The sequence below is a fragment of the Pseudomonas sp. SIMBA_041 genome, from assembly GCF_046535095.1.
GTDB lineage: Bacteria > Pseudomonadota > Gammaproteobacteria > Pseudomonadales > Pseudomonadaceae > Aquipseudomonas > Aquipseudomonas mucoides.
Genome location: NZ_JAWRXJ010000018.1, coordinates 1 through 45,034, shown reverse-complemented (window position 1 = coordinate 45,034; position 45,034 = coordinate 1). Strand labels below are relative to the sequence as shown.

At 58.4% G+C, this 45,034-nt stretch carries 40 protein-coding genes and 1 pseudogene; 27 read left to right on the top strand and 14 right to left on the bottom strand.

Going from position 1 to position 45,034, the window contains the following annotated elements; all coding sequences use genetic code 11:
• Positions 1–263 precede the first annotated feature (263 nt).
• On the top strand, positions 264–1,334 hold the full coding sequence (locus SB725_RS29495; protein WP_410922964.1) for a Gfo/Idh/MocA family protein: 1,071 nt from the start codon (positions 264–266) through the stop codon (positions 1,332–1,334).
• A gap of 5 nt (positions 1,335–1,339) precedes the next feature.
• On the opposite strand, the gene SB725_RS29490 is transcribed toward SB725_RS29495, so the two are convergent.
• The 4 genes from SB725_RS29490 to SB725_RS29475 all read right to left on the bottom strand — a co-directional run bounded on the left by SB725_RS29490 (position 1,340) and on the right by SB725_RS29475 (position 6,191).
• Positions 1,340–1,906: a M15 family metallopeptidase gene (locus SB725_RS29490; RefSeq protein ID WP_410922962.1), complete on the bottom strand. Its 567-nt coding sequence runs from the start codon at positions 1,904–1,906 to the stop codon at positions 1,340–1,342.
• Positions 1,907–1,972: 66 nt separating this feature from the next.
• Entirely contained in the window at positions 1,973–3,406 is a 1,434-nt protein-coding gene (locus tag SB725_RS29485) for a hypothetical protein (RefSeq protein ID WP_410922961.1), read from the bottom strand.
• Between the two features lie 4 nt (positions 3,407–3,410).
• Positions 3,411–5,312, bottom strand: a complete 1,902-nt coding sequence (locus tag SB725_RS29480) for a hypothetical protein (protein ID WP_410922960.1) — start codon at positions 5,310–5,312, stop codon at positions 3,411–3,413.
• Positions 5,313–5,339: 27 nt separating this feature from the next.
• Positions 5,340–6,191, bottom strand: a complete 852-nt coding sequence (locus SB725_RS29475) for a hypothetical protein (RefSeq protein WP_410922959.1) — start codon at positions 6,189–6,191, stop codon at positions 5,340–5,342.
• A gap of 378 nt (positions 6,192–6,569) precedes the next feature.
• Between SB725_RS29475 and SB725_RS29470 the strand changes: the two genes are divergently transcribed.
• Positions 6,570–7,055, top strand: coding sequence for a DUF3592 domain-containing protein (locus SB725_RS29470; RefSeq protein ID WP_059182752.1), 486 nt, complete (start codon positions 6,570–6,572; stop codon positions 7,053–7,055).
• A 13-nt stretch (positions 7,056–7,068) separates the two neighbouring features.
• Here the strand turns inward: SB725_RS29470 and SB725_RS29465 are convergent, their stop codons facing one another.
• The gene (locus SB725_RS29465) at positions 7,069–8,196 is read right to left on the bottom strand and encodes a diguanylate cyclase (protein ID WP_410922958.1); all 1,128 of its coding nucleotides are present in this window, start codon (positions 8,194–8,196) and stop codon (positions 7,069–7,071) included.
• 251 nt (positions 8,197–8,447) lie between these two features.
• The gene (locus SB725_RS29460; RefSeq protein ID WP_027926051.1) at positions 8,448–9,017 is read right to left on the bottom strand and encodes a YceI family protein; all 570 of its coding nucleotides are present in this window, start codon (positions 9,015–9,017) and stop codon (positions 8,448–8,450) included.
• A gap of 207 nt (positions 9,018–9,224) precedes the next feature.
• On the opposite strand from SB725_RS29460, the gene SB725_RS29455 reads away from it, so the two are divergent.
• A complete protein-coding gene (locus SB725_RS29455) occupies positions 9,225–9,971 on the top strand; it encodes an SDR family oxidoreductase (RefSeq protein WP_194940247.1) in 747 nt (248 codons plus the stop codon).
• 39 nt (positions 9,972–10,010) lie between these two features.
• Here the strand turns inward: SB725_RS29455 and SB725_RS29450 are convergent, their stop codons facing one another.
• The 3 genes from SB725_RS29450 to SB725_RS29440 all read right to left on the bottom strand — a co-directional run bounded on the left by SB725_RS29450 (position 10,011) and on the right by SB725_RS29440 (position 13,220).
• Positions 10,011–10,658 carry a hypothetical protein gene (locus SB725_RS29450; protein ID WP_059182750.1) on the bottom strand — a complete coding sequence of 216 codons (648 nt, stop codon included), beginning with the start codon at positions 10,656–10,658 and terminating at the stop codon, positions 10,011–10,013.
• A 562-nt stretch (positions 10,659–11,220) separates the two neighbouring features.
• Positions 11,221–12,564 (bottom strand): sensor histidine kinase, encoded by a 1,344-nt coding sequence (locus SB725_RS29445; protein ID WP_410922957.1) that lies wholly within the window; start codon positions 12,562–12,564, stop codon positions 11,221–11,223.
• Positions 12,561–13,220: a response regulator transcription factor gene (locus SB725_RS29440; RefSeq protein ID WP_027926047.1), complete on the bottom strand. Its 660-nt coding sequence runs from the start codon at positions 13,218–13,220 to the stop codon at positions 12,561–12,563. The genes SB725_RS29445 and SB725_RS29440 overlap by 4 nt, the downstream gene beginning before the upstream one ends.
• A gap of 132 nt (positions 13,221–13,352) precedes the next feature.
• On the opposite strand from SB725_RS29440, the gene SB725_RS29435 reads away from it, so the two are divergent.
• The 5 genes from SB725_RS29435 to SB725_RS29415 all read left to right on the top strand — a co-directional run bounded on the left by SB725_RS29435 (position 13,353) and on the right by SB725_RS29415 (position 18,136).
• Positions 13,353–13,676 (top strand): PepSY domain-containing protein, encoded by a 324-nt coding sequence (locus SB725_RS29435; protein ID WP_410922956.1) that lies wholly within the window; start codon positions 13,353–13,355, stop codon positions 13,674–13,676.
• 92 nt (positions 13,677–13,768) lie between these two features.
• Positions 13,769–14,239, top strand: coding sequence for a DUF2271 domain-containing protein (locus SB725_RS29430; protein ID WP_410922955.1), 471 nt, complete (start codon positions 13,769–13,771; stop codon positions 14,237–14,239).
• A 25-nt stretch (positions 14,240–14,264) separates the two neighbouring features.
• Positions 14,265–16,445 carry a PepSY domain-containing protein gene (locus SB725_RS29425; protein WP_410922954.1) on the top strand — a complete coding sequence of 727 codons (2,181 nt, stop codon included), beginning with the start codon at positions 14,265–14,267 and terminating at the stop codon, positions 16,443–16,445.
• On the top strand, positions 16,429–17,403 hold the full coding sequence (locus tag SB725_RS29420) for an FAD:protein FMN transferase (RefSeq protein ID WP_410922953.1): 975 nt from the start codon (positions 16,429–16,431) through the stop codon (positions 17,401–17,403). Before SB725_RS29425 ends, SB725_RS29420 begins: the two co-directional genes overlap by 17 nt.
• A 31-nt stretch (positions 17,404–17,434) precedes the next feature.
• Complete coding sequence (locus tag SB725_RS29415; protein WP_027926042.1) at positions 17,435–18,136, top strand: VIT family protein; 702 nt, start codon at positions 17,435–17,437, stop codon at positions 18,134–18,136.
• Positions 18,137–18,207: 71 nt separating this feature from the next.
• On the opposite strand, the gene SB725_RS29410 is transcribed toward SB725_RS29415, so the two are convergent.
• On the bottom strand, positions 18,208–24,153 hold the full coding sequence (locus SB725_RS29410) for a peroxidase family protein (RefSeq protein ID WP_410922952.1): 5,946 nt from the start codon (positions 24,151–24,153) through the stop codon (positions 18,208–18,210).
• Positions 24,154–24,225: 72 nt separating this feature from the next.
• Between SB725_RS29410 and SB725_RS29405 the strand changes: the two genes are divergently transcribed.
• Positions 24,226–25,716 (top strand): sensor histidine kinase, encoded by a 1,491-nt coding sequence (locus SB725_RS29405; protein WP_410922951.1) that lies wholly within the window; start codon positions 24,226–24,228, stop codon positions 25,714–25,716.
• Here SB725_RS29405 and SB725_RS29400 read toward each other — a convergent pair whose 3' ends face one another.
• On the bottom strand, positions 25,717–26,415 hold the full coding sequence (locus SB725_RS29400; RefSeq protein WP_027926039.1) for a response regulator: 699 nt from the start codon (positions 26,413–26,415) through the stop codon (positions 25,717–25,719).
• A 315-nt stretch (positions 26,416–26,730) separates the two neighbouring features.
• Between SB725_RS29400 and SB725_RS29395 the strand changes: the two genes are divergently transcribed.
• From SB725_RS29395 to SB725_RS29385, 3 genes are read left to right on the top strand one after another with little or no spacing between them, the layout of a single operon-like run.
• Positions 26,731–28,467, top strand: a complete 1,737-nt coding sequence (locus tag SB725_RS29395; protein WP_027926038.1) for a type I secretion system permease/ATPase — start codon at positions 26,731–26,733, stop codon at positions 28,465–28,467.
• Positions 28,468–29,814, top strand: a complete 1,347-nt coding sequence (locus tag SB725_RS29390; RefSeq protein ID WP_027926037.1) for an HlyD family type I secretion periplasmic adaptor subunit — start codon at positions 28,468–28,470, stop codon at positions 29,812–29,814.
• Position 29,815: 1 nt separating this feature from the next.
• On the top strand, positions 29,816–31,159 hold the full coding sequence (locus SB725_RS29385; protein WP_410922950.1) for a TolC family outer membrane protein: 1,344 nt from the start codon (positions 29,816–29,818) through the stop codon (positions 31,157–31,159).
• A gap of 24 nt (positions 31,160–31,183) precedes the next feature.
• On the opposite strand, the gene SB725_RS29380 is transcribed toward SB725_RS29385, so the two are convergent.
• A complete protein-coding gene (locus tag SB725_RS29380) occupies positions 31,184–31,672 on the bottom strand; it encodes a phosphoribosyltransferase (protein WP_410922949.1) in 489 nt (162 codons plus the stop codon).
• 204 nt (positions 31,673–31,876) lie between these two features.
• Here SB725_RS29380 and SB725_RS29375 point away from each other — a divergent pair, with 204 nt between their 5' ends.
• Positions 31,877–32,920 (top strand): hypothetical protein, encoded by a 1,044-nt coding sequence (locus SB725_RS29375; protein WP_410922948.1) that lies wholly within the window; start codon positions 31,877–31,879, stop codon positions 32,918–32,920.
• Positions 32,921–32,962: 42 nt separating this feature from the next.
• Here the strand turns inward: SB725_RS29375 and SB725_RS29370 are convergent, their stop codons facing one another.
• Positions 32,963–34,321 (bottom strand): MATE family efflux transporter, encoded by a 1,359-nt coding sequence (locus SB725_RS29370; RefSeq protein ID WP_059182743.1) that lies wholly within the window; start codon positions 34,319–34,321, stop codon positions 32,963–32,965.
• Between the two features lie 304 nt (positions 34,322–34,625).
• Here SB725_RS29370 and SB725_RS29365 point away from each other — a divergent pair, with 304 nt between their 5' ends.
• On the top strand, positions 34,626–34,955 hold the full coding sequence (locus tag SB725_RS29365; RefSeq protein WP_059182742.1) for a hypothetical protein: 330 nt from the start codon (positions 34,626–34,628) through the stop codon (positions 34,953–34,955).
• Positions 34,956–35,119: 164 nt separating this feature from the next.
• Here the strand turns inward: SB725_RS29365 and SB725_RS29360 are convergent, their stop codons facing one another.
• Positions 35,120–35,779, bottom strand: coding sequence for a MarC family protein (locus SB725_RS29360; RefSeq protein ID WP_027924607.1), 660 nt, complete (start codon positions 35,777–35,779; stop codon positions 35,120–35,122).
• A 441-nt stretch (positions 35,780–36,220) separates the two neighbouring features.
• Here SB725_RS29360 and SB725_RS29355 point away from each other — a divergent pair, with 441 nt between their 5' ends.
• The 13 genes and pseudogenes from SB725_RS29355 to SB725_RS29295 all read left to right on the top strand — a co-directional run.
• Positions 36,221–36,493, top strand: a complete 273-nt coding sequence (locus tag SB725_RS29355; protein WP_059182741.1) for a hypothetical protein — start codon at positions 36,221–36,223, stop codon at positions 36,491–36,493.
• A gap of 377 nt (positions 36,494–36,870) precedes the next feature.
• Complete coding sequence (locus tag SB725_RS29350) at positions 36,871–37,218, top strand: metalloregulator ArsR/SmtB family transcription factor (protein WP_027924609.1); 348 nt, start codon at positions 36,871–36,873, stop codon at positions 37,216–37,218.
• Positions 37,219–37,241: 23 nt separating this feature from the next.
• Positions 37,242–38,525 (top strand): arsenic transporter, encoded by a 1,284-nt coding sequence (locus tag SB725_RS29345; protein ID WP_027924610.1) that lies wholly within the window; start codon positions 37,242–37,244, stop codon positions 38,523–38,525.
• A 29-nt stretch (positions 38,526–38,554) separates the two neighbouring features.
• Positions 38,555–39,025: an arsenate reductase ArsC gene (locus tag SB725_RS29340; RefSeq protein ID WP_059182740.1), complete on the top strand. Its 471-nt coding sequence runs from the start codon at positions 38,555–38,557 to the stop codon at positions 39,023–39,025.
• A gap of 11 nt (positions 39,026–39,036) precedes the next feature.
• Entirely contained in the window at positions 39,037–39,732 is a 696-nt protein-coding gene (arsH, locus tag SB725_RS29335) for an arsenical resistance protein ArsH (protein ID WP_027924612.1), read from the top strand.
• Positions 39,733–40,111: 379 nt separating this feature from the next.
• On the top strand, positions 40,112–40,507 hold the full coding sequence (locus SB725_RS29330; RefSeq protein ID WP_059182739.1) for a hypothetical protein: 396 nt from the start codon (positions 40,112–40,114) through the stop codon (positions 40,505–40,507).
• A 153-nt stretch (positions 40,508–40,660) separates the two neighbouring features.
• Positions 40,661–41,416 (top strand): hypothetical protein, encoded by a 756-nt coding sequence (locus SB725_RS29325; protein WP_027924614.1) that lies wholly within the window; start codon positions 40,661–40,663, stop codon positions 41,414–41,416.
• Positions 41,417–41,643: 227 nt separating this feature from the next.
• Positions 41,644–42,048: an antitoxin Xre-like helix-turn-helix domain-containing protein gene (locus SB725_RS29320; RefSeq protein ID WP_027924615.1), complete on the top strand. Its 405-nt coding sequence runs from the start codon at positions 41,644–41,646 to the stop codon at positions 42,046–42,048.
• Positions 42,042–42,734, top strand: a complete 693-nt coding sequence (locus SB725_RS29315; protein WP_059182737.1) for an RES family NAD+ phosphorylase — start codon at positions 42,042–42,044, stop codon at positions 42,732–42,734. The genes SB725_RS29320 and SB725_RS29315 overlap by 7 nt, the downstream gene beginning before the upstream one ends.
• A 135-nt stretch (positions 42,735–42,869) precedes the next feature.
• Positions 42,870–43,310 carry a phage infection protein gene (locus SB725_RS29310; protein WP_410922947.1) on the top strand — a complete coding sequence of 147 codons (441 nt, stop codon included), beginning with the start codon at positions 42,870–42,872 and terminating at the stop codon, positions 43,308–43,310.
• A gap of 139 nt (positions 43,311–43,449) precedes the next feature.
• On the top strand, positions 43,450–44,208 hold the full coding sequence (locus SB725_RS29305; RefSeq protein WP_410922946.1) for an SGNH/GDSL hydrolase family protein: 759 nt from the start codon (positions 43,450–43,452) through the stop codon (positions 44,206–44,208).
• Positions 44,209–44,211: 3 nt separating this feature from the next.
• Positions 44,212–44,640, top strand: a complete 429-nt coding sequence (locus SB725_RS29300) for a nuclear transport factor 2 family protein (protein ID WP_310267343.1) — start codon at positions 44,212–44,214, stop codon at positions 44,638–44,640.
• A gap of 162 nt (positions 44,641–44,802) precedes the next feature.
• Positions 44,803–45,034 (top strand): annotated as a pseudogene (locus tag SB725_RS29295) (phage infection protein); the annotation flags it as partial.

The window sequence follows — 45,034 nt, the reverse complement described above, 5'->3', positions numbered from 1 at the left end:
CGTGCGCAGCGGTGGCCGGTGATGCAGACAGATCGTTCATGGCAAAGCTCCACAGGAATGAGTGGCGCCATGCTAGGTATCCGAGCCCTGCGGAAAAACAGTGCGCAGCTCCGATCACTGCGGATCAATCGTTCCGCAATCGAACAGGCGTGCCGCCATTAGCGCCTTTCCTGTCCGCAGTGTTCGGCCCTTTGGCCGGTTTTTCCGCGGGGCTCCGCTCCCTAGACTTCACCTCGTCAGCCAAACCCTACGAGGACCTTCCCATGACACCTGCACACTCCCCTATTCGCGTCGGCATCATCGGCGTTGGCAACTGGGCTCGCCACGGCCATCTGCGCGTGCTTAATCTGCTGCCGCAATATCACCTGCAAGCGGTGTACAGCGAACACCGCGAACGTGCCGAAGCGGCAGCCGGTGAATATGACATCACGCAAGTGGCGGACTCCGTCGACGCGCTGGTCAACAACCCTGAAGTCGATCTGGTCGTGGTACTCAACACCGCCCCGCAACACGAAAAAACCGTGCGTGCCGCCATCGCCGCCGGCAAAGACGTCTACTGCGAATGGCCGCTGACCATCACCACCGCAGACTCCGAACAACTGCTGCACCTGGCCAAGGATGCCGGCGTGCGCCACATCGTCGGCCTGCAACGCCGCCACGCACCGCACAATCGCTACCTGCAAGACCTGCTGCAGCAAGGCTTCGTCGGCAAGGTGCGCTCCGTGCGCATGCACGTCAGCATGAATTACTTCCAGGCCCTGCGCCCCAACGCCCTGCGCTGGACCGCCCCCGAGGAAAACTTCTCCAGCGTCATCGCCATCTACGCCGGACACTTCCTCGACATGCTCTTCACCGCCACCGGTTGGCCCGTGAGCGTCTCAGGGTTGATGGTCAATCAGTTCCCGAAAGTGACCATCAAGGAAACCGGCGAAGTGCTGGACAGCACCGCCCCCGATCAGCTCGTACTCAGCGGCATGCTTGAAGACGGCGGCGTGATTTCGATCCACATCGAAGGCGGCAAACGCAACGGCTCAGGCGTGCAGATCGACATCACCGGCGACCAGGGCGACCTGAAAATCACCAACCGTTCGGCATTTGGCGAGGTCGGCGATGATTACGTGATCGAAGGTGCCCACGGCGACAATCTGGCACTGGAAGCACTGCCACTGCCTGCCAGCTATCAGCGTCTGCCCGAGTCGACATTGCCTTCGGCGGTGCTGGAACTGGCTGAGCTGTATTACGTGTATGCGCAAGACGTGGTCGACGGCAGCCATGGTGCGGCGACGTTTGAAGAGGCGGTGCGTTTGCATCGGTTGTTGGATGCGGCCAAGTAAAAGACTCAGATCAAACCGGCCTTCTTCCAATTGGCGAGCAGCCCCTTCGAGACCTCAAAATGCATCCCGTCCTCGACTGGAAAAGCAGCGCCCCAGTACCAACCTGCTGAGTTGAAGTAAGTGGAAAGGATCAACAAACCGCGCTGAATCTTGCCATCCCCCTGGGGGTCGAGGTCCGATTCAAGTTGCACATCGAGTGCCGTCCCCCACGAATGGTTCGAGATCGAAGGGCCGATTCTTCCATTGATTTTGGTGTATCTGGAACACAGCATTCCCTGTGTTTTCAAAATCGCATAGAGGTCCGGGACTTCAAGGTTTACCCGCGAAAAAATGCTCACCAGTGAGTCCAGGGCGGGCTTGAGTCCTGTGACTTTTAACGGTCCTACATTGCGGGTTTCAAGCCTCTTCTTGAAATCAGGATTGTCCGGCGCCTTGCATTTTCCCTTGGGGTCATATTGACCACCCACCACGGGATGCCCGAAAAACCCAAGCATGTCGGCATTTCTGGGGGATGTCAGTCCTTTGTTGAACGTATCTTTGGGGGGAAGTGCAATCAGTTCCAGGTAGTCCATATCAGCCTCACATTCACGGCCACTGGCCGGATCACGGTTAAGTAGGCATTTCAGGTCCGGACTTGGTCAAAAGGTAATCTTGACCTCCACCCACAAGCCCGTTGGATGGTAGGCCAGTACCGCCGGATTTTTGGCCGCGGTCGGTATTCTCATGAATGTTGCGGTTTCGGTGGCAATGTCACTGTCGCCGATCAGCACCCGGTTTTTGGTGCTGGTGTTCAGAGCGCTGTAAAGGTCCGGATAAGGCATGTTCCAGTCGTTACCCTCAGCGACTTTAGTGACCAGGGGAATCATCGCGACCAACCTTGGGTCGGTCATTTTCTGCAACCCCAACTGACGCAGTGTCGCGTTGTGGCTGCAATGGTGGCCGACCTTGTACAGCGTGACGCGTGCGAGGATTTCATCGACGGTGAGCGCACGCTCGCCTGCCGGGACAGGCGAGCGCGGATAAGTCTGGTCAGTCCACGACAGCCAATTGCCCACTTGAGCGTCACCGGGAAACAACAGAATTTGCTCATCCGCCAGTTCAAACGCCAGCACCAGGCTGGTGTTGTTGGTGTCGGAGTCCATTTTCAGCGCCAGCGTCTCGGCAGACGAATACCACTCGTCATCGATTTGTCGCCATTGCGCGGCGGGGTCGAAGTACAACTCCAGGGTCAATGTGCGTTCTTTCGGCGGTCGTTTTTCGATCGTCTCCAGCGCACGCTGATGTGGCAGTGCGAAGGGAAGATCCACCTTGTCGACAGCTTTTCCGTTGAGGTGACCGACCTGAATTTCTACGGCGTGTGCGTCTTCCTGACGGGTCAGGTACACCTCCTTGTCCGCCCCTGGCGAGGGTGTGTCCTTGCGCAACCGGTCTTCTCTTTTGGGCGGTCCCAGCACGTAGGCTTTGAGCCCCTCGATCCCTTGCGGCCGGGCAACATCGCCCGGTTCCAAGTAGCGGGTTCGTGCAGGCGTGGCCTTTTCCTTGAGCATATCCAGCGTGCTGGCACCGGTCGGACGAGCGCCGTCTTTCATGCCCATAAACTCACTGAGACCAAATACTGTCTTGATGTGAATGTCCGGTTTTTCCCCTATCGCAAGCCCGGCCATTTTCGGGTTGGAGACCAAGGCAGACAGCGCATTCCTGGTCTTATCAAAACGCTGGCGCAACTCAATGGCCCGAGGGTCGGTCGGGCTCTCGGTCCAGGCGAGCCAAAACTCTCGAATGTCGAACTTATTCTTGAAGGTGTCCTGTTCGTAGAGAAAACCGGACAGGTGATCGTGATGCTCGTGAGTGACAACCAGCAAATCCAGCTTGCCGCCCGTGGTTGCCAGAAGATCTGCGACAATATTTTTCATCAGGACTTTCGCACCCGTAACGCCCTGCAATACCCCGCAGTCAATCAGGATGTGCTTGACCTCTTTGTTCTCCACTTCCTGGCGCAACAAAAAACAGTCACCCAGGATGCCGCGATACATGCGCACCGATACCGTGCCGTGCAGAGTGCTCGTCGTCATGCCGTCAGACTCCACGATGCATCATGGCAAACGGGTTGTCGTTGGCGTGTGCGTCCCGGTATGTCAGCGCCAGACTGTCGGTGCCCACCCCGAGAAAATCACGCTGGAACGCCAGTCGCTCCTCATCATCAATGCGCTTACGAATCACATAACGGACTTTTCGATCACGCAGATCGATGATCAGCGTCGCACCCCCCCGGAAAAGAAAGTCACTGGTCAAGGGTGGTGTCGGCCCCACCATGTCCTGTTGATCCTGGATAGCCTGTTTGTGTTTATCCAGGAATCCTTGCCGCTTTTGCGTGACCTCGATCACCAACTGACGCAGATCCTGACCATCGGGACCTGCTCGACGGCAAGTGCGCACCGAGTGCACCTCGACTGCCGGCTCGATTCCGTTGAATCGTGGAAAGAGGCTGCCGGCGATGTATCCGGGCGTCCGGTCGGTATTGAAAATGACCCCCAGGGCATCTGCCCATCCAGAGTTCGAACCGCAAACCTTCATGATCCAGTGCCAGACAATCCTGCGATTTCGCTCGGACTGGCGAAAGCCCTTGTGCCGCTGATATTGCGGGGTGATATCCAGCGTTGGCGTACCTTTGGGTGCCTTAAGCAGATCCTTGGCCACCAGATCGACTGCCGCCGCTTCCCATAACAGACTGTCGGGTGCCAACGACAAGCAGTTAGCGGGCAGGATGCCGCGACGCCGGAATGCCTGAATCATTGCCAGGCGATATTGCATGGGGTCGTCCGGGATCAGGTCGGTGTCCGCCGTGATGATTGCCCGCAAGAACTCGCCGAAGCGCACATCCACCGGTGGCAAGTAGTCCAGCGCGCGAATGCACATGCGCAAGACATGATCCGCCGACTTGATCGCTTCTCGGGTCAAGCGCTGGACCAACTCCGGTGGCAGGCGATTGCGCGCGCCTTCTCCATTGTCGGCCAGACGTAAGAGATCGGCAGAGCGCTGCTCGTAGATGCTGACAAACGCATCGAACACCGCAGCGACCAGGATTGCACCGCGCTGGTGTGGCTCGCCTACTTTGGACAGCAAGGTCGGGTCGGGCAATTGCTGGCTGTCCTTGTCGTCGATGGCCTCGCGCAATGCGGCATACCGGCCCGTTGCCTCCCCGAATTGCCGCGCCAGGCCACTCAGCCAGGAGCGCTGATTGAGGCTGCCGCCATTGCCGGCCACATACATCGACACAGCCTCCGGCAAGGTGAAATGCATCATCAGCGCCACGATGTCGGCAAAGGCTTCATGAAAGGCCAGGCTGTCCGAGCTTGTCGACTCGCTGTAGCGACGGTGCAAACCATCGAGAATGGCGTGGGTGGTTTCGTGGGCAATGATGTCGTGGGACAACGCCGTGAATACCCAACTGCCTGGCAGGTTGGCGCCGGGATCGCTCATGGACGCCTTGAAGTAACCGAACAGCAAAGCCTTTTTGTCTTTGCTGTAATAGGCATTGGCCTCACGTAACCCATGAGGATAAATGCGCAGCTTGCGAACCTCCTTGTAGGTGTTGGACTGTTCATCCCACTGCGGGCACCAATACACCTTGCGGCCCAGCGCACGCTCGAACAGCTTTACGGTTTTCATCGCAACGGCAAACACCATCTGCTGATGAAAGCGCGGGTCTCCTTCAGAAGGCGTCAAGCCGTCCTGCGCCAGCAGATGACGGTCGTCGAGATCCACCGGGTCGTAAAACTGAGCGCTGCCTGGATCAATATCGATGACCTCGAAGTACTCATTGACCGGGCCGGGCTGCATTTTCGCTTCCCAGCGTTCCTCCCACGGAATCTGGATGGTTGCGTGACTGATACGCGCCGTTTCCAACTGCGTGGAGGCCTGCGGATCGAACGCGTAGACCCGTAGTTTGCGCATGGGCGGTGGTGGGTAGTTGTTCATCTGCATCCCCTGTGCGCGGGTTAACCATCAAAGGTGCAATTCGATATCGACCATCGCACCAGCCAGCAGCGTGCCGCTCCACACCTCACTACAATTCGCCGGGTTGCCCACGTCCACCAGACGGATGCTTAGCGGCACGCCGACGGCGACATCCCAACCACCCGAATGGGGAAAGCGGCCGAAGTCGCGAAAGAACAGATACCTCAGGGGGGTTCTGTTCGAGGGACGATTCAGTTGCCCGACCACGTTAAACACACCGGCCGTCATGATCTCTACCCTCACCGCGCTGACGCCCGGATTCGCCGCAACCTTTAACCAGGTGACGGATATCCAGGCCTGTGTCGGCGCAGGTCGAGGCTTGATGTTTTCCGCCGTGAGCACACTTCTGTAGCCCAACGTGACCAGCAGTTTGTTGACGCCGGCACTGCCGCCGGCAATCACCATCGCGGTCAGCAAATTGGCGAACCACAGGTCCTTGGGTGCAATAGCGGGAAATTTGTATTGCGCTGCCAGCGTCTGCACAACGTTGACGTTGAACCAACAAACCACCAACAATGCCATGAACAACATGCACGGAGTTTTCATCCCGCGACCGTCGAACAGAATCAGAAACGGACGCCAGTTGAAAACAATCGCCATCGCCGATTCCAACAACGTTGCCAGTACGAACAGTTTCAAAAGCGTCGACGCCGACGCGTCAAGATCACCGACGACAGCCACATGATCGGTACTTGCAGGCTGTTCAGAAGGAGGTGGCTCCGCAGCGGGATCCGCAACAGCCTGCGTAACCGAATCTGCTGCCTGAACCGATACCGGAGAAACAGGAAGATAAATCAGCAAGATAGCCAACAACCAGAGCACACGACGAAAGTTGCGCATACATCCTCCTGGGGCCATTCGCGTACCAGCTGTTAACCCGCTGAAACAACCATCCAACAAGTTGTTAAATTACTGATACGCAAACTTGTTTTGTTGATGCAGCAGCGCGCAACCTTTCGTTTGCAGCGTAGTTGACCGCAGCGGCAACGCAACAAACTTTAAATTACACTTAATACCTTTCCGCTACTGCGGTTATTCCGAGGACACGCCCCGAACAACTTCAAGTTTTGTGTCTGTCATTTAAAGATCGCAGCAAGCAACTGTGTGCGTAACGAAAGAAAAGCTGATTGCTTTCCACTGCTGGAATTTCAAACACTTCTAAAGTAATTCTCTTCGTCGCCGATTCTTCATGTGAACTTACCAACGAAGGACCGTGAGATGTATTACCCCCGCGAAGCTGAAAAAGATCACCTGTTCAACCGGGTGATCCTGCTCACCGTTGCCTGCTGTGTGGTGCTGATCCTGGCCGGCATGGCCCGGCACGAGGGCATCCGCTATGCCGCGATCCAGCTGGGCCCTGTCGAAACGACGGGGACAGTGACGCAACTCGATGACATCCTGATGAACCGCGACGGCAAAGTGATCCATTACCGCTACACCGATCTCGACGGCCAAGTGCACGACAACCAATACGTCGACGAACGTTATGCAACAAAAACCGCCTATGAAACCGGCGGCAGCATTCCCCTGCTCTACTCCCGCTGGCTACCGGCGCAAAGCAGCATCGCCCGCGAGCTGAACGGCAACCGTCCGGGGTTTTACATCATGATGGGTGGGGTATTGCTGACGTTGTTGTTCCTGGGGATATCGGCCAGGACACTGGGCCGGATTTATGCGATGAAAGAGGAAGACCGGTTCTATTAACCCTTCCCCGCCTTTACTCTGAAACCGCCACCTGGTTGCGCCCACGCGCCTTGGCCCGATAAAGCGCCTTGTCCGCATTATTCATCAGACTTTGCAGATCAGGGTCCTGCATCTCCATTGCGGCGACGCCAAGGCTGGCCGAAATGCGATAAACCGGGCCGGTCATCAACCCACCGATGGACTGGATCAGGTGCTCGGCAATTTCGAGGGCGACCTCAATGGACGTGTCCGGCAGCAGGATGGCGAATTCCTCGCCACCCAGCCGGCCGTAGACGTCCGTTTCACGAAAACAGGTGCTGATGACCACTCCCATCTGGCGCAATACCTGATCGCCAACCTGATGGCCGTAAGTGTCATTGATGTGCTTGAAGTGATCCATATCGAGCATGACCGCGCACAGCGGCAACCGATGGTATTGGCAGTTGTTGAACAACTGCTGCGCATGCTCAAAAAAAGCCCGGCGGTTCTTCAGCCCCGTGAGTTCATCGGTTTGCGCAGCATGCGTGGCGATGCGGTGCGCCAGTTCCATTTCACGGGTCAGGCGAAAAGCAGTTTCCAGCGCTTCGGACAGTTTGCGGGTGGCTCTGGCAACAAATGAAGCAAACACCACGACGGCCAGGGCCATACCGACTTGCAATGTCGTCGGCTGAAACACCAGCCAGGTGGTACACGGCAACAACACCAGGCCAATCGACACCAGTGTCATGTACCGGTAGGACGAGTAACACGACACGGCACTGACCGACATGCCGACGGCAAACAGCATGACCAGTGCCTGGGCCAACAGGTCGTCTGACGGCATGACGGCTAAAGCGCCAGCGCCCCAGATACCGGCAGACAACACCAGCGTCACCCAATAGATCCGCTCCCAGCGTTGCGGCGTGCGCTCACTGTCCGGGCTGCGAAAATAGACCACAAACATCAGGATGCGCAGTAACGAGGAGGCGCTCAGCAGGCCAATCCAGCCGATCATCACGTTGTGATCCATGCGCTCCCAGCACAGCCTGCACAGCATAAGCGCGGCCAGGTAACTGCCGAACACCGCGGACACGGATTGGTTGAACAGCTGTCGCAATCGGTCACCGCGCACTTGCGCCGCGATGAAAGTCTCCTGATGGTGCCGAAATCCTGGGCCATCCATGTGATCCGCCTAATCATGATGCTGCGACAAAAAAAGCGATTGTGGCACCCTGCCACCTAGACAAACAAATGAATCCCACGCCGAACTTAAGACCCTCCGTACTTTGTAGCAGCTGGCGAAGCCTGCCCCCGGCTGCGCAGCAGTCATGAGATTAGACGATGCGGTGTTTCAGGAAATCCGCGTGTGCTGAATTTACGACTGCTTCGCAGCCGGACGCAGGCTTCGCCAACTGCTACAAAGGCACCGCTGCGTTACTGCTGCGGCGCCACCATCTTGAAGCGGATATTGATGTCGTCGGAAACCACGGTATCGGCATATTCACCTTCGCCGATCTTGAAATCGCTGCGTTTGAGCGTTAACTCGCCGTCGAAGATGCCGATGGTGTCCTCGGCTTTTAGCAGGACCGGAACCGCTACATCACGGGTAACCCCCCTGAGCGTCAGTTTGCCGATGATTGTGTATTTGTTGTCGCCAAGCGCCTTCACATCGGTCGATTCAAAGGTCGCCACAGGATAATCTGCCGAATTGAACCAGGCGGGTTTTTGCAGTTCCGTGTTGGCGTCACTGCTGCCGGCATCGATGCTGTCGAGCTGGATGGTGAGCGATGCCTGGGCTGCCGCAGGGTTGGCCGTGTCGAAATCCAGCTTGGCTTCGAACACGCCAAACGTGCCGTACACCTGCGAGGTGAATTGGTTGTACGTGAAGGAGATCTTGCTCGCGGCTTGATTGACTTGTTTGTATTGCACCGCTTGCGCGCAGGGCAAGCAGCCAACAGTCAGCATGGCGGCCAGCACTGCGAGCCACGAGAATCGAACACTCATGGGATTCTCCGATAGAGGGCTCCCGTTATGAAGCGAACTGCCCACACACGCGGACGGGCGATAGGACGACTAAAGCAAATAACTCGCGTTTCTTCCACTGACAGCAGGACTTTCGACCACCTGTCGGCCACTCCCGGGCAGCGCCCGATATTGCCACCTTGGCGGGTGTTTAATACCCGTTGCACTCACCGCTTCGGGAGACGGGTCATGAAAGTCGTCGTCATCGGAGGTACCGGGTTGATCGGCAGCAAGGTCTGCAAAAACTTGCAGGAACTGGGCCATGAAGCCTTTGCTGCATCACCGAGCACCGGCGTCAATGTGATCAGCGGAGAAGGCCTCAAAGAGGCACTCCAAGGCGCTGACGTGGTGGTCGACGTGGCGAACTCACCCTCATTTGAAGACCACGCCGCATTGCACTTCTTCGAAACCGCCGGGCACAACCTGTTCGCGGCGGAGAAGCTCGACGGGGTCAAACACCATGTAGCCCTGTCTGTCGTCGGCACCGAGCGGATGCTCGACAGCGGTTACTTCCGGGCAAAAATGGCGCAGGAAGCGCTGATCAAGACGTCGGGTATTCCCTACACCATTCTGCGGGCCACCCAATTCTTTGAGTTTATCCACGCCATCGCTCACTCCGGACGTGAGGAAGGCGACACTATTCACCTGACGTCTGCCGCGTTGCAACCGGTGGCCTCGGACGATGTCGCGACAGCGCTGACCGATATTGCGCTGAAAGCGCCGGTCAATCAGACCGTCGAAGTGGCCGGACCTGATAACCGGCCGCTCGTCGAGTTCGCCAGCGATTACCTCAAGCACACCCAAGACCCGCGCCAAACCGTGGCGGACGACTCGGTTCCCTACTTTGGTGCGCCGATCAATGACCAGTCACTGACACCGGGCGCCAAACCGATCATTGGCGCGACGCGGTTTCAGGACTGGCTCAAGGCCCACTAGACCACTGTTTGACCAGGAAAACTTAAACGCTCAACGGGCCTAACATTGGCTCGCCACCGTCCGCGGGGAAATAACGGCGTAGTCCTGTTTTTTCACTCGCTGAGTCAACACCAGCATGCTCAGGAAACCCAGCGCAATCAGCACCGGATACGCCATCAACAGTTCGGACAGGGAGTATTTCCAGGCCAACGGGCGACCGACGCCCAGCATGGCCGCATACATCCAGGACACGGCCGACAGCGAGCCGCAGAACAGCGCGAGCATCCGTGCGCTGAATCCGAGATCGAGCAAGGAGCCTGCCTTTTGCAGCGCGGGCAATACCAGGCGATGCAACAAGATGCCGTTGTAGGTCAGCAGCAGGACAATGATCACTTTGGCTTGAAGTTTGGGGTTCATGAAGTAGTTCATGCCTTTTTCCAGGTAATCAATACCGATGACCGCGGCGCCCGTCACCCACAAGGCTATCAAAGCAACGATCACAGACTTCTGCAGACTTTCCATATGAGCATGATCGTGTTCAGTGAATGTTTTCCGATTCAACAAATCTTTAACCATTGCAATATCACTGGTCAACACCAAACCAATGGCCACACAACAAGCCACTAAATGAACGTAAATAACGCCCAACCGCAAAAACTCCATACACTCTTTATTCTCGAGCAGGCTCATAATTGTATTTATCGCCACGGTACTTTCTCCACCTTGTTCGATAGTACAGATCGGCAACTAACAGGGTATTTAACTCTTCAAACCCCCGTGCGATCTTACTTTTATAAGAGATGCCAAATCGCAGACCTGACACTGCGTAGCCCATTGATTCACTTGGCAAACCAATGACCGACTTGTTTACTGCCTCCTGAATTTCAGATAAAAAAATCCCCATTTGCAGTCACTGCATATGAGGTTCGTTTTCCACTTCTTTTCTACGACTGCTGGAGCAGGTCATGGTGACGTGCTGAAGTATCAGAGGGTGTTACGTCTCGAATGTTCATTTCTCAAGCAAACTACCGACAAACGGTTACTTCAGCGAAACTCATCGAATCTGACCACAAATCGACAACTTCTCCGAAAGCCGCGCACTAACTGGCCCGCTTTAAATTAGATCAGTCTCAGGCTCTTTCATTGGATCCATTAGTTGTTGCGTTACTCACGAAAAGTGCAATAGAGACCCGCTCGCATTTACCCCCATGCACGACTAAAACAGTCATACTTTTTCACGTCTGAAACTCGGGCTCCCGCCAGCCCCGCCTCAACCGTCGATCGCCGACGCGAGCGGGAGCCAGACGCACACTTCGAAACCCTCTTGCCGACCTGTTGCAGGGGAGCTCAATTTCATTCTCGCGTTAACCCCCTGCACAATCGTTTTGGCAATCGCCAGGCCCAATCCTGAACCGCTGATCTCACTGTGACCGCGTACAAAGCGCTCGGTCAGGTGCTGCAACACTGGCGCCGGCACCACCGGCCCGCCATTGACTATCCGCAGTTGGGCCTGGTCGGTGAGGCTGACTTCGATCGGTTGCGCGGTCTCGCCATACTTCAGAGCGTTCTCAATCAGGTTACGCAACAAGATGCCAAAGGCGTCCGGGTCAATGTTTGAGTACACGCTGGCCTGGTGTGGCAGTTGCAACTCGATGCGCTGGCCGCTGCGCTGGTTCCACTCATCGACGCTATGGGCCAACAACGGAATCAGGTCCTGAGGCGTTTCGGACAGCAGCCCACCGCCCTCGGCCTTCGCCAGTTGCATGAGCTTTTCCGACAGCCGCGCCAGCTCGCGCAAGGCGTTTTCGATCTTCGCCGCACGCACTCGCAAAGGGCCTTCAGGCGCCTCCTGGTGCAAGCGCTGGATCTGCGCCAAGGTCGCGGCCAATGGTGTACGCAACTCATGAGCGCTGTTGGCGGTAAAGCTGCGCTCGGCTTCGAGGGCATTGCGCAAGCGCTCCAGCAGGTGATTGACCGCCTCAGCCAACGGATCGATTTCTGCCGGCAGGCGGGCCACCTGGATCGGTGACAGATCACCCACACCACGCGCCTCGACCGCACGTCGATACGCCAACACGCTACGCAGGCTGATCCGCACAAACAGCCAGGTGCCCAACAGGCTGACGGGAATCAGCGCCAACAGTGGCAGCAACAAGGCAAACAAGGCTTCCCGCGCGGCTTCACGGCGATGATTCAACGGCTCGGCGACTTCAATGAACAGCGTCCCGCGCAATGCACTGGCGCCATACAAGCGGTACTTCTCAGAGGTAGAAAAACCTTCGGACGGTTGTTGATTGAAGATCTTCGGGTTGGCGTCGTGGGACTGCATCAGGATCTTGCCACTGGCATCGCGCACCAGGTACGTCAGGTATTCCTTGTGCATTTTCAACGTCGCAACATGCTGTGCCTCTCGGGGTTCCTCCCGGTTGCTGATTTCCAGCACGGCCAACGGCAAGATGCGTTGCGCGGTTTCTTCCAGTGCGCTGTCGAATGCCTCGTCCAACTCATGTTGCACCACCAGCCAGGCGCCGACGGTTGCGCCCAGCCAGAGCAAGGTCATGCCCAGGGTCAACCCCAGGCCGAGACGTTTTTGCAGGCTCACAGAAGGCTTCATACGGCCATCAACCGGTAGCCCATGCCGCGCACGGTTTCGATCAGATCCCGACCCAGCTTTTTACGCAGCCGGCTGATATAGACCTCGATGGTATTGCTTTCGATTTCAGCACCGAAGGCATACAGCCGTTCTTCCAGCTGCGACTTGGACAACAGCGCGCTGGGGCGCTGCACAAACGCTTCGAACAGCGCCCACTCTCGCGCCGTCAGGTCCACGGTAGTGCCGGCACGCTGCACGGTGCGGGCGTTCATGTCGACCTGCAAATCACCGAGCCTGATCTGTGGATTTGGGTTGCCGCTGTAACGTCGGGCCACCGCAGCCACACGGGCCGAGAGCTCAAACAGGTCGAACGGTTTGACCAGGTAATCATCGGCCCCGGCATTGAGGCCGGCGATACGATCGGAGATCTGATCCTGAGCGGTCAGAATGATCACCGGGGTCACGTCCCCTGCCGAGCGTTGCTGACGCAAAAAATCCAGCCCGCGCCCATCCGGCAGCATCAGGTCAAGCAGGATCAGGTCGTAAGGCGTGGTGCGTACGCTGTTGCGCGCATGGTCCAGGCGCTGCACCCAATCAACGGCGTGGCCGTCATCGGCGATCTGCTCGCGCACCGCCTCCCCCAACCCTGGTGCGTCCTCGACCAATAAAACCCGCATCTGGTACCCCCCGTGATGGTTGTCGTGCAACACCTTAGTTGCCTTACCTGACGTCAATCTGAAGATTCAGCTGGTTGTCAGGAATGCACCTTAGGGTATGCCACAGACGCCGACCTCGGCAGGAGACAGATCATGAAAACAGGTTTTATTGCCCATGCCGCGCTGTTGAGCCTGCTGCTCAGCGGTTATGCCCTGGCCGATGACGATTGCAGCGACCCGGTGAGCGACTGGCAACCACGCGAGACTTTGCGTCAGCAGGTCGAGCTGCAATACGGCTGGAGCGTGCAGCGCATCAAGGTCGACGACGGTTGTTACGAGCTCAAGGGCCTGGACCGCAAAGGCAATGGCATCGAAGCCAGCTACTCACCGGCCTCGCTGCGCCTGCACACACTTGAGATTCATTTCCGCGACGACGGCGATGCCAGGGACTACCTCGGCAGCCCGCTCACCGAATGACGCCTCACCTGTCGATGAATTTTTCCTGCGCTTCAGGTTGCTGTCAGCCAGCAGGTCCAGTCTCTCGACCTAACGATCAAAAGGACACCCTCATGAAAAAGATCATCGCAGCCACCTGCCTCGCCAGCGCCATTGCCTTGCCGGGTCTGGCCCAGGCCCGTGAAGTGACCTTGACCACTCAGCTCAAAGACTACAGCGGCAATGATGCCTACCTGGCGATCTACGTGACTGACGCCAATGGCCAATACCAGAAAACCCTGTGGGTGGCCGGCAAGAAGGTCAAGTACTACAAGCACCTGGGCGACTGGGCCCGTGGCAGCGGGATGAACCCGAGCGAGTTTGACGGGGTCAGCGGCGCCAGTGTCGGCAGCGGGCGCACGCTCAAAGTCAGCGTCGAACTGGCAGACACCCTGATTGATGCCGGGTACCAGATTCGCATCGACAGTGCCGTCGAGGACAAACGCGACGCCCGCGCCGATGTCAGCGTTCCCCTGACCTCCAAAGGCTCAGGCAAGCCGGCGACCGGCAGTGCCTACGTCGACTCCTTTACTTACGATCTGTAGCACCCGCCATCTCTGGAGGCTGAACATGCTTCGTCAGTTCCATTCCCTTCCTGGCCTGATCGCCGCCCTGCTGGTCATGTTGTTGGCCATCAGCGGCGCGATCCTGTCTGTCGACCCGGCGCTGGAACGCTTGCACAGCACGTCCACGCCTGCCGGACAACTTAACGTCGGCCAACTGGCCGGGCGCGTTGCCAGCCACTTTCCGGGCGTAGAGCAGATCCAGCGCACAGCGTCCGGGACGGTCATCGTCTACTACAACCACAACGGTCAGGCTGGCGCAGAAAAGGTCGACCCAATGACCGGCCAAGGCCTCGCGCCCTACGAGCCATCCGCGTTCTCGCGCTGGGTGAAAGAACTGCACCGCTCGATGTTCCTTGGCACGCCGGGCCATGGCGTGTCGGGTGTCGGCGCGCTGTTCATGCTGATGTTGTCGGTGTCCGGCGCGCTGTTGCTGGTCCGGCGCCTGGGTGGCTGGCGCAACCTGCTGCGGCCATTGCGGGGCACTTTCAGCCAGCGCTGGCACGCTGAAGTCGGGCGACTGGCCTTGCTGGGGCTGCTGCTGTCGGCATTGAGCGGGCTCTACATGTCCGCCACCACCTTTGGCTTTATCGCCGACGGCAGTCAGAGTGAACCCGCCTTCCCCGCCCACGTCAGTGCCGGTCCGGCCTTGCCGGTGGCAAAGCTGCAAGCCTTGCAGGCCACCGACCTCAATGATCTGCGCGAACTGGTCTACCCCAGCCCCAATAATGCGCAGGACGTATTTTCCCTGCGCACGGCCCAGGGCGACGGCTACGTGGACCAGGCCAGCGGCGCGTTGCTGTCCTATCAGGCCCACGACTCGATGCACAACCTCTACGAATTGATCTATCAATTGCACACCGGTGAAGGCCTCTGGTGGCTGGGCTTGCCGCTAGGGCTCTGCGCCCTCTGCGTACCGTTGATGAGCGTGACCGGCATTGTGTTGTGGTGGCGCCGCCGCAAGGCGAGCCCGACCCTGCGCCACAACAGCCCGGCCCACATTGCCGACTGCGTGATTCTGGTGGGCAGTGAAAACAACAGTACCTGGGGCTTTGCAAAAACCCTGCATGATGCTTTGCACCTGGCGGGACACCGGGTGCATAGCGCGACAATGAATCAATACGCCAACCACTACAGCAACGCTCAGCGCGTGTTCATCCTCACCGCGACCCACGGTGACGGTGACGCGCCAGCCTCGGCTTCGCAGTTCCTGGAACGACTGGCGAAAACCGGCCTCAAGCCCGGCCTGCCCTTTGCCGTGCTGGGCTTTGGTGATCGGCAGTTTCCGCAGTTCTGTCAGTACGCCCATCAGGTGCAGGACGCGATGTTGCAGGCCGGTGGTTCGCCATTACTGGGGCTGGAAACCGTCAACCGCCAGTCCTCCCAGGAGTTTGCGCGCTGGGGCCATGCGTTGGGTGAAGTGCTCCAGCATGACCTGACACTGGTCCATACCCCGCAGCGGCCACAGACCTATCCATTGCAGCTGACGGAGCGCATTGTCTACGGTGAGCAGGTGAACGCACCGACCCACGTCTTGCGCTTCAAGGCACCCGGCAAGCTGCCGGACTTTCTGGCCGGTGACCTGGTCGGGATTTTGCCCCCGGGCAGCCCGATCCCCCGCTTCTACTCGCTGGCCAGCGGCTCCCAGGACGGCGTGTTGGAAATCTGTGTACGCAAACACAACGGTGGCGTGTGCTCGGAATTTCTCCATGGCCTGGACATCGGCGGGCCAATCGAAGCGTTTATCCAGCCCAACCCGCAATTTCGCCCGGCGTCAGGCACGCATCCGGTAATCCTGATCGGTGCCGGTACCGGCATTGGTCCACTGGCGGGTTTTATCCGCAACAACACGGCTCGACACCCGATGCACTTGTATTGGGGTGGACGCAACCCGGCCTCGGATTTCCTTTATGAACCGCAGCTTAATCAATACTTGTCGGACCGACGCCTCACGGCATTGCGTGCCGCCTTCTCTCAAGTTCAGGACCGCAGCTACGTGCAAGACCGGCTGATCAGTGATGCCCTCGCCTTGCGCCGACTGATTGAAAAAGGCGCCCAGGTGCTGGTGTGTGGCAGGCGCGAGATGGCCAAAGGCGTGATGCAGGCCCTCGATGAAGTGTTGGCCCCTCTGAACCTGAGCGTGCTGACCCTCAAGGCACAAGGACGCTACCGTGAAGACGTCTACTGAGTTGCAACGCTACAACCTCAACGGCGAAACCATGGGCACCCGCTACACCGCCCTGTTCTATGCCGCTGCCGGGATTGATACCGACGCCGTCGGCCACAACCTGGCACGCGCCGTGGCCCGGGTGGATCAGCAAATGTCCACCTGGAAACCCGGCTCTGACCTCAATCGCCTCAACGCCGCCCCAGAGCAGCAATGGGTCTCAGTGCCTGAAGAACTGGCGACGGTGCTGTCTGCGGCACTGCGCGTCAGTCAGCAATCGGGCGGTGCCTTCGACATCGCGGTCGGTGATCTGGTTGACGCCTGGGGGTTCGGCCCCGCAGAACAGACGATCACAGAGCAGGCGCTCACCACGTCGTCCCACGCACGCCTGTCAGCCAGCGCTGCGCTGGTGATAGATACGCAACGCAATCAAGTGCGCAAACGCGCACCACTGCAGCTAGATTTGAATGGCATTGCCAAAGGGTTTGGCGTGGATGAACTGGCCCGTTGCCTGGACGGATTGGGCATCACCCGCTACCTGGTCGGTATCGATGGCGAGATGCGCGCCCGGGGTGTCAAACCGGATGGCCAGTGCTGGGCCGTGGCCCTGGAAAAGCCCCGCTGGGGCGTGCGTGAAGTCATGGGCGTGATGGAACTGGGTGATGCCGCTATCGCGACCTCAGGGGACTATCGACACTGGGTCGATGTGGCCGGCCAAGCCTATGCCCATACCATGAACCCGGCCACCGGCGCGCCACTGTGCAACCCGCTTGCCGCCGTCACCGTGGTGGCGTCCTCCTGCATGCTCGCCGATGCCTGGGCCACGGCGTTGATGGTGCTGGGCGAAACCGAGGGCCCACGTCTGGCACAGGAACGCGGGATGGACGCACTGTTCGTGCTGCGCGACGGCCAACAGTTCAAGGAAATATCCATTGTCGGCGGCCAATTGCAGGCGCAGATTGAAACCCGTCCGATGTGAACCGCCCAATGACAGTGAGTCGCGATCAACCATGAAATTCATGCACAGGCACACCGAGGCACACCGAAGCGATCGTATCGGCTGGCTGCGCGCCGCCGTCCTTGGGGCCAATGACGGGATTGTCTCCACCGCCAGCCTGCTGATCGGCGTTGCAGCCGCCAACGCCAGCCACGCCACGTTGCTGGTCACGGGCATGGCGGGGCTGATGGCCGGCGCCATGTCCATGGCCGCTGGCGAATACATCTCCGTACACTCCCAGGCCGATACCGAGCGCGCCGACTTGTCCCGCGAACAGGCCGAGTTAGCCAGCGATCCGAAAGCCGAACACATCGAACTCGCCAACATCTACATGCACCGTGGTGTCTCCCCCGAGTTGGCGCATCAGGTGGCCGATCAATTAATGGCCCATGACGCACTGGGCTCTCACGCTCGGGACGAATTGGGCATCAGCGCCACCCTCACCGCCAAACCCTTGCAAGCCGCCCTGGCCTCAGCCGCCAGCTTCGTGGTGGGTGCCGCATTACCGTTGGCGGTCACGTTTGTCGCGCCGGAGCACAACGTGGTGCCGTGGATATCGGGCATGTCGTTGGTGTTTCTCGGGACGCTGGGCGCCATCGCCGCCAAGGCCGGCGGCGCTAATGTCCTGACCGGAGCCTGGCGAGTGACATTCTGGGGGGCACTGGCCATGGGCATTACGGCACTGGTGGGGCACCTGTTTGGCGCCGTCGTCTAATTCACGCTCCTGCGCACAAAAAACAAAGGGCGCCTGTTAATTAAAACGGGCGCCCTTCATACGCTGCCAACCTATGCCACGCCGACAAAATCACTCGCAGTAAGGGCCACATGCCCGACCAGATCAATTTGGAAATCGGCGCCATTGCCGCTGTTCACATTGCCCTCCACATACGTGTGATCGACCCCGCCGACATTGACGAAGTGGTACTTCAACTGCGCCTGGTTGCTGAACTCGGTGCCGGCGCCGTTCCACTCGCCGAGGAAGGTGAAGTCCTGATTACCCGCCGAACCTGCGCCGGAGGTCCGGGCATCGATCGAGGTCAGATCGATGTGGTCGGAGCCCTGCGTAAAGTCGGTGATGACGTCGCGGCTTGTGGTTGAAGTACCCGAGTCGCTAGTCGAGGAGAACACAAACATGTCCGCCCCTGCACCGCCGGTCAATGTATCGCGGTTGCCATTGCCGGTCAGCGTGTCGGCGCCACCGCCACCACTCAAGGTGTCGATACCGCCCTGCCCGGTCAGGGCGTTATTGGCGTTGTCGCCGGTCAGGGTATTGGCACCCGAGCTGCCGATGACATTCTCGACACCGGTCAAGGTGTCGCTACCGGTTTGCGAACTGCTGGCCAGGCCGGTAGACAGGTTGACCGTGGCGCTGGCCGAGGTCCCTGACAAGTCATAGGTATCGGTGTCGCCACCGCCGTCGTAGCTGTCATTGCCATCGTTGACCGACGCCCGGAAGGTGTCATTGCCAAGGCCACCGAACAGGTTGTCCGCGCCTTGCCCGCCAATCAACGTATCGTCACCGCTGCCACCGTCCATCCAGTCATTGCCGCCCTGGCCTTGCAACACGTTGCTGACGCCGTCGCCCTGAATGTGATCGTCGCCCGAACTGCCGGTGACGTTTTCGATGCCGGTCAGGGAGTCGTTGCCAGTCTGGGTGCTGGTTGACGTACCGGCGATCAAATCGACCGTGGCGGGCGCCGATGTCGCCGACAAATCGTAGGTGTCAGTGCCGGTGCCACCGTCATAGTGGTCGTTGCCGTCGTTCAGCGACGCCAGCATCGTGTCGTTGCCTGCCTCACCAAAGACCGTGTCGTTACCGGCCAGGCCGCTGAGCTGGTTGTTGCCGCTGTTGCCATGGATCACGTTGTCCAGCGCGTTGCCGGTGCCGTTGATGTTGTTCGAGCCCAGCAAGGTCAGGTTCTCGACGTTGGCACCGAGGGTGTAGCTGACCGAGGACATGACCGTGTCGGTGCCTTCGTTGAGGTTTTCCTGAACCACATCGCCATTGGCATCGACCATATAGATGTCATTGCCGGCGTTGCCGCGCATCGTGTCGTTACCGGTGCCGCCGTCCAGCAAGTCGGAACCCAGCCCGCCATTGAGGACGTCATTGCCCGAGTAGCCCATCAGGATGTCCTGATAGTTGGTGCCATTGAGCGTGTTGCCAAAGAAGTTGGTGCCTTCGATGAAGCGCCCTACCGCTTCCGAAGGGTCGGACGTCAGTTGTTCCACCGTGCCGTTATTGTCGGTGTAAGTGGTGATCACCCGCAATTGCTGGCCGAACTGCGCCGAGGTAGGCGCAAAAGTCGACGCATTCGCCCCGGCGATACTAATCCAGGTCGCGCCCACCAGTGCCTGCCACTGATAGGAGAACCCGCTCGGCCCAGGCAAGCCGTCCGCATCCTGGATGGCCGACGTATTGGCGGTCAGCCGGTATTGAGCCGGCACCGGACGGCTGGGCGTGGTCGGCGCGGTGGCATAACCCGAGAGCACCACGTTGCCGGTCGGCAGGTGATTGGTGATGCTCAGGTTGATCGTGCGGTCGGCGAAGCGCAGTTTTTCAACGCCGATGACAATATCGGTGCCATCGGCGTTCGCAGCGCCCACCCGCAGGTCCACCACTTTGAACGCCGTGATCAGCTCGCCGCCGGGCCGGGTATCAGTGAACTTGGTAATGCTGTAATTGGCATAGTTGCCCGAGTAGATGGCTGTATCCGCCGCGCCATCGGCAGTGCCGGCGGCCTGGTGGTTATCGCCCAGGACGAAGTCGGGGCGGGTCGATTGCAAGCCGGTGAAGTGCTCGGCAAACCCTTGACTGGCCAGCAGGTGATTGAGATCAGCGAGTTTGATCGAGTCCCCGACGATCACGTCATTGCCGCCGTTGCCTTGGGAGACATCGTCACCACTGCCGCCAATCAGCCAGTTCTCCGTGGCATTGCCGATCAGGCCCGCCAGCGGATTGGCCGGCGTGGCGGTGTTCGCACGGGCGTCACTGAAGCGTGAACCGATCAACCCTTCGATGTCCGTCAGCAAGGCGTTGAACGGCTGGAACAGCACGGAAGTACCCGGTGCCGCTACGATGTTCTGATTGTTGAGGTCTGCTGCGGCGTCCAGCGCAATGTTCACATCGCTGAAGGCCGCAATGTCGAAGCCCACATCGCCAAGGGCTTCATCACCGTCCCCCTGACCGGGCGCGCCACCCAGGCCCGGCAACAGAATGTCGTCGCCGACACCACCAAACTCCTGGTCGCCGGTGGAGCCGCCGGAAATGATGTCGTCGCCGTCCTCACCGAACAGAATGTCCGGGCCGTCGCCGCCATAAATCTCATCATTACCGTCACCGCCATGCACCAGGTCGGTGTCGCCACCGGCATCGATGTAGTCATTGCCGGCACCACCGTACAGCTCGTCGATCCCGGCTTCACCATAGAGATGGTCATTGCCGTTACCGCCAATCACCACATCGAGGGCACCGGCGCTGGTCCCGGCATAGATGGTGTCATCCCCTTCCCCGCCATCGAGGAAGTCTTCGATATCACCGCCATAGATCACGTCGTTGCCGTCGCCACCGTAGATGTGGTCGGCACCGGCCTTGCCATCCAGGATGTCGTCGCCGCCTTCACCGTAGATCGTATCGTCACCGTCCCCGGCATCGAGCCAATCGTTGTAGTCGGTGCCGACCAGCACTTCGTGGGAGTTGTAACCCACGGCTGCAGTGCCATCGGGGTTCTCGCCCTGATCCGGACGGTAGTCACGGATATACGTTTGTGCCGTGTGCGTTTCCGGATTGGTCAGGCTGACCAGCAAGCCATTGCCGCCAATCCCGCCCGCGCCACCGGTGGAGTAAACACCGACATGGTTGGCCGCGATCAGCGTGCCGTATTTGTGCTCGCTCTTGTACGCCGTGGCACTGGCGCCAGAATCGGTGTAGCTCAATTCGACGTAGCTATCGGCATAGCCGAAGACATCACCGGCCAGGTGCCGGGCATCGGTGGTGCGCTCAATGATGTCCTTGAATTGCTCGGTCACCACCTGCTCATTGAGGTTGGTCATCGCTGGCAAGCCGAGGTCGAGGCGGAACAGGTAATAGAAACGGTCACCGTCCATCAACCGTTCCATCTGGTCCTCGAAAATGGCGTTGAAAGTGGTACCCAGTTGCCCGGTGTAGACGTGTTTTTCCGCCAGGCCACCGATCCACAGGTCAATCGCGTTGTAGCCGTCATAGCCCGCCACATGATTGCCGTTGGCGTCTGCTGCGCCGGAGAGGAATAACGCCGCCTCTTCGGCCGTGACGCTGCCACCGGCATAGGTGGCGGTAACGCCGGAGACATCGGCATCGATGATCGCCTGGGCATGCGCCACGTCGCCGTCGAAGGAATAGGCGGCGATAAAATTCACCAGGGACTCGGGGTGAATCATGTTGTTGGCGAAGTCACTCCAACTGGTATAGGGCGTCAGGCCATCGACGATCAGGTTGGTGTGGTGCTGCGCGCCGGCCGGTGAGGCCCGTTCGGCAATCAGCGCATCGTGGATCTGCTGACGCGCCTGGTTCAGGGTCGGCAGGCCCAAGTCGCGACCACGGGCCAGGTTGATCGTTGCCAGGTCCAAAGGCTGGCCCAGCAAGCCTTGTTGCAAGGCCGGAGTGACGAACTCATCGATTTCGTTACTGATCTGCCGAGTCATGCCCAATGCGATAGCGGTCGGCCCCACTTCGGCGAAACCGCCAGGGTTGAGGAAGGCCTGCTCCAGCGCATAGTGGGTAATCGCGCCGGTCAGGTCGTAGCCGCCGCTCGCGCTTTTTTCCAGGGCATCGATGGTTTCACGCAATTGCGAGTGCCCGAAACGGAACGCTGCCTGGCCATACTCCAGCGAGATGTTGGTGTTGATGCCCGAGTCGTAGGTTACGAATTCCGGCAGGTCCGGGGTAATCAGCCGCGCGTACTGGTCGATCGCGACGTGTTGGTATTCCATTTCCACGGTCAACTTGGCGGCGTAGAACAACTTGTCCTGATCCCAGGACACCGTGACGCCATCGGCCAGGGTGAAGTTGCCATTGGCATCGGTATAGAAACCACCGCTACCGTTACTCACCTGTACCTGCCAGTTGTGGCGCACAGTGACGTCGGTCTGCGCCAGCACCTCGTTCTGCAGGTTGATCAGCTGCACGTTGTGGTCTTCATGGAAGACGTGGTGAATGGCGGTCAGGCCGAAGTTTTCGTTCACCCGGCCATCACCGGCAATGTAGTGGTCGCCCACCGACTCCAGCAGCAACTCGTTGGCCACCGCAAAATCGGCACTGCCGGGCGCGGCGCTGATGGAGAAGTCAGAAAAGTTGACGAAGCTGAACAGGTTCTTCGGCCCCGAGTTGTCATAGTTGATGACCATCCCGAACGGGTTGTTCGCATCGAATGTGATGCTGGTGATGTGCGCATCCAGCGACATCAACTTCGCCTGATCGATATGCAGATCGTCGAAGTGCGGGTTCATGTCCAGCAGGATCGCTTCGCGGGTGTACACCGCTTGCACGCCTGCCGTGGTCGGGTCGGCGTCCAGCACATGGCCGTGGGCATCGCGCACGCGGAAGTTGGCGATGTCGTCCCAGGTCAGGTCGTCACGACCGGTGGCCAGCACATGAGCACGTAACTCGCTCAGGGTCGGCAGGGTCTGGTGGGTCAGCACACCGTTGAGGGTCCAGGCGGCTTCATCACTCAGGGTCGTGCCGTCGAACAACGCCGCCCCGGCAATGAATTGGCCAGGGTGATTAGGGTCCGCTACCCACTGACGCAGCAATTGAGTCACGGCATCGTTAGAGCCGTAAGTCTGGTTCTGATCGATGTACGGCGAGTCGAGGTTGACGTATTGCGCCTGGCCTTGGCCGTCCACTTCGCTGACTGTCGCCCGATGCACTTTGATCGAGTAAACCGGTTGCCCGTCCGGGCCAATCGAGCCATACAGCGGATCATCCGGCGCCAACGGAATAGTGATCGTCGCGTTTTGATTGGGCTTGTTGATGAAGTCCAGGCCGTGGTCGAAGAACTGCCCGAACAAGGTGAACCAGCCCGTGGTCGACGGGTCGCCGCTGACGGTGTTCTGGTTGCGAATGTAGTACTGGCCGGAATCCGGTGAGGTGGTATCGACTTCGCCGATGGTACCGAGAATGCCCGGATCCGTGACGATCGCCACACCGTTCGCGGTGTGCTGGATGTGCCCATTGGCATCGGTGGCAAAAGTCACCCCGCCGCTGACAATGGTCTGGCTGATCATCCGTGGTGTGTAGTCCACCAGCGAGGCTGTCGGATCGCTATACAGTGAACTATTGTCAGTCAGGGGCGTGGCATCGGCCGGAACGCCCGGTCCTGCCAACGCGGCGTTATCCAGGTTCTGATGAACGTAGTGCGTGTAGTCCGAGTGGGTCAGGCGGATGAAGTTCTGCCCGAAACTGCCCCAACTCTGTCCGTCCTGCGTCAGGTTGTTGAAGTGACCAGAGACGTCACGCAAACCGATCGGGTCCCGTGCGCCGTTGTACCACTGGGTTTCGCCGGCCGGGATGTCCAGCGGATTGAAACTGCCGAGGATGCCCAGCACATGGACATTGCCGTCCGAACCGTTGTAACCGTACAGCGGTTCACCGGCGGCGTTGTAACCCACGATATGAATGGTCGGAAACGTAACCTGCTGTTCAAGAAACGAAATATCGTTTTGATTGAGGGTGAAGCGTTTTAGCTCATACATGGCAAGCTCCAGATATCCATTGAACAGCAGGGTTTTTCACCGACTTATCACGATGATCAGGGAACCGGACTGATGGCAAAAGATGCAAAAGTCGAATCAAAAAACGAGACTTTTGTCGGTGATCAAACTGAGACTTTGGTCGAGCCCCTCTCGGCCAGCGAGCAAGACCACAAGGCCCGCTGGCGCATCAGGTTCAAGACCCGCGCACGCAACCTGAGTCGCTCTACACAATTCGTCATCGCCGCCGCGCTGATCCTGGGGCTGACCATGTTTTTCGTCGGCAAGCTGGTCAGTGCGCGCATAGAACGCGCGGCCGTGCAAAGCGCCGCGGAGGCCGGCGCCCACTATATGGAAGCGTTCCTGGAGCCCTACGTTCAGGAGATGAGCCGCGATAACGGGCTGTCGGCGTCGAGCATAAAATCCCTGGATCGCCTCATGGAGAGCCGTTCGTTGAAACGGCACATTGTCTCGATCAAGATCTGGCGGGCAGACGGCACGGTGGCTTACAGCACCGATAAATCCATTACCAACCGCAAGTTCCCGATGGATGAAATCGCCGGTGCGATCAAGGGCAACGTGGTCACCGACCTTGAGGACCTGGATCAGGAAGAAAATGAGTTCGAGCGAAAGCTGAACGTACCGCTCTATGAAATTTATGCACCGCTGCGGGAGTTCACTACCGGGAAAATCATCGCGGTGGGCGAGTTCTATGAAATGGCGGCCAGTCTGGAGGAGGAAATCAATCGCGTCCGCCAGCAAGTATGGCTGGTGGTCGGTGCCGCGACCCTGGCGATGCTGACGCTGCTGTTCTTTCTGGTCCGGCGTGGCGACAAGATCATCCAGCGTCAACAAGTGGCGTTGCGCTTGCGACTGCTGGAGCAAAACCGGTTGCACATCAGCAATGCCGCGTTGCAACGCAAGATGACCAACGCGACTCAGGAGTTTTCACGAATAAACGAACTGACGCTGCGGCGCATCGGTGCGGACCTGCACGACGGCCCCGCGCAACTGTTGACCCTGATTCTCATCCGCCTCGACGACCTTGCGGAAAATTGCACGGAGGTCGATCAGGAATCGATGGAAACCATCCGGGGAGCGGCGAGCGATGCATTAAGGGAGGTGCGCGATCTTTCCCGGGGGCTGGCCCTTCCGGAAATCAACGATCTGACGCTGTTGGAGGAGTTGAAACTCGTAGCCCAGCGACATGAGCAGCGCACCGGCACCAAGGTCAAATTGAAACTGGGGCACTTGCCCGATGGGGTGCCGTTGCCGCTCAAGCTGTGCATCTATCGCTTCGTGCAGGAAACCCTGAACAATGCGTACCGCCATGCCGCAGGCAAAGGTCAGGTTCTGAGCGCCAACCTTGTCGACGGAATGTTGCTCATCACGATCAACGATAACGGCCCGGGCATGAACGCCGATGCCCTGGTGGTCGACACCCACGGCAGGACGCGGTTGGGGCTGGCGGGGTTGCGTTATCGTGTGGAATCGCTGGGTGGCGTGTTCCGCATTGACTCAGCAACCGGCAAAGGCACGTCGGTTACCGCACAATTCAAGCTGTAGTCAGGAGCCCCCTCGGGCGTCCAGGGACGACGTCGCTGACGTCACATGAAGTCGACCAATACTCTCTCGTTCCCAATAGCGCCTCAAGGCCGTGACGGCTTCCACACGATTGCGGGCATGCAGCTTTTGCATCACGCAGGTCATGTAGTACTTGACGGTTTTTTCGCTGATCAACAGCTTTGAGGCCACTTCCTTATTTGTCAGGCCCTTTGAGACTTCACGGATGATCTGCTCTTCCCGATGGGTCAGGTCGATCTTGCGAACTTCAGCCTCATGCTTTTTAAAATTGCTCAACAGCTTATTGGCAAATTCGGGGGTAATGTACGTGTCGCCCCGGGCAATCGACCGGATCGCCAGCACCAGGTCTGGCCCGCTGACCCCTTTCAAGACATAGCCACGAGCTCCCGCTTCGAGTGCTGAATAAGCATCATCCTCTGACTCGGACACTGTCAGCATCAACACCTTCACATCCGGCAGCTGCGTAGAAATGAACCGCACGGAGCCAAACACGTCGCCCGGCATATTGACGTCCATCAGCATCACGTCCGGCCTCGTTCGCATCGCGATGCCCCGGGCTTCATCCGCGCTGGCACCCTGCTCTACGACTTGTAAATCCGCCCTCTTCCTCAACGTGTTGGCAACACCTTCACGCAACAACGGATGATCGTCGACGATGCCAATCCGAATGAACGGGTTCATGACATGCTCCTGAAAGGGCCAAGTATTCGAACACCCATTGATTAATAGCAGGTAACCCGAACGGGCGCTGGGCTCCGGATGGAAATGCCGGGGTCTTTGAGGGCAAAAATTAGACTTAAGTCGCACGAAATTTGCCCGTCAATAAGCAATCTTCGTCATAAGCTTCTGAAAAATCAGACGCCAACTCATTGTTTTTGAAGACTGTCAAAAACGTCAAAAAAACTTTTTGCTAAAAAACCCGGATCAGCCCTCCATCCGACCAACAGTCGTTCCCCTACGCTGAGGTACATGAATCCACGGTTCGGGGACCCTCCGATGGACAACAAAACCCAGCAGCGATCCGAGTTGGCCGAGGTGCTTTTTCGGCTGCGCCATACGTTTTATTCGCTGGCCGGGTTCAGTGGTGTGATCAACGTGCTGATGCTGGCCCCGGCCATTTACATGCTGCAGGTGTATGACCGGGCGCTGGTCAGCAGCAACCTCACCACGCTGCTGATGCTGACCTTACTGATGATCGGTTTGTACACCTTGCTGGCCATGTTGGAAGTGGTGCGTACCCGCGTGCTGATCCGGGTCGGCAATCGTCTGGACATGGCCTTGAACCGTCGTGTCTTTACCGCCGCGTTCGAGCGCAACCTGCAGCGGGCCGGCGGCAACCCCGCCCAGGCCCTGCAAGATCTGGCGCAGGTCCGGCAGTTTCTGACCGGCAACGGGTTGTTCGCGTTCTTCGATGCGCCATGGACGCCCATTTACCTGTTCGTCGCCTACCTGATTCACCCCTTGCTCGGGATCGTCACCCTGTGCGGATCGCTGATCCTGGTGTCCCTGACCTGGCTCACCGAAATTGCCACCAAAAAGCCGTTGAGCGAGGCGAACCTGGCGTCACAAATCTCGGGCACTTTCGCCAACAACAATCTACGCAACGCCGAAGTCATCGAAGCCATGGGGATGCTGCCGGCCATCACCCAGCGCTGGTTCGGCAGCCACCTGCGGATTCTCGAAATGCAGACCCTGGCCTCCGACCGGGCGGCCTACATCAGTGGTTTGGGGCGGTTCGTGCGGATCGCCCTGCAATCGTTGATCCTCGGCACCGGCGCCCTGCTGGCCATCGAAGGCTCGATTACTCCCGGCATGATGATCGCTTGCTCAATCCTCAGCGGTCGCGCGCTGGCACCGGTGGAGCAACTGATCGGCGCCTGGAAGCAATTGCTCACCAGCCGCCGCGCCTGGTCGCGGCTCAAGCAGCTGCTGCAAGCATTTCCGCCCCGGGCCGATGCGATGAAACTGCAACGGCCACTGGGCATGCTTTCGGTCGAGCACTTGCACGCTGGCGCGCCAGGCATGAGCCAATCGATCATTCGCGGGCCGCACTTCAACCTGTCGCCAGGCGAATCGCTGGGCATTATCGGCCCGTCCGCGTCGGGCAAATCCACCTTGGCGCGCCTGCTGGTGGGCATCTGGCCGGCGCAAAGCGGCAAGGTACGGCTCGACGGCGTGGACGTCTATCTATGGAACAAGGAAGAGCTCGGCCCCTGGGTCGGTTACCTGCCGCAGGATGTGGAATTGTTCGAAGGCAGCATCGCCGACAACATCGCCCGTTTCGGTGAGGTCGACAGTGACGCGGTGATCGTGGCGGCCAAACGGGCCGGTGTACACGACATGATTCTGCGGTTTGCCCACGGTTATGACACCACCCTGGATGTCGACGGCAACCCGCTGTCCGGTGGGCAACGCCAGCGCATCGGCCTGGCCCGTGCGTTGTACGGCGAGCCGTCGATCATCGTGCTCGATGAACCGAACGCCAACCTCGACGACGCCGGGGAAAAAGCCCTGATCGATGTGCTCGAAGACCTCAAATCCCGAGGGTGCACCACGGTGCTGATCAGCCACCGCCCGAGCATCCTCGGCACCGTCGACAAAGTCCTGATGCTGCGCGAAGGCAGCACGCAATTGTTCGGTCCCCGGGACGAAGTGTTTGCGGCATTGCGTCAAACCAGCGTGCTGCCGACGGTGGGCGCTCCAACCCTGTCAGCCGTTCGCGGGAGAGAATAAATGGGCGCCGTGAGTCTCGATCCGCGTGGCCAGGATTTGCTGCGTGCGGCGGCCAGTATCGATGTCGATGACCACCGTCCGGCACGTTGGGGCGTGTTGCTGGTGATCCTCGGTTTTGGCGGATTTCTGCTCTGGTCCTGGCTGGCACCGCTGGACGCCGGCATTGTCGCCACCGCCACGGTCAAGGTCACCAGCAACCGCAAAACCATCCAGCACCTCACGGGTGGCAGTGTCGAAGCGATTCTGGTGCGCGAAGGTGACAGCGTCAGCAAGGACCAGGAACTGGTTCGACTCGACGCCACCCAGGCACTCTCGGAACAAGGGGTGGTGAACGCGCAGTACATCGCCACCAAAACCATGGAAAACCGCCTTGAGGCCGAGCGCGATGGCGCTGCCGACGTGGTGTTCGACCCCGCCATGTTGCAGCGTTACGCGGGCAACGATCATCTGAACGACGCCATCAGCCTGCAGCGTCATCTGTTCGCCACGCGGCGCACCAGCCTTGAGGGCGAGATTGGCATCCTGCGCGAGTCGCTCAACTCCGCCGAAGCGCAGATCAAGGGCTTGCAGCACATCTACGGTGCCCGTTCCGCGCAGATCGGGTTTCTCAATCAGGAACTGGTCGGGGTCCGTCAACTCGCCGCCGAAGGCTATGTGCCCCGCAACCGGATGCTCGAACTTGAACGCACCGGTTCTGACCTCAATGCCTCCCAGGCCGACAACCTGAACAACATTGCCAAGGCGCGGGGCCAGGTCGCTGACATCAAGCTGCGCATCCTTCAGCGCGAGTACGACTACCGCAAGGAAGTGCAGTCGCTGCTGGCCGACGTGCAGAAAGAAAACAGCGCCCTCACCGATCGTTTGCAGGCGCTGGACTATCAAGTCCGGCACACGGTGATCCGCTCGCCCATCGACGGCGTGGTCCAGGGCTTGAACGTGTCGACCATCGGCGGCGTGATCGCGCCCGGTTTCAAGATCATGGAAATCGTGCCGGCCCACGAACCGTTGCAGATCGACGCGATGGTGCCGGTGCAAGCCATCGACCGGATGACGCCAGGCCTGCCGGTGACCATTTCATTCCCTGCGTTCAACCACGTGCAGACCCCGAACATTCCGGGCCAGGTGCTGACCATTTCCGCCGACCGCCTGGTCAGCGACGACAACAAACAGCCCTATTACCTGGCGCAGATCGAAGTGACACCCGCCGGCATGGCCATGCTGGGCAGCAACCATATTCGCGCGGGCATGCCCGCCTCCGTCACCATCAAGACGGGCGAGCGCAACATGATGAGTTACCTGTTGAAACCACTGCTGGACCGGGTCAACAGCGCCTTTAAGGAGCAGTGACGTGAACCGCGGACGACGTTTTATCGGTTTTGCCGCGTCGCTGTGCGTGGCGCAGTCGGTGGCGGCGCTGGACCTGCGCGAGTCCTGGAACTTGATGCAGTTTCAGGGCCCGACCTACCTTTCCGCCGGTCACGAACGCGATGCCGCGCTGGAAAACCGCGCCATCGGTCAATCCGGCGTGCTGCCGAAAATCGGCATCACCGCCTTCGACAACCACATCAACGGCACGCAAAAACAACCGGACTTTTTCGGCAACAGCCACACCAACGACCTGAACTACAACTCGCGGGGCGCGACCTTGCAGCTGCGCCAACCGCTCTTCAACAAACAGAAAATGGCCGAGTATCGCCAAGGCGAGTATCAGGCCGAGTACGGCGTGGCCGTGTTCGACGGCAAGGCACAGGATGCGGCCGTGAAACTGGCCGGGCGCTATTTTGATGTACTGCTGGCCCACGAAACCGTGGCGCTGGCGACGGCCAAACTCAATTCCTTCAACGAACAAGTGGCCTCGACGCAACGACGCAAGGACCTGGGCGACGGCACCATCACTGACGTCGACGAAGCGGTGTCGCGCCGCGACTTGGCCCAAGCCGAGCTGATCGAAGCCGAGGACAGCGTGACCGTGGCCCGGCGCCTGTTGCAGGAATATCTCGGTCAGACACCCGATGAAATCGCCACGCTGCAAGACACCTTCCCCACGCCGCCTCTGCAACCGGACAATCTGCAGGAATGGATCATCCGTGCGGGTACCGACAGCCCCTCGATCCGTGCACGACGCTTGAACGTCAACACCGCCGACGAGGAAGTCGCCAAGGCCAAGGCCGGTCACTGGCCGACCCTTGATCTGGTGGTGGGCTACACCGCTGCCGACAGCGAAACCCTGTCCACTCAAAACCAGCGTAACCGCTACTCTTCTGCCGGCGTGGAGTTGAACATTCCGTTGTACAGCGGCGGCTACGTCAGCGCCCGGGCGCGGCAAAGCGTTGCTACCCGGGATCAGGCCGAAGATGACCTGAATGCCACCCGGGAAGAAATCATCTCGGGAACCACCCGCGAGTTTCGCGGCGTACAAAGCGGCGAAGCGCGTATCCACGCACTGGAAAAAGCGGTGAAGTCCAGCGAACGCTCAGTGGACTCCTCGAAAAAAGGCTTCCTCGCGGGCAGCAGCACCAACGTTGACATCCTCAACGCCCAGGAACAGCTTTACACCGCCCGCCGCGACCTGTTCGAAGCCAAACTGCGCTACCTGTTGGCCAAACTGCGGTTGGCGGCAAATGTCGGGGCACTGGGCGATGATGACATCGCCAGCGCCAATGCCTACCTGGGACCGAAGTTGTCGTTTTGAGCGAAAGGTTTTTTGGCCAGGCAATTATTGACCGGAAGAGTCCTCTTTCGCCCAAGCCTGCTGCAACAACCGCATGACCTCGGCATCCGATGTCTGGGAAAAATCCATGTACCAATGCCCGATCGACATCAGCCACTCCGGCATGATCGGGCATACCAGTTCATCGACTTCACGGCGCAGCAGCTCCCGCGTCTCCCGCGCCACCACCGCGTCGAACGCAGCCTGATCAATCGGGTGCACCCGCAGCGCCTGTTGATTGAGAATCTGGATGCCGCCGCTGGCAATCGCGCCCATGGCGAACTCTTCGTGCGACGGCACACCGAGCTTGCGCACCAGCATCAGGTCGAGACGAACATCCAGCGCCGTGGCCACTTCATACGCCACCGGCACGCCGCCTCGGGGCAAGGCGAGAACGATCACGTCCGGGCGATTGGCGTAAGCAAGCAACGGCGCCACCAGACGCCGCCCCGCTGCCGGCCGGTCCTGCAAAATCGTGGGCGATGAGGGACTCATTAGAAAACCTCCTCAGGTAATCACGCCTGCCGGTTTCATCACGCAGTCCCGAGGAATTGTCGGCCTGGGCGCGGCTGACAGCAAGTTCGGCCAGCCTGGTATCCAACTGCCTGAGCTGAAGCCAGGTGTGACGGACGCTAATCTGCTGATTAGATCACCATATGTAAGACGACAAAAATCCGCCTGTTTGTTAAGCAGCCAGCTATGTTTAGTCAATCAAAACATCGTGCCGAGTGCATCCCGGATAAAAAAATGATCTATGAAATGGATATTGGTTCGCTGCTAACTGCGATGACAACAACGGGCGTTGTCAGTATTACTGCCGCTCAATACCTTTCAAAACGATTGTTGGACCATCGACTCTCCAAGGACCTGAAAGACTATGACGCGAAAATCAATGAAACACTCGCAACTCACAAGGCTGCACTTGATCAGCGCGTAAATACTGTAAAGGCCGAAGGCGAGGCGCAACTCAAAAAGGAAATTGAAGAATACCTGGGTGAGAAAACCGCCGATCGGACCTACCGCTCGGAAGCCAGAAAACGGCTGTACCTGGCCGTTGGCCCACTCCGATACCAGCTCTTGATCGCCGCAGCCGAACTGACCAACCGAGTGACCAGAATCGGCGATGCAAAGATAACCTTCGACATGTCCATAAAACGCTACTTTGGGCAGAGCACTGCGTACCGGATGCTCAGAGTTCTCGCTGTCAGTGAGTTAATCGAAAGACAAATCGCCTATGCCGACTTCGCAGTAGACCCAGCCATGCGGTCCCTCCTCAAATTCAAACGACAGGCATTCATGTGCCTTTCAAGCGGGAAAGTGTCGCTGGGACATCCAAACGAAGACTGGAATGGCCAAACCCAACATATCTTCTATGACGTACTGGGTATGATTGCTTCGAACCTGACCGTCCAGGACTCCCCCAATCTGCCGGAGCGAATCATGCGTTTTGATGAATTCGCAGACAAGTTGAGTGATAGGAACTTTGCACGGCAAATGGAACCTGTGCCCCACTTGATTACTGGTTTCGTAGCCACGTCTCAATCAATCCTTTGGCTTAGATTGCTGGCTCTCGCTCAGCTTTGTATCGGGCTGTTGGAAAACCATGGAACAGAATTGGATCTTGAGATTGATCCAATGAATGTCGATCAGATGATCAGGATGACCGAAGACGACCACATTCTCAGAAACATCGATAGCTATCGAGAAGCCATCGTGAGCTTTCGCACATCACTCGTAAACTGACACGCTACAACGCCGACAGCATGGATAACACGCACATCAGCCTTACACCAACCGTTCGATCCGCTGATGCCGCCAGACAAACCGGTAATACGCCGTCTGCAACGCCAGCATCCCCAGATACGCCACCGGAAACGCCATCCACACGCCTTGCAAACCAAAGTGCCCGTCCAGCACATACGCCACCGGCAATTGCACCAGGACCACGCAGAAAATCGACACCGCCATCGGCACCAACACCGTGCCGCTGGCGCGCATGATGCCGCCGACAATCGCCTGGAAGCCAAACACCAACAAGCTCCAGAGCATGATGTGCAACAGGTGCTCGGCCATTGCCCGCGTCGAGTCATCGGTGAGGAACAGCCCCAACAACCAGTGCGACAGCAGGTAACCCAGCACCACCAATCCGCCCGTCAGGCACACATTGATCAGCAACCCCGTGCGCAAAATCGGCCCCATGCGCTCAAGGCGCCCTGCCCCAATCGCTTGAGCCCCGAGGATCGACGCGGTGATCGCAATCGACAGCGCCGGAAACTGCACGTAATTGACGATCTGCGTCACCGCCCCATACGCCGCCGTCGCCTGCGAACCGTGCCGGTTCACCAGCGCCAGAATCACCAGTTCCGACACTGACAACACCACCATCTGCAACCCGGTCGGCAGCCCGATGCGCAACACCTTGCCGAGAATCTCCCGGTCCAGCTTCATCGCCGCAAACATCTCCCGATCCGGCGCCAACGGATGCCCCTTGCGAATCAACCGCCACGCCAGCCACCCCATCGCCGACAAGTTACCCGCCAACCCGGCATACGCCGCACTCTGAATCCCCATCATCGGCAACCCGAACCAACCCCGAATCAACGCCGGCGTCAGCGCCAACCCAATACAGGTCGACACCACCAACGCAATCAGCGGCGACACCGTATCGCTGACCCCGCGCAGCAGTTGGGTGAACAGCACGTAGACCAACAGCGACGGCATGATCCACATCATCACGTGGGCATAGGCCACGGCGTCGTCCAGTACATCAGCCGGCGTGCCCAACCCCTGCAAGGCCGACCGCGCAAACACACTGCCGAGGACGGCGGCGGTCAGGCCGATCATTGCCCCGAGCAGCAAGGTGGTGCCGGCAATGGTTTTCACCAGATGCGGTTCACGCGCACCCCACGCTTGGCCAATGAGCACACCCGCCCCTGCGCCGAGGCCGATGACCAGGGCAATGAAGAAAAAGACAATGGGGAACATGCCGGACACGGCGGCCAGGGATTGCGTGCCGAGCATTTGGCCGATGTAGATGCTGTTGACCGTGCCGGACATGGACTGGAGAAAGTTCGACAGGACCATCGGGGCGAGGAAAAGAAGGTAGGTTTTCCAGAGGGGGATGGGGTGGGTGGGGGTTTGCATTGAGGGTCCGTCTCGGGTGTGGGCGCGCGGTTTGGGGATTCTACGCCACAAGAATTAAGCGCGGTGGATCGTTTCTCGACGGGGTTTTCGACGGTTCCGGCATCCTCCCCGATTACAAAAGATGTGCATTACTGAATGCCTCAGCGACCGTTGATCAAAAAAATGCCCAACCTGTTATTTCTGACAGTAGACGCATCGATGAGAGTAGCGGCTTGATATCACCAGACTGCGATGGCCAGCGGGAAGCCAATGACCAGGTACGTGACCAGTCCACTCATTAATCAAATGTAAGGAGACATCTCTCATGAACGAAGATACCCAATCCAGCACCCCATCCTTCGCAGAGGCGCGGCCGCTTGACGAGAAGGATGCACTCTTCATTGGCGAGCTTTGTGAATTGCTAAAACGGCATGAAAATACCGAGCGTTTTGGACTTTTCTTGCTACATGATCATTTCACAATGAATAGGGATGAAATTTTGCTGGAAAGCAATGATCCGGACGCCCGCACGCTACACATGGAAGTCGTCAAGCGTGAGAATTTGCCGGAGGGGAAATTCACCAGTTGGCGCTTGGGCGGCACCCGGGGCAATAAAGTCGAGGCACTCACCTTCTGTGGACGCATTTGCTATTAGGCGACCTCGAGTGGTGCAGCGACTCCTTGTAACTGCGACAAGGGTGACCGACAAGGGTGACAGATCTATTTTTTACCAAGTAGATCCGTCACCGCTTATCCAACGCTGCTTCAGCGCACATTGGTTAATAATCCTGTTTTTCAGGCCAACACAACGATCCAGCCCTACCCCACCCCGCCATGCAGCAACACCCCGTACGATTGCAAAAACTCCACCGTGCCATGAAAGATCAGACCAACCCCCATGGCAGAGACGAAGAACCCGACAATGCGCGTGGCGGCATCGATGCCTTGCGGGCCAATCGTTTTGAGGATGACTTGAGCGTAAGCCAGTGACAAATAGGTGGTGAACATCGTGGCGCAGATGGCCAGCGCCACGACGGCGAAAGACAGCACCGCATGACTGGCGTCTTTGATGGTGCTGGTCAGGCCGATCACGGTGGCAATCGCACCGGGGCCAAACATGATGGGCATGGCCAGGGGGATGAAAGACACGTCCTGGTCGGCGTCGTGACCAGTGGGAATCAGGCTGCTGTTGGGCGTGGGGGCGAACAGCTCGAAACCGATCCGCATCAGAATCACCCCACCGACCACCCGGATCATGCTCAGGGGGACGTCGAACAGTCGCAGGAGCAGGTTGCCGAAAATCAGGAAAAAGAACATCAGCAATAACGCAAAGAAACAGGCTCTGCGGGCTACCCGACGGAGCTCGGCAGTGTCCTTGCCTTGCAACATGCCAAGGAACACGGGAATCGCCTCTAGCGGGTTGATGATGGCCAGTAACGTGGTAAACATGCCGACAAACAGCGTTACATAGGTGTTCATGGCGCACCTTCGAGGAGAGACCGCGTTACATCACCTTAGCGGATGATGGGCGATGAGCCCGTTTAGAGCTCAATCTGGCGCTGCGGCACAGGTGGCGCTGGTTCAGGAAAGGTCAGTCGATGACTGACAAAGGATGCGGATCTGGTCCTACACTTATCTCGGAAACCCTCACCTTGCCCGTCGTTCCGATGAAGCTTATAGTCCGCCCCGTCGCTCAGAATGGCGACCAGGTTTGGCGACCTGTTATACGAGTGCGAGGGCGTCTGCTTATTGCAGGCGTCAGCGCATCCGCAAAACCGCAGTTCTATGGCGGTTGTGCGCGGGAGACCTTCGGGTCTGCCGGTTACTCGTTTCCGGTTCGCCAACCTGCGCACAACTGCCACCCATTTCGTTTGGCGACGACATGTGGGCAGTCTCAACACACTAAACGAGACTACTTCTATGGAAAGATACATGCCCCTCACCGGAATCGACCTGATCCCGGCCTCCCTGCTCATCGACACCCAAGCCCCGCTCGACGTCCTGCAAGCCATGGCCGACTACCGCATCCGCACTGTCACTCAAGTCCTGGAGAACATCGCCTTCCGCGCCGAGCTCGGTTGCGACACGGTGGTGCTGTCGGACTTTTCCAAACTGCTGGCCATTCCGTTGCGCGATGGCTGTGACTTGATGGACGTGATCGGTCGACGTTTGCGAGCCCAGGTGGCGGAGTAAATAAAGACGGGCGCCCTATCAGGCGCCCGCTTTGGTTTTACCGTGTAACCTCTATCACCCGGCAGGCTAAGCTTTATGAGGAAGCTGAACGAGCGAAACCCTGCCCCGTCAGGAGGCTGACCATGAGCAAACAACCTCAACCACGAAGCCGCTCCAACCCTCAACCCAGATCCCGCCCGGTCGTGCCTAACCTGCCGAGCAAAACGGGCAACAAGTCCGGGGGAATGCGCGGCAACTACCCGCCAAAACAGTCCTGAGGACTTCAGGGGTATCCAGCGACTGCTCATCGAACTCACTCGCTGGATTGAAGTTCGCTGCTTGCCATAAACATATGGATAAACGTATATTCGAATAACCATATGTATCGAGCCGTGTCCATGCTGACCCCTGCCGCCGTATTCAAATGCCTGTCCGACGAAACCCGTGCGCGGGCCACGTTGCTCATCACCCGCGAGGGTGAGCTGTGCGTGTGCGAACTGGTCTGCGCCCTGAACGACAGTCAACCGAAAATCTCCCGCCATCTGGCGCAGCTTCGCGCATGTGGCCTGTTGCTCGATCGACGTCAGGGTCAGTGGGTCTACTACCGGCTCAATCCTGATTTGCCGGGTTGGGTGCGCACCATTCTTGAGACCACGCTAGCGGCCAACACCGCCTGGCTTGAGGAAAACAGCGCTCGACTCGACGCGATGGGCGACCGCCCTCTCAACACCACCGCCTGCTGCTGACCCCATCGCCTGCCGAGTCTTTTATGTTCATTGCATTCGCTATTTTTCTGGTCACCATCGTATTGGTCATCTGGCAGCCCAAGGGACTGGGTGTCGGCTGGAGCGCCACGTTCGGGGCAGTTCTGGCATTAATCACGGGCGTCGTGACGCTGAACGATATTCCACTGGTATGGGGCATTGTCTGGAACGCTACCGCCACGTTTGTGGCGGTCATCATCATTAGCCTGCTGCTCGACGAAGCCGGCTTTTTTCAGTGGGCCGCGCTGCACGTGGCGCGCTGGGCCAAGGGTGATGGCCGACGCCTGTTCGCCTTCACGGTTTTGTTGGGGGCCGCTGTATCCGCGCTGTTTGCCAATGACGGTGCGGCACTGATTTTGACCCCGATCGTGATTTCGATCTTGCTTGCCCTGCGCTTCTCCCCTGCGTCGACTCTGGCGTTCGTCATGGCGGCAGGCTTTATTGCCGACACTGCCAGCTTGCCGTTGGTGGTGTCGAACCTCGTCAACATCGTTTCAGCCGACTACTTCGGTCTGGGCTTCAGCGAGTACGCCTCTGTCATGGTGCCGGTCAACTTCGTTGCCGTAGGCACTACGCTCACCGTGCTGTACTGGTTTTTCCGCCGTGACATACCCGAGCGCTACTCACTGGATGACCTGCAAGACCCGCGGCATGCCGTGCGGGATCCGCTGACCTTTCGCGTCGGCTGGATGGTTTTGGGTTTGTTGCTGATCGGGTTGTTTGCGCTGGAACCGCTGGGCATTCCAATCAGTGTCATTGCAGCAGCCTGCGCTGCGATGCTGTTCGCCGTTGCGGCGCGTGGGCATGTGATTTCAACCCGGCGTGTGCTGCGCGAAGCACCCTGGCAGGTCGTGACGTTTTCGCTGGGCATGTACCTGGTGGTGTATGGGCTGAAGAACGCTGGCCTCACCGGCTATCTGACGACGGCCCTGAATCACCTGGCCGAATATGGTGTCTGGGGTGCCGCGCTGGGGACGGGCTTGCTCACCGCATTGCTGTCGTCCGCCATGAACAACATGCCGACGGTGTTGGTGGGCGCGCTGTCGATCCAGGCCAGCGAGGCCACCGGCGTCGTACGTGAAGCGATGATCTACGCCAATGTCATCGGCTCGGACCTGGGGCCCAAAATCACCCCCATCGGTAGCCTCGCAACCTTGCTCTGGCTGCACGTCCTGGAGCGCAAGGGCATTCGTATTACGTGGGGATACTACTTCAAGGTGGGCGTCATTCTGACGCTGCCGATTCTGTTCATTACCTTGTCTGCCCTGGCCTTACGCCTGAGCGTTTAGCACCTGAGCGTCTTCAAAGAGGAATCACCATGCGCGTCCTGTTTATGTGTACCGCCAATAGTTGCCGCAGCATCCTGTCCGAAGCGATGTTCAATCATCTGGCGCCGGACGGTTTCGAGGCTGTCAGCGCCGGCAGCTTCCCCAAAGGACAAGTGCTGCCGCGCAGCCTGACCACGTTGCAAGAGGCCGGAATATCGATCGACGGGTTGAGCAGCAAAGGCAACGACGCCTTCGAGGCCAACCCGCCGGACATTGTGATCACCGTCTGCGACAAGGCTGCCGGAGAGACGTGCCCGGTGTACTTCGGTCCGGCGTTGAAAGCCCATTGGGGGTTGGAGGATCCCTCCGAGGTGAAGGGCGATGAGGCGGCCGTCTCCGCAGCCTTCCACTCGACCCTGGCGCGTATCGAAACGCGCTGCCGGGCCTTCCTCGCCCTGCCCTTCGCCGAGCTTGATCGCGATGCATTGAAGCGCGAACTCGACCGCATCAGCACCCTGTAACCGGAGCCCCCATGAGCCACCCTCTGCCTAATCTCGATGCGTCTTTGATTGAGCCCATCGCCAACGATCACGACGGCCAGCACAAGCCACGAATCCTGTTGCTGTACGGGTCGACCCGCGCACGGTCGTTCAGTCGGCTGCTGGTCGAAGAAGCCGCCCGTCTGCTCGAACACTTCGGTGCAGAGACGCGCATCTTCAATCCCTCGGGACTGCCACTGCCGGACGATGCGCCGAACGATCACCCGAAAGTCCAGGAGCTGCTTGAGCTGATGCAGTGGTCTGAAGGACAGGTCTGGTGTTCACCCGAGCGCCACGGTTCCATGTCGGCCGTGTTCAAGGCACAGATTGACTGGGTGCCGCTGGCGTTGGGCGCCGTGCGCCCGACCCAGGGAAAAACGCTGGCGGTGATGCAGGTCTGCGGTGGCTCCCAATCGTTTAACGTGGTCAACCAGTTGCGCGTGCTGGGGCGTTGGATGCGCATGTTCACGATCCCCAACCAGTCTTCCGTGCCGAAAGCCTTTCTGGAATTTGACGAAGGGAATCGCATGAAACCCTCCGCGCTGTACGACCGGGTCGTCGACGTCATGGAAGAGCTGGTGAAGTTCACGTTGCTGCTACGGGATCGCCCGGATCTGGTTGACCGTTATTCGGAGCGCAAGGAGACGGCGCAGGAGTTGAGTCAGCGGGTGAATCAGCGGTCGATTTGAAAGCCTGAATCGTTCATCAATCCCTTGGTTTTTATCAAGATGCTGGTGACAAACACTGCACGACTCAAACAAGACGCGTATTTTGGCGCCCTCTTAATGGGGCGCACCCTGTATGGCTTGCGCCCACATAGTCTTCGGGGTTGAGTTGTTTATTGCCACATATTCTATGTGTTGTTGAAGTGCTTGTTAGCGCATGGTCTATGGTTGTTCCAGTCAGCGCGCAGGTCGCTGAAACCCATTCACAATCTTGTCACTCGCTAAGCCTTTGCCTAGCGTGCGGCCTAACTCATTTATTCAAGTGGTGCCTTCGCCTCGCTTGTATAAAGTGTTAGCACTCTGGCGCCACGAACTTTTAACAGAACCCAATCTGGAGATTTGTATGCCTGGAGATTTCCCTGACAAAAATGGATGCACTCTAATAGTGGTCGATAAAAAAGACTTCAATCGCATTGTACTGAGTGCAACCGCCGCGACCTTTCATTGGCGCAGCGTCCCGGAGTATCGAGCCCCGGCCCAGGTCCACCTCGCCGACCTGGTTGAAAAGCTTCAATTGACAGCGGTTGATGGCTCAAGTCCAAGCCACGGCACAATGCATCTTGACGAAGAAGACGCCTCAACACCTGAATTGCATATGCATGTTGTAGGAGACATCGACGATCAAATTTTTAAAGAAAAAATACTTTCCGTGATTGAAAGCCTGGCCGCCCAGGATCATTTAACCGAAGACGAACTGGCCTACATCAAGCGCGGCATAAAGGCACACAACGAATGGTAGCTAATGCTTATATAGCCGCACAATAAAACCCTTCTCACATCACGAACAATCCAATCAAAAGGAGGTGATTAGCGCACGACAAACAAACACTTTACGGCCACTCGATATATCAACGAATCCGCATGAAAATAACTTTTCTATGGAGATAACGTCATGGCTGCAATAACGAAAGCATTGTTGGGTCAGGATTTGTCAGAAGAAATGAAAAATGAGTGTTCAGCGCATCTTGATACGCTGATGGCGCTGGGTCTGGCGAAATCCCAGTACTACGCGCAACTGATCAATACAGCGCTGTTGGGTGCAGGTCAGGGAACGGATAAAACATTCCCCATCTCAACCATTCAATCCTTCACCTATCAGACAAAAGCCTACACATCAGATAATGCCAAAAACATCACCAATGTCGTCAACGACTCCGTGAAAGGCTTCGTTGCGGGAGACAACGTATCCGCCGTGGGTACGATCGTCTCGGGCTTTGTCGACATGCTGTTTGGCTCATCGCAAGGTTCGGAAAGCGAGGTCAGAAGGTATTGCGCGATTCTTGAGGGCGCGTCGATGATTCGCCTTGATTTTGCGGGTTGGTCGCGCTCGGTCACCTCCACATCGTTGAAAAGTAAATGCGACCAGGTCAGTGCATTTGTGCTCTATCGATCGATCGTGAATATGAAAGAGGTGTCGCTGAATGATTTCATCGCCGTGTATCAAATCACGGCGAAGATAGAGAACCCGACGCTGGACACCGCTGGCATCGTGAAAAAATGCCAGGAGCTGTACCTGTTGTTCAACCCGGAAAAGCGCAACGACGGTTTGCTCAGAGCCGCCCACACACCTCTCGAAGGGGTGAATTTTCAACCAACGACAGGCCACCAATCGTTGGACGTCTTCAATAAGCACCTCACAACGCTGTAACACTCACCGCTGACGGCAGGCACGTCACAGGATTCAAAAGCGCCGCTTTGTTGTGGTTTTGGCTCCTGCCGTTTGAGTGCCTGCCTGACCCGCTACGGTTAGAAGGGGATAAAGCCGAACGAACCGAAGTCGGCATCGCAAATCAACTAACCACTGGTCGACGCCCTATTGATCTGCAGATTCAATATATATAGTTTTGAGTCTGCGGATCAATTGAGGCTTAGCACATGGCAGTCCCCCTTCAGGAACCAGCATTCACCAAGAGCCAGTGCGTCACGGGCTTGCGGGCAGCCGTGGGCATTCTCGAAAAATGGTCTGCGTCCAGCGAGCAGGCCTGTCGCATCCTGCGCATTTCCCGCAGCACCTACACCCGCGCCCGGCAGCAAGACCCCGAATGGGCGGTGGCGCTGGACGCTGACCAGATGCAGCGCATCAGCTTTGTCCTCAACATCCACGCAACCTTGCGCCTGGTTTTCGACAACCCGGAAAACGTCTACGGCTTTGTATCGATGGCCAACGACAACGAGTTTTTCAACGGGCGTACCCCGCTCGAGATCATGGCCCAGGGCGATATGATTTCGCTGTATGAAACCTTTCGGCGCATTGACGTACTGCGGGGCGCGCAATGGTGAAGGTGAGCGAACTGGCAGAATGTGCCGGCGAGCGGTTAAAAGCCTACCGACTGGTCAATTCGAAGTACCCACCCATCGCGCTGTTTGATGACGTGGCGGACGCGGACGAATTTGACGTGCTGTATCAGATACAGGCACTGACCAATCCCCGGCTGCACAATGAAGTCGGTCGTCTTGAGTTGATTGCCCGGGATCAGATCCCGTTCGGCATTCCTGGCTGCTCTTACGCGATTGCGCCGTTTACCCACGTTAACCCGGCGGGTTCGCGGTTCAGCGATGGCAGCTTTGGGGTGTTGTACCTGGCGGATACCATGGAAACGGCGCTGGCTGAAGTCCGGCATCACCAGAGTCTGTATTGGTCGAATGTCCGCAACCTGAACTATGAGCGCTTTGTGTTCCGCGGGCTGTCCTGTTCTTTTGTCGACGCGGCGATGAAAGATGCGACGTCCATTGCGCTGACGGACCCGATCTACGCGCCCGACGATTACACCCATTCCCGTCAACTGGGCAGCTTGATCAAAAAAGCGCGATGCCCCGGTATTCGTTACCACTCGGTGCGTCTGCCAGGCAGTGACTGCTGGGCGCTGATGACGCCGCGACCGGTCGCATCGATTGTTCAGACGGCTCATTACGAGATGGTCTGGAATGGGCAAATCACCAGTGTCAGCAAGATCAGTGAAGCGTGAAGGCCTCTAAAACGGGGGCAGATGCATCCATTACCGGCATCGATAGTCACCATTGACCCAATGAAGTTCTCTTAAAAAACCCTCGGCGTAACATCCGCTCCATACCAACCCATAAACACCCCGGAGCACACCATCATGAAACGCCAAACTATCCTCGCTATCGCTTTCTTGGTCTTTGCAGTTAACGCTTTTGCCGCAACCTCTGCTCAACCTGTGGTCGCTGAAGGCGGCTCGGATCGCCTGATTGAAAGCCGAGTGGCTGAAGGGGGTTCGGATCGTTTGATCGAGAATCGTGTGGCTGCTGATGGTTCGGACCATCTGATGGAAAACCGCGTAGCCGCTGATGGTTCGGATCGTCTGATGGAAAACCGCGTAGCCGCTGATGGCTCCGACCATCTGATGGAAAACCGCGTAGCCGCTGATGGCTCCGACCATCTGATGGAAAACCGCGTAGCCGCTGATGGTTCCGACCATCTGATGGAAAACCGCGTAGCCGCTGATGGTTCCGATCGCCTGATGCAGAACCGCGTTGCCGAAGGTGGTTCCGACCGTCTGATCGAAAGCCGCGCTGCATAAATGCAGGGCTTTACCGCAGTACTCAATGAAAAGCCCGGCCTTATCAGCCGGGCTTTTTCGTGAGCTATTTTTAGTGCACTCGCTACGCGGGCGTTGTACATCTATCGCTGATAACCATTAGGTCAACTCGGCACGCCGCATGAACCACACTGAAACGCTCGCCAAAATCCTGCTCGGCCCCTTGCTGCTCATGCAGGGCATTTACACCCGGAAGGTAACGCCCAGGCTGCCGGAAGCCGAGGGCGCACGCCAAGGCATGGCCGGCAGCGGCGTAGCCCTGCGGTTGTTGATTGTGGGCGACAGCGCCGCCGCTGGCGTTGGGGTGTCGACTCAAGACGAAGCACTCAGCGGCCAATTGGTCAGCCAGTTGGCCAATGATTACCACGTGTCCTGGACACTCTGGGCCAGGTCCGGGCTTGATTCGCAAGCGCTGCTGGGGTTGCTCGAAGACAGCGTTCCAGAGGCCTTCGATGTGGCGCTGGTGTCTATCGGCGTCAACGATGTCACCAGCACATTGGCGGCTGACGAGTGGGTCGCCCGACAACATCGATTGATTGGCTTGCTGCGCGAGAGGTACGCGGTAAAGCAGATCGTGCTGTCCCCGCTGCCACCCATGCACCTGTTTCCCGCGCTGCCGCAACCGCTGCGTTGGTACCTGGGACTTAGGGCTAGCGCTTTCAACACGTGCCTTGCCGAACTGGCTGAGCGTAGTGATCACTGCACGCTGCTGGCGACCCGGTTGGCCCCCATAAATGGCTCGATGGCACGGGATGGCTTCCATCCGGGTCCTGCGATATACAGTCAGTGGGCGGACGATGCAGCGGCGGTCATCGGCCAACGTTTTCGCCAAAACACGCGCCTCGACATTGCACAACCCACAATAAAAATACAGGAGTAGAAAATGTCTGAACTGAACCTGCACCCCAACGCCGCGGCCTCCTTGCAGCAATGGCACGAGATGATCCGCACGGCGGACTTAAGCGCCCTGCCCGGTTTGCTCGACCCGCACGCCGTGTTCCGCTCGCCGATGGCGCACACGCCTTATCCGGGCGCGGCCGTGGTGTCGATGATTCTCAACACTGTCGTCAAAGTCTTCGAGGACTTCGCCTACCACCGCGAACTGGCGACAGCAGACGGCTTGAACGTGGTTCTGGAATTCAGCGCCAATGTCGGTGGGAAACAGTTGAAGGGCATCGACATGATCCGCTTCAACGAAACCGGGAAAATCGTCGAGTTTGAGGTGATGGTCCGTCCGTTGAGCGGCTTGCAAGCCTTGGGCGAGCAAATGGGACAACGCCTTGGGGCTTATCTGGCGGCCAGTAAAGCCTGATTCCAAACGCCTGAAACTCACCTCCCGCGCGGTGATATCACCGCGCGCGATCATCCATTGCCGACATCGATAGTCACCATCAACTCAATGAAGTTCTCATAAAAAATCCGCGGCGTAACATCAGCTCCATACCAACCCATAAGCACCCCGGAGCACACCATCATGAAACGCCAAACCCTTCTCGCTATCGCTTTCTCGGTTTTCGCAGTGAACGCTTTTGCCGCGACTTCGGCTCAACCTGTAGTCGCTGAAGGCGGCTCGGATCGCCTGATTGAAAGCCGTGTGGCTGAAGGGGGTTCGGATCGTCTGATCGAAAAACGCGTCGCTGAAGGTGGCTCTGATCGTCTGATCGAAAAACGCGTCGCTGAAGGTGGCTCGGATCGTCTGATCGAAA

Bases quoted from the DNA above. Each gene is read 5' to 3' on its own strand.
- arsH (WP_027924612.1), top strand. From the start codon at position 39,037: ATGAGCCACCCTCTGCCTAATCTCGATGCGTCTTTGATTGAGCCCATC.
- SB725_RS29310 (WP_410922947.1), top strand. From the start codon at position 42,870: ATGAAACGCCAAACTATCCTCGCTATCGCTTTCTTGGTCTTTGCAGTT.
- SB725_RS29475 (WP_410922959.1), bottom strand. From the start codon at position 6,191: ATGCGCAACTTTCGTCGTGTGCTCTGGTTGTTGGCTATCTTGCTGATT.
- SB725_RS29405 (WP_410922951.1), top strand. From the start codon at position 24,226: ATGGCAAAAGATGCAAAAGTCGAATCAAAAAACGAGACTTTTGTCGGT.
- SB725_RS29330 (WP_059182739.1), top strand. From the start codon at position 40,112: ATGCCTGGAGATTTCCCTGACAAAAATGGATGCACTCTAATAGTGGTC.
- SB725_RS29415 (WP_027926042.1), top strand. From the start codon at position 17,435: ATGAAATTCATGCACAGGCACACCGAGGCACACCGAAGCGATCGTATC.
- SB725_RS29425 (WP_410922954.1), top strand. From the start codon at position 14,265: ATGCTTCGTCAGTTCCATTCCCTTCCTGGCCTGATCGCCGCCCTGCTG.
- SB725_RS29390 (WP_027926037.1), top strand. From the start codon at position 28,468: ATGGGCGCCGTGAGTCTCGATCCGCGTGGCCAGGATTTGCTGCGTGCG.
- SB725_RS29320 (WP_027924615.1), top strand. From the start codon at position 41,644: ATGGCAGTCCCCCTTCAGGAACCAGCATTCACCAAGAGCCAGTGCGTC.
- SB725_RS29370 (WP_059182743.1), bottom strand. From the start codon at position 34,321: ATGCAAACCCCCACCCACCCCATCCCCCTCTGGAAAACCTACCTTCTT.
- SB725_RS29300 (WP_310267343.1), top strand. From the start codon at position 44,212: ATGTCTGAACTGAACCTGCACCCCAACGCCGCGGCCTCCTTGCAGCAA.
- SB725_RS29340 (WP_059182740.1), top strand. From the start codon at position 38,555: ATGCGCGTCCTGTTTATGTGTACCGCCAATAGTTGCCGCAGCATCCTG.
- SB725_RS29485 (WP_410922961.1), bottom strand. From the start codon at position 3,406: ATGACGACGAGCACTCTGCACGGCACGGTATCGGTGCGCATGTATCGC.
- SB725_RS29470 (WP_059182752.1), top strand. From the start codon at position 6,570: ATGTATTACCCCCGCGAAGCTGAAAAAGATCACCTGTTCAACCGGGTG.
- SB725_RS29440 (WP_027926047.1), bottom strand. From the start codon at position 13,220: ATGCGGGTTTTATTGGTCGAGGACGCACCAGGGTTGGGGGAGGCGGTG.
- SB725_RS29380 (WP_410922949.1), bottom strand. From the start codon at position 31,672: ATGAGTCCCTCATCGCCCACGATTTTGCAGGACCGGCCGGCAGCGGGG.
- SB725_RS29455 (WP_194940247.1), top strand. From the start codon at position 9,225: ATGAAAGTCGTCGTCATCGGAGGTACCGGGTTGATCGGCAGCAAGGTC.
- SB725_RS29325 (WP_027924614.1), top strand. From the start codon at position 40,661: ATGGCTGCAATAACGAAAGCATTGTTGGGTCAGGATTTGTCAGAAGAA.
- SB725_RS29375 (WP_410922948.1), top strand. From the start codon at position 31,877: ATGTTTAGTCAATCAAAACATCGTGCCGAGTGCATCCCGGATAAAAAA.
- SB725_RS29465 (WP_410922958.1), bottom strand. From the start codon at position 8,196: ATGGATGGCCCAGGATTTCGGCACCATCAGGAGACTTTCATCGCGGCG.
- SB725_RS29490 (WP_410922962.1), bottom strand. From the start codon at position 1,906: ATGGACTACCTGGAACTGATTGCACTTCCCCCCAAAGATACGTTCAAC.
- SB725_RS29430 (WP_410922955.1), top strand. From the start codon at position 13,769: ATGAAAAAGATCATCGCAGCCACCTGCCTCGCCAGCGCCATTGCCTTG.
- SB725_RS29460 (WP_027926051.1), bottom strand. From the start codon at position 9,017: ATGAGTGTTCGATTCTCGTGGCTCGCAGTGCTGGCCGCCATGCTGACT.
- SB725_RS29395 (WP_027926038.1), top strand. From the start codon at position 26,731: ATGGACAACAAAACCCAGCAGCGATCCGAGTTGGCCGAGGTGCTTTTT.
- SB725_RS29365 (WP_059182742.1), top strand. From the start codon at position 34,626: ATGAACGAAGATACCCAATCCAGCACCCCATCCTTCGCAGAGGCGCGG.
- SB725_RS29400 (WP_027926039.1), bottom strand. From the start codon at position 26,415: ATGAACCCGTTCATTCGGATTGGCATCGTCGACGATCATCCGTTGTTG.
- SB725_RS29355 (WP_059182741.1), top strand. From the start codon at position 36,221: ATGGAAAGATACATGCCCCTCACCGGAATCGACCTGATCCCGGCCTCC.
- SB725_RS29495 (WP_410922964.1), top strand. From the start codon at position 264: ATGACACCTGCACACTCCCCTATTCGCGTCGGCATCATCGGCGTTGGC.
- SB725_RS29315 (WP_059182737.1), top strand. From the start codon at position 42,042: ATGGTGAAGGTGAGCGAACTGGCAGAATGTGCCGGCGAGCGGTTAAAA.
- SB725_RS29305 (WP_410922946.1), top strand. From the start codon at position 43,450: ATGAACCACACTGAAACGCTCGCCAAAATCCTGCTCGGCCCCTTGCTG.
- SB725_RS29480 (WP_410922960.1), bottom strand. From the start codon at position 5,312: ATGAACAACTACCCACCACCGCCCATGCGCAAACTACGGGTCTACGCG.
- SB725_RS29445 (WP_410922957.1), bottom strand. From the start codon at position 12,564: ATGAAGCCTTCTGTGAGCCTGCAAAAACGTCTCGGCCTGGGGTTGACC.
- SB725_RS29350 (WP_027924609.1), top strand. From the start codon at position 36,871: ATGCTGACCCCTGCCGCCGTATTCAAATGCCTGTCCGACGAAACCCGT.
- SB725_RS29435 (WP_410922956.1), top strand. From the start codon at position 13,353: ATGAAAACAGGTTTTATTGCCCATGCCGCGCTGTTGAGCCTGCTGCTC.
- SB725_RS29410 (WP_410922952.1), bottom strand. From the start codon at position 24,153: ATGTATGAGCTAAAACGCTTCACCCTCAATCAAAACGATATTTCGTTT.
- SB725_RS29360 (WP_027924607.1), bottom strand. From the start codon at position 35,779: ATGAACACCTATGTAACGCTGTTTGTCGGCATGTTTACCACGTTACTG.
- SB725_RS29345 (WP_027924610.1), top strand. From the start codon at position 37,242: ATGTTCATTGCATTCGCTATTTTTCTGGTCACCATCGTATTGGTCATC.